General features: G+C 74.3%; 53 protein-coding genes and 2 pseudogenes (1 of these 55 cut by a window edge). 29 read left to right on the forward strand and 26 right to left on the reverse strand.

The genetic code is table 11. The annotated features are described in order from the left end of the window. From ACFY7C_RS01720 to ACFY7C_RS01735, 4 genes are all read left to right on the forward strand, one after another. Positions 1-186, forward strand: partial view of a nucleosidase gene (locus ACFY7C_RS01720; protein WP_389642136.1) — the final stretch only. It extends 399 nt beyond the left edge of the window; 186 of the gene's 585 nt are visible here — the last part of the coding sequence; the start codon falls outside the window, past its left edge; it ends in the stop codon at positions 184-186. A gap of 313 nt (positions 187-499) precedes the next feature. After that, a complete protein-coding gene (locus tag ACFY7C_RS01725) occupies positions 500-625 on the forward strand; it encodes a hypothetical protein (RefSeq protein ID WP_389642139.1) in 126 nt (41 codons plus the stop codon). Between the two features lie 203 nt (positions 626-828). Beyond that, positions 829-2,001: an LLM class flavin-dependent oxidoreductase gene (locus tag ACFY7C_RS01730; RefSeq protein WP_389642141.1), complete on the forward strand. Its 1,173-nt coding sequence runs from the start codon at positions 829-831 to the stop codon at positions 1,999-2,001. Next, complete coding sequence (locus ACFY7C_RS01735) at positions 1,998-3,362, forward strand: NtaA/DmoA family FMN-dependent monooxygenase (protein ID WP_389642144.1); 1,365 nt, start codon at positions 1,998-2,000, stop codon at positions 3,360-3,362. The genes ACFY7C_RS01730 and ACFY7C_RS01735 overlap by 4 nt, the downstream gene beginning before the upstream one ends. A 90-nt stretch (positions 3,363-3,452) precedes the next feature. On the opposite strand, the gene ACFY7C_RS01740 is transcribed toward ACFY7C_RS01735, so the two are convergent. The 4 genes from ACFY7C_RS01740 to ACFY7C_RS01755 all read right to left on the reverse strand — a co-directional run bounded on the left by ACFY7C_RS01740 (position 3,453) and on the right by ACFY7C_RS01755 (position 9,007). Further along, positions 3,453-5,348 (reverse strand): CocE/NonD family hydrolase, encoded by a 1,896-nt coding sequence (locus ACFY7C_RS01740; RefSeq protein ID WP_389642147.1) that lies wholly within the window; start codon positions 5,346-5,348, stop codon positions 3,453-3,455. 213 nt (positions 5,349-5,561) lie between these two features. Beyond that, the gene (locus ACFY7C_RS01745; protein WP_389642150.1) at positions 5,562-6,707 is read right to left on the reverse strand and encodes a PP2C family protein-serine/threonine phosphatase; all 1,146 of its coding nucleotides are present in this window, start codon (positions 6,705-6,707) and stop codon (positions 5,562-5,564) included. Between the two features lie 39 nt (positions 6,708-6,746). After that, on the reverse strand, positions 6,747-8,327 hold the full coding sequence (locus ACFY7C_RS01750) for an MFS transporter (RefSeq protein ID WP_389642153.1): 1,581 nt from the start codon (positions 8,325-8,327) through the stop codon (positions 6,747-6,749). Then, positions 8,324-9,007 (reverse strand): TetR/AcrR family transcriptional regulator, encoded by a 684-nt coding sequence (locus tag ACFY7C_RS01755; RefSeq protein WP_389642155.1) that lies wholly within the window; start codon positions 9,005-9,007, stop codon positions 8,324-8,326. The genes ACFY7C_RS01750 and ACFY7C_RS01755 overlap by 4 nt, the downstream gene beginning before the upstream one ends. A 339-nt stretch (positions 9,008-9,346) precedes the next feature. Between ACFY7C_RS01755 and ACFY7C_RS01760 the strand changes: the two genes are divergently transcribed. The 7 genes from ACFY7C_RS01760 (at position 9,347) to ACFY7C_RS01790 (ending at position 16,434) form a co-directional block, all read left to right on the forward strand. Continuing rightward, positions 9,347-9,931 carry a TMEM165/GDT1 family protein gene (locus ACFY7C_RS01760; protein WP_389642157.1) on the forward strand — a complete coding sequence of 195 codons (585 nt, stop codon included), beginning with the start codon at positions 9,347-9,349 and terminating at the stop codon, positions 9,929-9,931. 95 nt (positions 9,932-10,026) lie between these two features. Next, the gene (locus ACFY7C_RS01765) at positions 10,027-10,644 is read left to right on the forward strand and encodes a TetR/AcrR family transcriptional regulator (protein WP_389642158.1); all 618 of its coding nucleotides are present in this window, start codon (positions 10,027-10,029) and stop codon (positions 10,642-10,644) included. Then, a complete protein-coding gene (locus ACFY7C_RS01770) occupies positions 10,628-12,280 on the forward strand; it encodes an acyl-CoA dehydrogenase family protein (RefSeq protein ID WP_389642162.1) in 1,653 nt (550 codons plus the stop codon). Before ACFY7C_RS01765 ends, ACFY7C_RS01770 begins: the two co-directional genes overlap by 17 nt. Before the next feature lie 162 nt (positions 12,281-12,442). After that, positions 12,443-13,765, forward strand: coding sequence for an amidohydrolase (locus tag ACFY7C_RS01775; RefSeq protein ID WP_389642165.1), 1,323 nt, complete (start codon positions 12,443-12,445; stop codon positions 13,763-13,765). Positions 13,766-13,846: 81 nt separating this feature from the next. After that, complete coding sequence (locus ACFY7C_RS01780; protein WP_389642167.1) at positions 13,847-14,146, forward strand: polyprenyl synthetase; 300 nt, start codon at positions 13,847-13,849, stop codon at positions 14,144-14,146. Beyond that, a complete protein-coding gene (locus ACFY7C_RS01785; protein ID WP_389642169.1) occupies positions 14,136-15,230 on the forward strand; it encodes a polyprenyl synthetase family protein in 1,095 nt (364 codons plus the stop codon). Before ACFY7C_RS01780 ends, ACFY7C_RS01785 begins: the two co-directional genes overlap by 11 nt. A 37-nt stretch (positions 15,231-15,267) precedes the next feature. Further along, entirely contained in the window at positions 15,268-16,434 is a 1,167-nt protein-coding gene (locus tag ACFY7C_RS01790; protein WP_389642172.1) for an oxygenase MpaB family protein, read from the forward strand. Positions 16,435-16,814: 380 nt separating this feature from the next. Here the strand turns inward: ACFY7C_RS01790 and ACFY7C_RS01795 are convergent, their stop codons facing one another. Next, complete coding sequence (locus ACFY7C_RS01795; RefSeq protein WP_389642175.1) at positions 16,815-17,699, reverse strand: DMT family transporter; 885 nt, start codon at positions 17,697-17,699, stop codon at positions 16,815-16,817. A 142-nt stretch (positions 17,700-17,841) separates the two neighbouring features. On the opposite strand from ACFY7C_RS01795, the gene ACFY7C_RS01800 reads away from it, so the two are divergent. Together ACFY7C_RS01800 and ACFY7C_RS01805 are read left to right on the forward strand one after the other, a co-directional pair. Continuing rightward, positions 17,842-18,174 carry a cupin gene (locus tag ACFY7C_RS01800; protein WP_389642178.1) on the forward strand — a complete coding sequence of 111 codons (333 nt, stop codon included), beginning with the start codon at positions 17,842-17,844 and terminating at the stop codon, positions 18,172-18,174. A gap of 253 nt (positions 18,175-18,427) precedes the next feature. Then, positions 18,428-20,083: a poly(3-hydroxybutyrate) depolymerase gene (locus ACFY7C_RS01805; protein WP_389642181.1), complete on the forward strand. Its 1,656-nt coding sequence runs from the start codon at positions 18,428-18,430 to the stop codon at positions 20,081-20,083. A gap of 28 nt (positions 20,084-20,111) precedes the next feature. Here the strand turns inward: ACFY7C_RS01805 and ACFY7C_RS01810 are convergent, their stop codons facing one another. After that, entirely contained in the window at positions 20,112-21,077 is a 966-nt protein-coding gene (locus tag ACFY7C_RS01810) for a hypothetical protein (RefSeq protein ID WP_389642184.1), read from the reverse strand. After that, positions 21,031-21,870 (reverse strand): FadR/GntR family transcriptional regulator, encoded by an 840-nt coding sequence (locus ACFY7C_RS01815; RefSeq protein WP_389642187.1) that lies wholly within the window; start codon positions 21,868-21,870, stop codon positions 21,031-21,033. Before ACFY7C_RS01815 ends, ACFY7C_RS01810 begins: the two co-directional genes overlap by 47 nt. Positions 21,871-21,992: 122 nt before the next feature. Here ACFY7C_RS01815 and ACFY7C_RS01820 point away from each other — a divergent pair, with 122 nt between their 5' ends. The 4 genes from ACFY7C_RS01820 to ACFY7C_RS01835 all read left to right on the forward strand — a co-directional run bounded on the left by ACFY7C_RS01820 (position 21,993) and on the right by ACFY7C_RS01835 (position 26,211). Continuing rightward, entirely contained in the window at positions 21,993-23,030 is a 1,038-nt protein-coding gene (locus ACFY7C_RS01820; RefSeq protein WP_389642190.1) for an ABC transporter ATP-binding protein, read from the forward strand. Between the two features lie 127 nt (positions 23,031-23,157). Further along, positions 23,158-24,357 carry an ABC transporter substrate-binding protein gene (locus ACFY7C_RS01825; RefSeq protein ID WP_389642193.1) on the forward strand — a complete coding sequence of 400 codons (1,200 nt, stop codon included), beginning with the start codon at positions 23,158-23,160 and terminating at the stop codon, positions 24,355-24,357. Between the two features lie 8 nt (positions 24,358-24,365). Further along, positions 24,366-25,295 carry an ABC transporter permease gene (locus tag ACFY7C_RS01830; RefSeq protein ID WP_389642196.1) on the forward strand — a complete coding sequence of 310 codons (930 nt, stop codon included), beginning with the start codon at positions 24,366-24,368 and terminating at the stop codon, positions 25,293-25,295. A 100-nt stretch (positions 25,296-25,395) separates the two neighbouring features. Then, positions 25,396-26,211 carry an ABC transporter permease gene (locus tag ACFY7C_RS01835; protein WP_389642200.1) on the forward strand — a complete coding sequence of 272 codons (816 nt, stop codon included), beginning with the start codon at positions 25,396-25,398 and terminating at the stop codon, positions 26,209-26,211. 70 nt (positions 26,212-26,281) lie between these two features. On the opposite strand, the gene ACFY7C_RS01840 is transcribed toward ACFY7C_RS01835, so the two are convergent. From ACFY7C_RS01840 to ACFY7C_RS01850, 3 genes are all read right to left on the reverse strand, one after another. Beyond that, entirely contained in the window at positions 26,282-27,643 is a 1,362-nt protein-coding gene (locus tag ACFY7C_RS01840; RefSeq protein WP_389645870.1) for an Ig-like domain-containing protein, read from the reverse strand. 274 nt (positions 27,644-27,917) lie between these two features. Then, complete coding sequence (locus ACFY7C_RS01845; RefSeq protein ID WP_389642203.1) at positions 27,918-28,466, reverse strand: SRPBCC family protein; 549 nt, start codon at positions 28,464-28,466, stop codon at positions 27,918-27,920. Between the two features lie 67 nt (positions 28,467-28,533). Further along, positions 28,534-29,091 (reverse strand): TetR/AcrR family transcriptional regulator, encoded by a 558-nt coding sequence (locus ACFY7C_RS01850; RefSeq protein WP_389645873.1) that lies wholly within the window; start codon positions 29,089-29,091, stop codon positions 28,534-28,536. A 167-nt stretch (positions 29,092-29,258) separates the two neighbouring features. Here ACFY7C_RS01850 and ACFY7C_RS01855 point away from each other — a divergent pair, with 167 nt between their 5' ends. The 3 genes from ACFY7C_RS01855 to ACFY7C_RS01865 all read left to right on the forward strand — a co-directional run bounded on the left by ACFY7C_RS01855 (position 29,259) and on the right by ACFY7C_RS01865 (position 31,688). Beyond that, positions 29,259-30,476 carry an FAD-dependent monooxygenase gene (locus ACFY7C_RS01855; RefSeq protein ID WP_389642206.1) on the forward strand — a complete coding sequence of 406 codons (1,218 nt, stop codon included), beginning with the start codon at positions 29,259-29,261 and terminating at the stop codon, positions 30,474-30,476. Positions 30,477-30,516: 40 nt separating this feature from the next. Further along, positions 30,517-31,158, forward strand: coding sequence for a PadR family transcriptional regulator (locus ACFY7C_RS01860; RefSeq protein WP_389642209.1), 642 nt, complete (start codon positions 30,517-30,519; stop codon positions 31,156-31,158). Between the two features lie 71 nt (positions 31,159-31,229). After that, positions 31,230-31,688 (forward strand): peroxiredoxin, encoded by a 459-nt coding sequence (locus ACFY7C_RS01865; protein WP_389642212.1) that lies wholly within the window; start codon positions 31,230-31,232, stop codon positions 31,686-31,688. 52 nt (positions 31,689-31,740) lie between these two features. Here the strand turns inward: ACFY7C_RS01865 and ACFY7C_RS01870 are convergent, their stop codons facing one another. Beyond that, the gene (locus ACFY7C_RS01870; protein ID WP_389642215.1) at positions 31,741-32,124 is read right to left on the reverse strand and encodes an SHOCT domain-containing protein; all 384 of its coding nucleotides are present in this window, start codon (positions 32,122-32,124) and stop codon (positions 31,741-31,743) included. 4 nt (positions 32,125-32,128) lie between these two features. Next, positions 32,129-32,569, reverse strand: a complete 441-nt coding sequence (locus tag ACFY7C_RS01875; protein WP_389642217.1) for a DUF6325 family protein — start codon at positions 32,567-32,569, stop codon at positions 32,129-32,131. A gap of 193 nt (positions 32,570-32,762) precedes the next feature. On the opposite strand from ACFY7C_RS01875, the gene ACFY7C_RS01880 reads away from it, so the two are divergent. The 3 genes from ACFY7C_RS01880 (at position 32,763) to ACFY7C_RS01890 (ending at position 34,943) form a co-directional block, all read left to right on the forward strand. Beyond that, a complete protein-coding gene (locus ACFY7C_RS01880) occupies positions 32,763-32,984 on the forward strand; it encodes a hypothetical protein (protein WP_389642220.1) in 222 nt (73 codons plus the stop codon). 14 nt (positions 32,985-32,998) lie between these two features. After that, complete coding sequence (locus ACFY7C_RS01885) at positions 32,999-33,919, forward strand: hypothetical protein (protein ID WP_389642223.1); 921 nt, start codon at positions 32,999-33,001, stop codon at positions 33,917-33,919. 244 nt (positions 33,920-34,163) lie between these two features. After that, a complete protein-coding gene (locus ACFY7C_RS01890) occupies positions 34,164-34,943 on the forward strand; it encodes a rod shape-determining protein MreC (RefSeq protein ID WP_389642226.1) in 780 nt (259 codons plus the stop codon). Positions 34,944-35,014: 71 nt separating this feature from the next. On the opposite strand, the pseudogene ACFY7C_RS01895 reads toward ACFY7C_RS01890, so the two are convergent. The 4 genes and pseudogenes from ACFY7C_RS01895 to ACFY7C_RS01910 all read right to left on the reverse strand — a co-directional run. Next, positions 35,015-35,284, reverse strand: a pseudogene (locus ACFY7C_RS01895) (class I SAM-dependent methyltransferase); the annotation flags it as partial. Between the two features lie 72 nt (positions 35,285-35,356). Beyond that, positions 35,357-35,728 (reverse strand): peptidase inhibitor family I36 protein, encoded by a 372-nt coding sequence (locus ACFY7C_RS01900; protein WP_389642228.1) that lies wholly within the window; start codon positions 35,726-35,728, stop codon positions 35,357-35,359. Then, complete coding sequence (locus ACFY7C_RS01905) at positions 35,725-36,504, reverse strand: hypothetical protein (RefSeq protein ID WP_389642231.1); 780 nt, start codon at positions 36,502-36,504, stop codon at positions 35,725-35,727. The genes ACFY7C_RS01900 and ACFY7C_RS01905 overlap by 4 nt, the downstream gene beginning before the upstream one ends. A gap of 421 nt (positions 36,505-36,925) precedes the next feature. Further along, positions 36,926-37,303: a hypothetical protein gene (locus tag ACFY7C_RS01910; protein ID WP_389642233.1), complete on the reverse strand. Its 378-nt coding sequence runs from the start codon at positions 37,301-37,303 to the stop codon at positions 36,926-36,928. A 155-nt stretch (positions 37,304-37,458) separates the two neighbouring features. Between ACFY7C_RS01910 and ACFY7C_RS01915 the strand changes: the two genes are divergently transcribed. Then, a complete protein-coding gene (locus ACFY7C_RS01915) occupies positions 37,459-37,938 on the forward strand; it encodes a DUF6328 family protein (RefSeq protein WP_389645875.1) in 480 nt (159 codons plus the stop codon). A gap of 90 nt (positions 37,939-38,028) precedes the next feature. Here ACFY7C_RS01915 and ACFY7C_RS01920 read toward each other — a convergent pair whose 3' ends face one another. The 8 genes and pseudogenes from ACFY7C_RS01920 to ACFY7C_RS01955 form a co-directional block, all read right to left on the reverse strand. Beyond that, on the reverse strand, positions 38,029-39,576 hold the full coding sequence (locus ACFY7C_RS01920; protein ID WP_389642236.1) for an ATP-dependent DNA ligase: 1,548 nt from the start codon (positions 39,574-39,576) through the stop codon (positions 38,029-38,031). A 124-nt stretch (positions 39,577-39,700) separates the two neighbouring features. Next, a complete protein-coding gene (locus tag ACFY7C_RS01925) occupies positions 39,701-40,867 on the reverse strand; it encodes a DUF6397 family protein (protein WP_389642239.1) in 1,167 nt (388 codons plus the stop codon). Between the two features lie 131 nt (positions 40,868-40,998). Continuing rightward, positions 40,999-41,412, reverse strand: coding sequence for a roadblock/LC7 domain-containing protein (locus tag ACFY7C_RS01930; RefSeq protein ID WP_389642242.1), 414 nt, complete (start codon positions 41,410-41,412; stop codon positions 40,999-41,001). A 171-nt stretch (positions 41,413-41,583) separates the two neighbouring features. Then, complete coding sequence (locus tag ACFY7C_RS01935) at positions 41,584-42,198, reverse strand: ATP/GTP-binding protein (RefSeq protein ID WP_389642244.1); 615 nt, start codon at positions 42,196-42,198, stop codon at positions 41,584-41,586. Further along, a complete protein-coding gene (locus tag ACFY7C_RS01940; RefSeq protein ID WP_389642247.1) occupies positions 42,179-42,595 on the reverse strand; it encodes a DUF742 domain-containing protein in 417 nt (138 codons plus the stop codon). The genes ACFY7C_RS01935 and ACFY7C_RS01940 overlap by 20 nt, the downstream gene beginning before the upstream one ends. Before the next feature lie 13 nt (positions 42,596-42,608). Next, positions 42,609-43,043 (reverse strand): roadblock/LC7 domain-containing protein, encoded by a 435-nt coding sequence (locus tag ACFY7C_RS01945; protein WP_389642250.1) that lies wholly within the window; start codon positions 43,041-43,043, stop codon positions 42,609-42,611. Beyond that, positions 43,040-46,057 (reverse strand): nitrate- and nitrite sensing domain-containing protein, encoded by a 3,018-nt coding sequence (locus tag ACFY7C_RS01950; RefSeq protein WP_389642253.1) that lies wholly within the window; start codon positions 46,055-46,057, stop codon positions 43,040-43,042. Before ACFY7C_RS01950 ends, ACFY7C_RS01945 begins: the two co-directional genes overlap by 4 nt. A 397-nt stretch (positions 46,058-46,454) precedes the next feature. Continuing rightward, a pseudogene (locus ACFY7C_RS01955) lies at positions 46,455-47,261 on the reverse strand (MHYT domain-containing protein); the annotation flags it as partial. A gap of 193 nt (positions 47,262-47,454) precedes the next feature. Here ACFY7C_RS01955 and ACFY7C_RS01960 point away from each other — a divergent pair. From ACFY7C_RS01960 to ACFY7C_RS01980, 5 genes are all read left to right on the forward strand, one after another. Then, the gene (locus ACFY7C_RS01960; RefSeq protein WP_389642255.1) at positions 47,455-48,057 is read left to right on the forward strand and encodes a class I SAM-dependent methyltransferase; all 603 of its coding nucleotides are present in this window, start codon (positions 47,455-47,457) and stop codon (positions 48,055-48,057) included. Between the two features lie 546 nt (positions 48,058-48,603). After that, positions 48,604-50,355: a reprolysin-like metallopeptidase gene (locus ACFY7C_RS01965; protein WP_389642257.1), complete on the forward strand. Its 1,752-nt coding sequence runs from the start codon at positions 48,604-48,606 to the stop codon at positions 50,353-50,355. Further along, on the forward strand, positions 50,282-50,662 hold the full coding sequence (locus ACFY7C_RS01970) for a hypothetical protein (protein WP_389642260.1): 381 nt from the start codon (positions 50,282-50,284) through the stop codon (positions 50,660-50,662). Before ACFY7C_RS01965 ends, ACFY7C_RS01970 begins: the two co-directional genes overlap by 74 nt. Positions 50,663-50,764: 102 nt before the next feature. Then, entirely contained in the window at positions 50,765-51,682 is a 918-nt protein-coding gene (locus tag ACFY7C_RS01975) for a hypothetical protein (protein ID WP_389642263.1), read from the forward strand. Positions 51,683-51,853: 171 nt separating this feature from the next. Continuing rightward, positions 51,854-53,278, forward strand: a complete 1,425-nt coding sequence (locus tag ACFY7C_RS01980) for a tannase/feruloyl esterase family alpha/beta hydrolase (RefSeq protein ID WP_389642265.1) — start codon at positions 51,854-51,856, stop codon at positions 53,276-53,278. A 29-nt stretch (positions 53,279-53,307) separates the two neighbouring features. Here the strand turns inward: ACFY7C_RS01980 and ACFY7C_RS01985 are convergent, their stop codons facing one another. Both ACFY7C_RS01985 and ACFY7C_RS01990 read right to left on the reverse strand, forming a co-directional pair. Then, positions 53,308-53,919, reverse strand: coding sequence for an MOSC domain-containing protein (locus ACFY7C_RS01985; protein WP_389642268.1), 612 nt, complete (start codon positions 53,917-53,919; stop codon positions 53,308-53,310). Between the two features lie 51 nt (positions 53,920-53,970). Next, positions 53,971-55,119, reverse strand: coding sequence for an acyl-CoA desaturase (locus ACFY7C_RS01990; RefSeq protein ID WP_389642271.1), 1,149 nt, complete (start codon positions 55,117-55,119; stop codon positions 53,971-53,973). Positions 55,120-55,340 lie beyond the last annotated feature (221 nt).

Below are 55,340 nucleotides of genomic sequence, written 5' to 3' on the forward strand. Positions count from 1 at the left end.
CTCGTGGACATGGAGGGGTACGCGCTCGCGACAGCCGCCGGGCTCGCCGGGGTGCCGCTGCGGATGGTGAAGCACGTGAGCGACGAGGCCGGTGAGGGCGCGGCCCGCAGCTGGCGCGAGTCGGTCGCCGAGTGCGCGCGGGCCCTGGCCGACTGGGCCGAGGCGAACACGCCCTACCGGGTCTGAACCTGCCCCCTTCGCGGTCCGCGGCTGAACCGGCCCGTCACGGCCGCTGCTGAACCGGCCCCGTCACGGCCGCGGCTGAACCGGCCCCCGGTCCCGGCCCGCGCCCATGGGCTCCCCGTTCCTGCCCCCGCGGCCCGCGCCCATGGGCCCGCCGGGCGCCGGGGGGCGGGGGCCGCACGGGCGGCGGCTCCCTCCAACGTGCCGTCGTCCAGGGCCCGTTCGTCGGCCTCGGCGCCCCCGCCGCCCCTTGACATTCCGTGACGGCCGCTGCCTAAGCTGAGGCGTTCCGTTCCGGACCTGGTGGAGGCTCCCCATGGACGCACCGATCGCCGTGCCGCGCAGCGGCCGTCGTGACGTGCCGAGCGGAGCGCTGCTGAGCTGCCGGCGGCATGTCGACTTCTGCCGCACCGCCTCCGCCATCTGTCCTTCCGCGCGCTGATCCCCGCCTCGCCGCCGCGCCCTCGCGCCGCGGTGGCGGGTCGTCGCCCGCCCGCGCATCCGCCGATCCCGCGTCCGACCGCCCCATCGCCGTACCGCCGTGTCGCCGTGTCGCCGTGCGGCTCTGTCGGGATGCCGTCGTGTCGCCGTAGCGCGCCGGGCGAGGGCCTGCCGTGTCGCCCCAGCCCCTCTGAAGGACCTTCCATGCCTCATCCCGCCCTGCACCTGGCCGTCGAGATCGACGGCGACGGTGCGCATCCCGCCGCCTGGCGCCGGGCCGCGCACGATCCCGGAACGCTGCTGACACCGCGTCGGGCCGCCAAGGTCGCGGCCGTCGCCGAGAACGCGGGCTTCACCCTGGTCACACTGGACGACGACATCCTGCCGCCCGGCTCCGCCGCCTCGGGCGGGCCGGCGGGGCGGATCGGGGCCGTGGAACGGGCCGCGTTCATCGCCGCGTCCACGAGCGTGCTCGGGGTGGCCCCCGTCGTCGCGACCACCTACGCCGAGCCGTTCCACGTCTCCACCCGGATCGCCTCGCTCGACCACGTCTCGGCCGGCCGGGCCGGCTGGGTCGTCGGCGTGGAGGAAGGCCCCCAGGCCGCCCGCGCCTGGGGCAGGCCCCCGGTGGAGGGCACGGCGGCGCTGCGCCGCGAGGCCGTGGACGGGCTCCGGGTGGTCCGGGACCTGTGGGACTCATGGGAGGACGACGCCGTCATCCGCTCCGTCGCCACGAGCCGCTACCTGGACCGCGAGCGGCTGCATCCCGTCGACTTCGCCGGCGAGACCTACAGCGTGAAGGGTCCGGCGATCGTGCCCCGCCCGCCACAGGGCAGGCCCGTGGTCCTCGCACCCTCGGGTCTCGTCCCGCCGGACCTCGTCGACGTCGCCCTGGTCGAGGGCTCCTCCCCCGCGCTCCTCGGCGAGGCGGCCGCCGTCTCCGGCGCGCCGCTGGCCTTCGCCGAGATCGAGGTGGCCCTGGACACCCCGGGCGAGTCGGCGGACGGACGGATCGCCGACCTGGAGCGGTACGCCGGCTGGGACACGGCGCCGGGACGGCCGCCCGGCCGGCTGCGCTACACCGGTTCCGCGCACGGGCTCGCCGACCTCCTGGAGGAGCTGAGCGGCGTCGTCGACGGAGTGCGGCTGCATCCGCTGGTCCTTGACGAGGACCTGGCGGTGCTCTCCCGCCTGGTCCTGCCCGAGCTGTTCGTCCGGCGGGTGGCCGCCCGCCCGCTGCCGGGCGCCACGCTCCGTACCTCGCTCGGACTCCCCCGGCCCGACAGCCGCTTCGCCGCCGCCACGACCGGCGCGACCGGCAGGACCGCCACCACGACCGTGACCGCCACCACGACCGCCCGGGACGGGGACCGATGACCGCCACCGACCCGTACGACGTCCCCCGCCCCGACGCGCGCCTCCACTTCGGTGTCTTCTTCCAGGGCGTCAACCACTGGACCGTCTGGTCCGCTCCGGAGAGCGGCTCGCAGATCGACCCGGCCTCCTTCCGCCGGGTCGCCCAGACCGCCGAACGCGGCCTCTTCGACGCCTTCTTCCTCGGTGACGGACTCCGGCTGCGCGAGACCGGCGGGAAGATCCACGAGCTGGACGTCGCCGGGCGCCCCGACTCGCTCGTGCAGTTGTCCGCGCTGGCCGCCGTCACCCATCGGATCGGGCTGGTCTCGACGTCCAACACGACCTTCAACGAACCGGGCGACCTCGCCCGCCGGCTCGCGGGTCTCGATCTGCTGTCGGACGGCCGGGCCGGCTGGAACGTCGTGACCACCGACAACGCCTGGACCGGCGCCAACTTCCGGCGCGGCGGCTTCCTCGACCACGCGGACCGCTACCGCCGCGCCGAGGACTTCCTGACGGTGGCCCGCGCGATCTGGGACGGCTGGGCGGAGGGCGCGGTGGCCGACTCCGCCGACGCCCGCAGCTGGTCCGTGCCGGGCACGATCGGCCGGGTGCGGGCCGCGGGGCCGCACTTCGACGTGGATCTGGCGCCGACAGTGCCGCGCAGCCGGCAGGGGCACCCGGTGATCTTCCAGGCCGGTGACTCGTCGGAGGGCCGGGACTTCGCGGCGCGCCACGCGGACGTCATCTTCTCCGCGCACGGCCAGGACTTCGACGACGCCCTGGCGTTCGCCGAGGACATCCGGCGCCGGCTGCGTGCGGCAGGCCGGCCGGAGGACGCGCTGCGCATCCTGCCGGGCACCGAGATCATCATCGGGGCGACCGAGAAGGAGGCCGAGGAGAAGGCGCGCTGGGTCCGGTCCGAGCAGGTCACCCCGGCGACGGCCCTGGCCGTCGCGGGCCGGCTGTGGAACCTGGACCTGTCCGAGCGCGACGCCGACGGGCCGCTGCCCGCCGAGGACCCTGTGGTTGTGGAGAACACCGGTGCCTTCGGCTCGTCGCGGATCTCCGATCCGCGGGCCGTGGTCGCCGAGTGGCGGGCGAAGGCCGAGGCGAACGGCTGGTCGCTGCGGGAGACGGTGATCGAGCTGGGGCCGCAGCGCGGGCACGTGGGTACGGCGTCGGGGCTCGCCGACACCTTCACCCGCTTCGCGCGGCACGGCGCGATCGACGGGTTCAACATCTCGCCCTATCTGATCCCGGACGGTCTGGACGACATCGTGGACCTGCTGGTCCCGGAGCTCCAGGAGCGCGGGGCGTACCGGACGGCGTACACGGGGACGACGCTGCGCGAGCACCTGGGCCTGCGGTCGCCGGTCTGACCCGTCCCGCCCTCCGGGCGCCCACGAGCGCCCGGGGCGGCGGGGGCCGGGCGGGAACGTCCCGCCCGGCCCCCCTTGCCGGGCGGGCGCTCAGCCCAGCGGCAGTTCGAGGACCGCCGCCGCCCCCTCGGACGACGAGACGACGGTCTGCGTCCAGACCACCGACACGTCCCCGTAGAGCGGGTCCTTGCTGTCGATCACCAGCATCAGCCGGTGGCCCTCGGGGATGTCGTACGCGGCGGCCTGCAACCGCCAGGAGACCTCCCGGTCCTGGCCCGGCGTCAGTTCGTCGAGGTTGAGCGGCTCGTGGGTGATGATCCGGGCCGTGTCGTCCTCGGCGACGTCGAAGAGGTGGGCGACGAGGGTGGCCGAGCGGGCCGTGGAGCGGACGGTCAGGCTCAGCCTCGGAATGCCCCGCACCCGGCGGGCGGCGGTGCTCCCGGCCGGCCCGGTCAGGGGCGCGGTCGTCCAGACCAGGGCGTGGGTGCGGTCGAACTTCCGGGTGTCGTAGGTCTTCGGATTGCCGGACCACTCGGCCTGGCCGGTCTCCATGAGGGCGTCCATCGCGGTGGCCTCGGTGTCCACGCCCGCGATGAAGGCCCTCTCCCAGCTCGGTTCCGCCCCACCGCCGTCCACCCTGCCCGCGTCGGCTCCGGCGGCATCGGCTCCGACGGCGTCCACCGGGACGAGGGCCCCGTCGGCCCCGCCCGCGCCGCCGGCCGTCAGGGCGAGCAGTTCGATGCCGGTGGTGACGTCGCTCCAGCGGGCGTGGGACTCGCGCCGCGCGGGTTCGACGATCCAGTGCTCGCCGACCGGCCGCCCGGACTCGGGGTCGCGGACCGGGACCGTCCGGTACGTGAACATGATCTGGTTGCTGACCTCGGGCCAGTCCTCGACCCCGTTCCGCTCGCCCTTGAGGTGGTGGTCCAGCCAGGCGTACGCCTCCTGCAGGGGGATGTTGACGTCGCCGGGCCTGGCGGGCGGCGCGACGAGGCCGCTGCCCTCGGGGACGGCGTGGTCGCCGATCCACATGTTGAGCCGCTTCGGCACGCGGAGCCCTTCGAAGGTGTCCACGACCTGGTTGGCCGCGAACAGGCCCTCGTGCCAGGTGTGGGAGAAGAAGGTGGGCGTCCCGTTCTCGTTGGTCAGGTCGAGGTAGGACTGCGGCGAGCGCAGAATCCCCCAGTCCGCCACGGCCGGCATGTTCGTGCCCGCCTGGAAGTCGGCGAGGATCGCGCGGTTCCTCCCGTCGAACTTCTCCTCGGCCGGGCCGCCGGTCAGCCGGAGCAGCGCGGCCACCGCGGCGATGTGCCGCACGTCGTTGCCGTAGAGGCAGTCGGCGAGGTTGCCCCAGGTACTGAGGGCCACGACGGCCTGGACCCGATCGTCGTGGGCGGCCACCAGCTGGCTGATGCCGGAGCCGTACGACTCGCCCATGAACCCGATGGTGCTGGGCGCGAAGTGCTCGACGGCGTGGTCGATGACGGCCGAGCCGTCGGCCCAGTCGTGGGGTCCCGCGACGTCGATGAAACCGGGGGAGGTCGAGGGCAGACCCTTGATGCCGAGGCCGCGGGGCGTGTACGCGATGACGTGGTAGCCCTTGGCGGCCAGGGTCAGGTACGCGTACATGAAGAGCGACCAGCCGAGCGGCGTCCAGCCGGCCGGCATCACGACGAGCGGGTGCGGGCCGGGGGCGAGCTGCCGGAGGGTGAAGGCGGAGAGGCGGATGCCGTCGGTGGTCTCGACGCGGGGGAAGGCGGGGACGGCGATCGCTCTCACCCGGGTGACGAGCTCGGCGAGTTCGTCGGTCAGCAGGTCCGATCGGGTCTCGTCCGCCAGGGCGGCGGCCAGGGTCCGGCCGAGCCGGGCGGCGTCCGGGTCGAGCGTCCCGTCGGGCCCCCAGATGCCGTGGTCGGCCACGCGGGCGACGTCGGCGTCGGTGAGGGGCCCGCTGATGAACGAGCTGAAGGCGTGGTCGTCGGGCACGTGCACCCGTTCCTCTCGTCTGGTCCGGCGCTTCTTCGTACGGCGGCCTGCCGGGAGCGCGTCCGCATTGCGGACGGCCGGCGCACGGTCAGCAAGCGTGGCCCATGGAGGACAGAGCCACCAGAGAGCGCGTGAAGGGCGCGTGAGACACCCGACCGGGGCAGGGGCGACACCGGTTGCCCGGTTTCCCGCGTTTGAAGTGGGTCGGGGCCGTTACCTCCGGGGCGCCGGAGCGGCCGGCTCGGACGCGGCGGCCGGTTCCGGCGGTCGTACGACGAGCAGGGCGGCGACGTCGTCGTCGAGGCCGTTCACTCCGTAGGAGGCGAGGTCGCGGTGGAGCAGCGGCAGGACGCGGTCGCCGGGCTCGGCGGTCCAGTCGAGCATCCGCTCCTCCAGGGGGTAGAACACTCCGGCGCGGTCGCGGGTCTCGCTGACCCCGTCGGTGAAGAGCAGCAGCCGGTCCCCGGCCAGGAAGGGAACCTCCTCGACACGGTGCCGGGAGGCGCACAGTCCGGCGAGGTTGAGCGGAAGGGAGGGATCGGTGAGCGGGACAGGGCGCACCCGGCCGCCGTGCTGGAGCAGCGGTGCGGGATGGCCACAGCTGAGGAGTCGTACGACGTCCCGGTCGTCGGGGATTTCCAGGAGCAGGACGGTGGCGAAGCGTTCGGCGGCGTCGGAGTCGGGGTCCCACGCCCCGTACCGCTCCAGGCCCTCTTCGAGGCGGTCGGCCAGCGCGGCGAGGTCGGGCGCCTCGGTGACGGCGGCGCGATAGGCGCCGAGCAGCACCGAGGCGGTCTCGACCGCGCCGAGGCCCTTGCCCTGGACGTCGCCGAGCATCACGCGGACGGCGCCCGGGACCTGGACGGCCTCGTAGAAGTCGCCCCCGATCCGGGCCTTGGCGGCGGCGGAGACGTACAGCAGGTGGAGGTCGACTCCGCCGATCCGGGGGGCGAGCGGGCGCAGCAGCACCCGCTGGACCACCTCGGCGACGGCGGTGACCTCGCGCAGGTCGCGGTCGTAGCGGGTGCGGACCTGGCTGACCCAGACGGCGGCGGCGATGACGGCGGCGAGCACCAGCTCGGCGGCGACGGTGTCCTGGGCCGGGTCGCCCTGCGCCACGGCCAGCACGAGCCGCAGCCCCATCGCGAGGACTCCGATGGCGAGGGTGCCGCGGACGCTCCAGGTGATGGCGGCGAGGGCGGGACCGATGACGAGGAGCCGGTCGAAGTGCTGCCCCTCCGAGGTGATGAGGTCGGCCACCACGACGAGGGAGAGGGCCAGGAAGGGCAGCGCGAGGCCGAGGTTGAACTGGGCGCGCGTCCCCGGCGCGGCGGGGAGACGGGAACCACCGGTGGGCATTTCGTGATCGTACGTACGAGGTGGGGGCGGACGCGGACGTTACGGCCCCGCTGGCGTGTCCGCGCCCCGCGGCGGCCCCGGCAGGGCGAGGGCGACGGGTACGGCGAGCGCGGCGACGGCGGCGAGGACCGGCAGGGCGGTGCCGGACGGGAGGAGCAGGGTCGCCAGGGCCACGCCGAGGACGGGGCCGGTGTTCATGGCGGTCTGCTGGAGCCCCCCGGCCACCCCCGCGTGCTCCTCGGCCGCCCGGTGCACCACGACGGAGGTGGCCGTCACCATGACGGCCCCGAACCCGGCGCCGATGAGGGCGGCGCAGGCGCCCGTGGCGAGGGCGGAGGCGGTCACCTCGGGCCTGGCGAGCAGCAGCACCCCGACGGCGAGCAGGACGGCTCCGCCGGTGGCGGTGCGACGCGCCCCGAGGCGCTTCTTGAGCACGGCGCTGACCGGCGCCCCGACCACCATGAGCAGGGCGAGCGGCACCATGCGCCGGGCGGTGGCCAACGGGTCGAGCCCGAGGGTGTCCTGGAACAGGTAGGTGGCGGTGAAGAGGGTGCCGGACAGGGCGGCCGAGGCGGCGAGCAGCGCCCCGAGTCCGGCGGCGACCGGCCCGGGCCGCAGCATGTCCGGGGGCAGCAACGGCGACGGGGCCCGCCGCTCGTGCCGCAGGAACGCGGCCCCCGCGAGCACGGCCGCCACGAACGCGGGCACCGCCCCGGCGACGGCTCCGTGCACCAGCCCCTGCACGAGGCAGGCGAGCGCGAGGCCGAGCAGACAGGCCCCGGGCAGATCGAGCGCCCGGACTCCCCCGGGTCGGGCGGGGGTGACAGGGAGTGCGGAGGGAGGCTCGGTCACGGGGCCGGTGAGCGTGCCGGCGGTCGCCGCCGCAGGCCCGCCGCAAGGCTCGGTCACGGACCCGGTGCCCGTGGCTCCGGCCGCCGCCACGGGCACGGGCACGAGCCCGGCTGCGCGGCCCGGCTCTGCCGGAGAGCCGCTCCGTGGCGCCCTCCCGGCGGCGGGCGGGGGCACGGGTTCGGTCGCCGGAGTCGGCGCGGAGCGGCGGGTGCCCGGCAGGGCGAGGCAGAGGAGGGCGACGGCCAGGGTGGGGGCGACGCCGAGGAGGAACACCGCGCGCCAGCCGTACGCGTCGACGAGGACGCCGCCGATCAGCGGCCCGGCCGCCGCGGCGAGGCCGATGGCGCTGGTGCGCAGGGCGACGGGCATCCCGAGGCGCTCGGGCGGATAGGCGCCGCGCAGCATGCCGAGGGTGGCGGGCTGGAGCAGTGCGCCAGCCACGCCCTGTGCCACGCGCAGGGCGATGACCCAGCCGATCCCGGGCGCGGCCGCGATCCCGGCGGAGGTGGCGGCGAAGCCGAGGCAGCCGACGGCGAACAGCCTGCGGTGCCCGTAGCGGTCGCCGAGCCGGCCCGCGAAGACGAGCAGGCTCGCCACGGCGACGAGGTAGCCGGTGCTGGTCCACTGCACCTGGCCGGTGTCCGCGCCGAGGTCGCGTTGGAGCGCGGGCTGGGCGATGGTCAGCACGGTGCCGTCGAGGGCGACCACGGCGGCGCCGACGACGCTGCAGGTGAGGGCGAAGGGGCGGTGGAGGGCGGTGCCCTTCATCGGCGCTCCCCCCGGTGGGCCTCCGCCGCAGGCCCGAGGTGGGCGTCGAGGGCGGCGGCGAGCAGCGGTGCCACGTCGTCCGCGCCGGTCGCGAGGCGCAGGCTGCCCCAGCGCCAGAGCTGGGCGATGCCGTGCAGGTTGGCCCACAGGGCACCGGCGGCCGTGACGGGATCGGCGGTGTCCGGGCGGGCCCGGGAGACGAGCTCGGCGAGCCGGGTGAAGAGCGGCAGGCTGGTGTCCCGCAGTCCGAGCCGGCCGCTCTCCAGGAGGTCGTGGCGGAACATCAGCTCGTACATGCCGGGGCGGGCGCGGGCGAAGTCGAGATAGCCGCGGGCCAGGGCCTCGACACGGGCGCGGGCCTCCGCCTCGCCCCGGTCCACCGCCGCCGTGCGCTCGGCGAGCTCGCGGAAACCCTCGCGTGCGATGGCCGAGAGCAGGTCGAGGTGGGTCGGGAAGTGGCGGCGGGGCGCTCCGTGGGAGACGCCGGCGCGGCGGGCGATCTCGCGGAGGGAGAGGGCCTGGGCGCCTTCGGTGTCGACGAGTTCGACACCGGCCCGGACCAGCCGTTCACGGAGCCCGGCCTCGGCGGGCACGGGCCGGGGATCGGCGGGCCCGGGATCGGGTCCGGGCGGTCCGGGTTCGGCCGCTACGGGGTCGCCGGGCAAAGGGTCCCTGGACATGAGGTCGGTCCGTTCGTTCAGGTGTAGACACTGTCTACACACTTCTACCAGCAGCTGTAGACACTGTCTACGAAGATCGTCGATCGCCGTCCGTTACACTGGTCCGCAGCGAAGGGGAGTAGCCCTGCGAACCGGTCGTCGACACACTGGAGCCCCCGGGTTCCCGGTGACCGGGTCCGCCGCCGTACCGGCCGCGGACGGGCGAGACCTTCGGCCAGGCAGCACCGCCACGTCCGCATTCCTGTGGGCGTGGTCCGTCATGCCGGGCCGAGTGGTCCTCCCGTCGCCCACCGAGGCGCCGTGTCGGTCCCGGCCCGGTCCGAGCAGAGAGCCCCCGGTATGCATCTCGACCCCTTGGCGATCGTCACCGCCTTCGGGCTGATCTTCCTCGCCGAACTACCCGACAAGACGATGTTCGCGTCCCTCGCGATGGGCACGCGCATGCGTCCGCTGTACGTCTGGTTCGGCACGTCCACCGCCTTCGTCGTCCATGTGGCCATCGCCGTCGGCGCGGGCAGCCTGCTCGGCCTCCTCCCCGACTGGATCGTCAAGCTCGTCTCGGCCCTGCTGTTCGCCTTCGGCGCGTTCATGCTGCTGCGCGGCGGGGGCGACGAGGACGAGGAGGACGCGGGCGGCGGCACGGTGACCGGCTTCTGGCCCGTCTTCTCCACCGCCTTCATGGCCGTGTTCATCAGCGAATGGGGCGACCTGACCCAGATCACCACGGCCAACCTCGCCGCCACCAACGGCACGTGGCCGACCGCGATCGGCTCGGCCGCCGCCCTGATGTCCGTGTCGGCGCTCGCGCTCGTCGCCGGCCGGTTCATCGCGAAGCGGGTCCCGTTGAAGACGGTGCAGCGCATCGGCGGTCTGTGCATGGCCGCGCTCGCGATCTGGTCGGTCACGGAGATCTTCACCGGCTGACGCTCCCGACGACGTGGGCCGCCCCCGACCGGGCGCGGCCCGCGCCGCGCCCGGTCGCTCTTGCTGAAGGTGTGAATCACTGCTTCACTCCTTCCATGCCCTACCGACGCACGCCCGCCGTCCAGGCCCGGCTCGACGCACAGCGCACCGCCGTCGTCGAGGCGGGCCTCGGGCTGCTCGCCGAGCACGGCTACGCCGGCTGCACCATGGCCGCCGTCGCCACGCGGGCGGGCATCGCCACCGGCAGCGTGTACCGCCACTTCCCGAGCAAGGCCGAGCTCTCGGTCGAGCTGTTCCGGACCGTCGTCCGACGTGAGGTCGCCGCCGTCTCCGAGGCCGCCGCGCTCTCCTCGCACCGCACGGCCGCCGACCGGGTGGTCGCGGTCATCGAGACCTTCGCGAGCCGCGCCCTGAAGGCACCGCGGCTGGCCTACTCGCTGCTCGCGGAGCCGGTCGATCCGGCCGTCGACGCCGAGCGGCTCGTCTTCCGGCGGGCATTCCGCGACGTCTTCGCCGAACGGATCGAGGCCGGCGTACGCGCCGGCGAACTGCCTCCCCAGGACGCCGTGCTGACCGCCTCCGCGCTCGTCGGCGCGGGCGCGGAGGCGCTCGTCGGGCCCCTCGCCGAGGGGTCCGTCGGGCCCGGCACCGTCCCCGCCCTGGTCACCTTCACCCTGCGAGCCCTGGGAGTACCCGATGCCGACCACGCATGAGGTCACCAACCAAGTCCCTCCGCTCACCGGTCACGACGTCTCGGCCGACCCCGCGCTCCTGGAGGCGCTGCGCCGCGAGGGCGCGAGCTGGGCGGAGGACGACGTCCGGGAGCTCGGAGTGCTGGCGGGCGGCCACCAGGCGCAGGAATGGGGCCGGCTCGCGGAGCGCCACTCCCCCGTCCTGCACACCCACGACCGGTACGGGCACCGCGTCGACGAGGTCGAGTTCCACCCGTACTGGCACGAGCTGATGGGCGTGGCCGTGCGGCACGGTCTGCACGGCGCGCCCTGGACCGACGGGCGGCCCGGCGCGCATGTCGCGCGCGCCGCGAAGGTGTTCGTGTGGGGACAGGCCGATCCGGGGCACCTGTGCCCGATCTCGATGACGTACGCGGCCGTGCCCGCCCTGCGCGCCGAGCCGGAGCTGGCCGCCATCTACGAGCCGCTGCTGACCTCCCCGTACTACGACTTCGGGCTGCGGGTGCCCACGGCCAAGCGCGGGATCATCGCCGGCATGTCGATGACCGAGAAGCAGGGCGGCTCGGACGTCCGCGCCAACACCACCCGCGCCGTTCCGACGGGCGAGGCGGGTGAGTACGCGCTGACCGGGCACAAGTGGTTCACCTCGGCACCCATGTCGGACGTCTTCCTGACCCTCGCGCAGGCTCCCGGGGGCCTCTCCTGCTTCCTCGTGCCGCGCGTGCTGCCGGACGGCTCGCGCAACGCGGTCCGTTTCCAGCGGCTGAAGGACAAGCTGGGCAACCGTTCCAACGCCTCCGGCGAGATCGAGTACGAGGGGGCGCTCGGCCGGCTCGTGGGCGAGGAGGGCCGGGGCGTCGCCACCATCATCCGCATGGTGAACATGACGCGGCTCGACTGCGCCGTCAGCTCGGCGTCCGGAATGCGCCAGGGTCTCGTACAGGCCGTGCACCACGCCCGTCACCGCAGCGCCTTCGGCGCCCGCCTCGTCGACCAGCCGCTGATGACCAACGTTCTCGCGGACCTGGCGGTGGAGGCGGAGGCGGCGACGGTCGCGGCGCTGCGGCTCGCGGGCGCCGTGGACCGAGCGGCGGCCGGCGACGCGGAGGAGGAGCAGCTGCGCCGGCTGGGCCTCGCGGTCACCAAGTACTGGGTGTGCAAGCGGGCGCCCGCGCACGCGGCCGAGGCGCTGGAGTGCCTGGGCGGCAACGGCTACGTCGAGGACTCGGGCCTGCCCCGGCTCTACCGCGAGTCCCCGCTCCCCTCCATCTGGGAGGGCTCGGGGAACGTGGCGGCCCTCGACGTGCTGCGGGCGATGGCCCGTCAGCCCGAGGCGGTCGAGGCCTTCTTCGCCGAGGTCGACCGCGCGGCCGGCGCCGACCGCCGCCTGGACGCGGCCGTCGCCCGCCTCCGCAAGGACCTCGCCGATCTCGCCGACCCGGCCGCCCTCCAGTACCGCGCCCGTCGCCTGGTCGAGCGGCTCGCGCTGGTCCTCCAGGGCTCCCTGCTGGTCCGTCACGGCCATCCGGCGGTCGCCGACGCCTTCTGTGCCTCGCGTCTCGACGCGGACTGGGGCATCGCCTTCGGCACCCTCCCGCCGGGCCTGGACACGACGGCGATCATCGAGCGCGCGACGCCGGTGTTCCCGGGGGCGTGACGCCGAAGCGCCCGTGCGGCCCACGCGGGGGGGCGATTCCCCGTGCGGCCCACGCGGGGACGCTCGTCCGGCGGGCCCGTTGCTCCGCGCACGGGCGGGCCCGCCGTGCCAGTCTGGGGGGCGCACGTCCTTCCCCCGAGTCGAGACGGAGGCCCGTCCGTGGTGAGCACCGAACCGGTTCACGAGGAGGCCCGTGACGAGGGCCACGAGGGGGTCCGCGCGGAGCTGGACCGGAGCGCGGAGCGGACGGCCGGGCGGGTGATCGGCTGGCGGCGGCATCTGCACCGGCATCCCGAGCTGTCCAACCGGGAGGAGCGGACGGCCGCGTGGGTGGCCGGGCATCTGCGCTCCCTGGGTCTGGACGAGGTACGCACCGGCATCGCCGGTCACGGGGTGGTCGGGGTCCTCAGGGGCGGGCTGCCGGGGGCGCGGACGGCCGCGTTGCGCGCGGACCTCGACGCCCTGCCGGTGCCGGACCTGTGCGGCGTCGACTTCGCCTCCGAGACGGTCGACGCGGACTACCCCGGCGGCCCGTTCCCGGTGTCGCACGCGTGCGGGCACGACTGTCACACCGCGATGCTGATGGGTGCGGCGAGCGTGCTCGCCGGGGCGCGCGAACGGCTCCCCGGCACCGTCCTGTTCGTCTTCCAGCCCGCCGAGGAGGGACCGCCGGTCACGGAGGAGGGCGGGGCACGGGCCATGGTGGAGGCGGGCGCGTTCGCCGGGCCCGTGCCGACGATGGTGTTCGGGATGCATGTGACGCCGTATCCGAAGGGGTACGTGGGCTACCGCGTCGGCAACCAGTACGCCGCCTCCACCCTCGTCAGGATCGTCATCACCGGCAAGCAGGTGCACGGCTCCACCCCGTGGCAGGGCGTCGACCCGATGCCGGCGGCCGGGGCGATCCTCACCGGGATCGGCCAGATCTACCGCCAGGTCTCCGCCTTCGATCCGGTCACCGTCACCATCGGGCACGTCGAGGACGTCGGCCGCTTCAACATCATCGGCCAGACCGTCACCCTGTGGGGCACCGTCCGCTGTGCGGTCGAGTCGGACATGGCGGAGGTCCGACGGCGCCTCACGACGCTCGCCGAGCACACGGCCGCCGCGTACGGCGCCACGGCCGCGGTGGACTACCTCCAGCCGGTGCCGCCGGTGCACAACACGGCCGCGTGGGTGGCGGCGGGCCTGCCGACGCTGCGCAGGGTCGTCGGCGCGGAGCGGGTCGTGGAGACCGGAGCGACGCTCGGCTACGACGACGTGTCCGAGTTCGTGAACCGCTTCGGCGGCCTGTACGTGATGCTGGGCGTCCAGGACGCGACCCTGGACGAGGCCGGGCGTCCGGTCCCCGTCGAGGGCGGGCGCGGCCTGGTCACCAACCACAACCCGCACTTCTACGCGGATGACGACACCCTGGTCACCGGGGTCCGGCTGCACGCGCACGTGGCGTACGACCATCTGACGGGCGCGCTGACGGCGGGGTAGCCGGGGCCGGGCCGGAGGTGCGCTTCACCCGTTCGTGAGTTTCCGGGGCGCGGCGGGCCGCGCATGGCCACGCTGTCTGCCATGACGTCGGGGAACGAAGAGCGTGGCGGCGGGGACCGGGGTGCCGAGGAGCGGGCGGTGTTGCTGGTCGCCGGCCTCGCGGATCTCGCGGTGAGCACGCTGGGTTCGGCACTGGGGACGGTACGGGGGCTGTTACGGCGCTCGGACACCGCGCAGCTGGTCGAGGAGGCCGAGCGGGACCTGATCGCGCGCGGGCGCCTGGCCCTGGACCGCCGGACGGGTCCGCCGCCGGCCCACCTGGAGGTGCTGGCCCGGCATGTGCTGGCCCGGCAGGCCGGGCAGGCTCGCGATGACGTCTGAGGCGTGGGATCCGGTCGCGTTCAAGGCGCGGGTCGACGAGGTGCTGCACCGTTTCGTCGCCGTGGAGGCGGACGCGCTGACCGCCGTCGACGCGTCCCTGGCGCCGGTGGCCGGGCAGCTGGAGTCGGCGGTGGCGAGCGGCAAGCGGCTGCGGGCCGCGTTCTGCTACTGGGGCTGGCGCGGCGGGGGTCAGCCGGACAGCGACGCGCTGGTGCGGGCGGCGGCCTCCATGGAGCTGGTGCACGCGGCGGCGGTCGTGCACGACGACCTGATCGACGACAGTCCTCTGCGGCACGGGCGGCCCACCGCGCACCGGGCGCTGCGCGCCGCCGTACCGCACCATCCACGGGCCGCCGGCGCGGCCAGGTCCCTGGCGATGCTGGTCGGTGACCTCCTGATGTCCCTGGCCGGGCAGTTGTTCGTCACCAGCGGTCTTCCCGCGGCCTACCTCGGCCGGGCGCGCCCGCTGTGGGCGGCGCTGGCCCGGGAGCTGATCGCGGGCGAGTGCCTGGAGATCCTGCACACCGGCACGGCTCCGGACACGGCGGCCTCGCTCAAGGTGATCCGCTACAAGACCGCCAAGTACACCGTGGAGCAGCCGCTGCTGATCGGCGGCGCGCTGGCGGGGGCGTCGCCGCGCCTGGGCGAGGGCTACTCGGCCTACGGGCTGCCGCTCGGCGAGGCCTTCCAGTTGAGGGACGACCTGCTGGGCCTGTTCGGGGACCCGGAGCGCACGGGCAAGGCCACCGGCGACGATCTGCGCGGGCACCGGCCCACGGCGCTGCTCGCGGAGACCTGGCGGGTCGCGGACGTCGACCAGCGCGCGCGGCTGAGCGTCCTGCTGCGCGCGGGCGGTTCCGACGCGGGCGGTTCCGGCGGGGCCCGGGGGACCGACGGGGCCGGCGACGGCGCGGAGGAGGTCCGTGCGCTGATGCGGGGCCTGAAGGCGCCCGAGCGGGTGGAGCGCATGATCACCGCCCGGGTCGAGGAGGCGCTGCGCGCGCTGGACGAGCTCGACCTACCACCCGCCGCCGTCACCGCGCTCGGCTCGCTCGCGCACTCCGCCTCGACCCGGTCGTCCTGATCACCGCTCCCGTACCGCAGCACCGAAGGAACCTCGCATGATCCCCACCGAGGCGTCGATGGACGCCCTGCGCCAAGTCGGCGACGAACTCGCCGACGCCACCGTCGCCACCCTGTTCGCACGCGGGCAGGTCGGCACCTTCAACACGCTGATGCGCTTCGTCTCCACGGCCGGCGCGCCCCTCCCGGACGGGCTGCCGGAGGTCGCCCGCGAGTATCTGGAGGTCACCGCCGCGCCGCCGAGCTGGGTGGACTGGGGCGAGATGGAGAAGGCGCGGCTCTTCTTCACCGACAACGACGTGCACATCACCACCGCGCTGTCCTTCGCCGCCATGCCCGCCTGCTATCTCGTCCCGCACGTGGCGAAGCTCCTCTCGGCGACGCACGGGCTGCGCTACCCGGCCAAGCGGATGGCGGAGACCGGGCAGTTCACGGTGTATCTGATGCGGCCGGACGCCTTCGAGGCGGGCGGGCGGTTCGTCCCGGCCGCGCAGAAGGTCAGGCTGCTGCACGCCTCGATCCGTCACCACCTGCGGCGGGAGGACCGCTGGGACGTCGAGCGGCTGGGGGTGCCGATCTGTCAGGAGGACATGATCGGCGGGCAGATGTTCTTCTCGATGCTCGTCCTCGACAGTCTGCACCGGCTCGGCATCCACATGTCCACGGAAGGCGCGGAGGCCTACTTCTACGCGTGGCGGGTGGTCGGCGCGATGCTCGGCGTCGACCAGGACGCCGTGCCGAAGGACCTGGCCGAGGCCCGCCGTTTCCTCGACCGGTACATGATCCGGCACATGGGGCCGTCGGAGGAGGGGGCGCTGCTGACCAGGCAGCTGATCGAGCTCTACGAGGAGGTGGTGCCGGGCACGCTGTTCGACCCGATCGTCTCCGCGCTCGTCCGGCATCTGGTGGGCGACACGTGCGCCGACTGGCTGGAGGTCCCCCGCACCTCGTGGGACACCGTCGTCAAGGCGGTGCCGCGTCTGCTGGGCGTCCTGGAGACCGTCGAGGACCGCTCACCGCTCGCTGCCTGGCTCCTCGACCGGCTCGGTCACCTGACGACCGTGTTCGAGCTGTCCTCCCTCACCCGGGGCCGGGTCATGCACTACGCCATCCCCGAGCACCTCAGGAAGGACTACGGCCTGTCCTCGGCGGTCTCCCCCAAGCGCAGGTGGAGCCCCCCGCCGCCCGCTCTGGACGGGCCGTAGTGCCGCCTGTCCCCTACCGCGCGCTGCCGTCGCCGAGTCCGGCGATGACTCTGACGTCGGCTTCGGACATGCCCAGAACCCCGGCGACTCCAGCCGCCCGGCAGCGGTCACGGCGGGACCGAGGACCACGTCGCCGATCTTGGCTTGGAATCTCCACCAGGGAAGTGCACGCAGCACCTCGTCGAAGAAGGGGGGCAGGACGGTGAGGTCCACCGGGTCCGGAGGGTTCTTGTGGCCTCCCCAGATGACGCCGGGTCAGTACGTCAGGGCCGCGATCACGTCCACCGTCAGCGTGCGGTCGGCAATCTCCATGGCCCCACCCTCCCACCGGTCGACAGGGCGATCTCCCGCTTCCCGGGCACACGTTGTCCGACACGGCACTAGCGCGGCGCTGGGGACCGTCTCCGGAGGGCGCCCACGTAGACCCCGGCGAGGATCAGGGGCGTGCCGAGGAGCAGGGCCGCGGTGAGGGGTTCGTCGTCGAGCCAGGCCGAGAGCACGATGGTGACGACGGGGACGACGACGAAGACGTACGCGGCACGGGACGCGTCCCAGCGGTGGACCACGTAGAGGTAGAGCACGAAGGTGAGGACGGAGCCGGCGACGACCAGATAGGCGAGCGCCCACCAGGTGGCGGGCCGGTCCGGGAGTCGCCAGGTGTCGCCGGCGGCGGCGGAGCCCGCGAAGAGGAGCACGGAGGCGATGGTCATGCCGACGGCGTTCATGGTGACGGGATGGACCTTGGGCAGTCGCCGGACCAGCACGGTCGCCTGCGCGAAGCAGAGCATGCTGCCGAGGATCGCGAGGAAGGACAGCAGGGGCACGTCGCCGCTGAGCGGGGTACGGGAGATGAGGGCCACTCCGGCGGTGGCGAGGACGGTGCCGACGGCGGCGGCCGCGCGGAAGCGTTCGAGGCCCTGGGCGACGGCGAGGAGGAGCGTGGCGAGCGGGGTGAGGGAGAGGATCGTCTGTCCGAACCCGGCGTGGATGCGGACGAGGGCGTAGTAGGCGAGGGCGAAGGTCACGCCGAAGTTGAGGACGCCGAAGACGGCGGCGCCGGCGAGCGCCCTGCCGCGCGGGAAAGGCATCCGCCGTACGGCCATGAGGGCGAGGAGCACCAGGGAGGCCGCGCCGAAGCGGAGGGCGGCGCCCCACAGGGGGTCGAGCTCACGGTTGCTGAAGCGGACGCCGACCGCGTTGCCGCCGGCGAAGAGCGCGGCGGCGGCGAACGCGGCGAGCGTCAGCCGGTCGTCGGCGCGCTGCACCGCCTCACCGTAGCCCCGGGGTCGCCGCCGCCCGGGCGGGACACGCGCCGCCGGGGACGGTCGTGGGGGCCGGTCCCGAGTTGCGTGACGCCCGCCACGCGTGAGGCTGGGGGTACCGGTCCGCCACCCGCAGGGAGAGACGATGCAGCAGCCCGAACCCTTCGAGCTCGATGCCCTGGCCGACGAGCACCTGGCGAACGCGCGCTCCGACGCGCACGGCCGCAGCGCCCATCTGGTGGTGCACGACGGGGTGCTCCGGCAGAGCGTGATCGCGCTGATCGCCGGCATGGCGCTGGACGAGCACAACGCTCCGCCGGCCGCGAGTCTCCAGGTGCTGCGGGGCCGGGTGGAGCTGACGGCGTCGGGGCGGACCCAGGAACTGGAGGCGGGGCAGCTCCAGATGCTGCCGAAGGAACGCCATGGACTGACCGCCCTGGAGGACGCGGTCGTGCTGCTGACCGCCGTCAACGACTGACGGCCGTCAACGACCGACCGCCGTCGCCCGCTGACCGCCGTCGCCTGGCGGAGCTGCCACGCGGCATGGCCGCCGTCGGCGACCTGGCCCGGGTCGCCCGGTCGGCCCAGTCGGACCCGTCCGGGCCGCTGCCAGGTCGTGGCGCGCCATACTCCGACCGGTCGTTTGTGGCTTCCCGGCCCATAGGGGTGTGGTTCGCGCCACCCCTACTCTCCGGCGCATCCCCACCCGTTCGAGCCGCACGGGAGTCCTGATGCGTCCTTCACGAACACCCCGCACCGCCCCACCCGCCCCACGGCACACCTCACCACCACCCACCACACGACCGCGGCGCCTCGCCGCGCTGCTGCTGTCCGCCGTCACCGCCCTGTTCCTCGCCGCCCCCGCGTCCCCCGCCGCGGCGGCGGCTCCGGCGCCCGTGCCCGGCAGCCTCACCCCGTACGACGTGAGTTCCGTGTACACCGCCGGGATCTCGTCGGGCGGATACATGGCGACTCAGCTCCACGTGGCGTATTCGGGCACCTTCTCCGGATCGGCGGCCTTCGCCTCGGGCCCGTACCACTGTGCACAGAACTCCCTGGCCACCGCGCTCAACGCGTGCATGGACACCGTCCAGGACCTCCAGCTGAGCAGGCTGGAGCAGACGACCCGGGACCGGTCGGCACAAGGGATGGTGGACCCGATATCCAATCTGTCCGGGGATCCCGTGTACGTCTTCAGCGGGACGAACGACACGACCGTGAAGCAGCCGGTCGCGACCGCGCTCGCCGACTACTACGGTCGCTTCGGGGCCCGGGTCCGCTACGAGCGCACGACGGCCGCCGGCCACGCCTGGATCAGCCCTCTCGGTCCCAACTCCTGCGGGGTGACGCAGACGCCGTTCGTCAACGACTGCGGCGTCGACGCCGAGCGCGAGCTGCTCGGCCATCTCCTCGGCTCGGTCGCGGCGCCCGCCGCGACCCCTTCCGGCACCCTGATCCGCTTCGACCAGAACGCCTACGCTCCGGGCGGTTCGGCGGCGGCCCTGTCGATGGGCGGCGAGGGCTTCGCGTACGTGCCCAGGTCCTGCGCGGACGGCGCCGTCTGCACGCTCATGGTGGCGCTGCACGGCTGCAAGCAGGGCTCCTCCTATCAGGGGTTCGGGACGCGGTTCGTCGAGAACGCCTATCTGAACGAGTACGCGGACACCAACGCGATGATCGTGCTGTATCCGCAGGCGGCGGCGACCGGCACCCTGGAGAACCCCAACGGCTGCTGGAACTGGTGGGGTTATCTGGGTGACGCGGCCTACGACCGGCACGGCGGGAAGCAGATCGAGGCCGTGATGGGCATGGTCCGGGCGCTGCGCGGCACCACTCCGCCGCCCACCGGAGGCAGCTCGGTGACGCTGCCGAGCGTGGACGCGCGGGACGGGTACGTGAAGGCGGCGGCCGACGGTTCGGGCGCGGCGGTCGGGACCCTCGAGGACTCGTACGGCTTCGCGGTCGGCCGGGGTTCGGACGGCAAGGTGAACCGGACGCTGCTCTCCTTCGACACGTCGAGGATCCCGGCCGGCAAGGAGATCACCCGGGCATATCTGTCGGTGACCCGGTCGAGCGGCTCGGGCGACCCCTGGGCCTCGCCGGCCGGCAACCGGCTGCTCGTGGACGTCCGTACGGGCTGCTTCGGCGGCTGCGCGGTCGAGGCCGGGGACTGGTCGGCGCCGGCGACGGCGGCCGGTGCGGCGCAGATCGGCGCCTTCTCGTCGGGCGGCGCGGTGTCCACCGATCTGTCACCGGCCGGCCTCGCGGCCCTGGACCGCAGCGGGACCACCCAGATGCGCCTCGGCTTCGCGTCGCCCCCGACGGGGACGGCGTATCTCTTCGTCAACCAGGCCGCTCCGGTGACGTTGACGGTCGAGTACCGCTAGGGAGTCGGGCGCGGGTACGGAGGGCCGTTCACCGCCGCGGTGTCACGAGCACCAGAGGGGCGCCCCCGCAGGGTGTCAGGTGCAGGGTGCCGTGGCGGTGGACGGCCGGCGGGACGGGGGCGGAGGCCGCGAGGACCGCGGCGAAGTCGGGGCCCTTGACGAGGGAGCCGGCGAGATGGGCCGGGTCGGTGGAGGCGGCGACCCGGCCGCGGGCGTTCACCAGCCGGGCGGGGACGGGGAGTTCCTGGAGCACGGGCAGCACGGCCGCCTCGAAGTGGCGCAGATAGACGTCGGCGGCGGCGACGCCGACGAACGCGCCGTCGACGTGCACCGGCGCGGAGAGCGTCAGGCCGTACTCGTCCGAGCAGAGGTAGTCGACGTAGGGCCCCGCGACGGCCCGTCGGCCGGTCTCGCGGGGCAGCGCGTACCAGTCCCAGTGGGTGTAGTCGGAGTAGGCCGAGTGCTCCGGGTCGAGGTCGAGGAGCAGCGGGCGCACGGCGCCGTCGGGGCCGCGCTGCCACCATTCCAGCCAGGACGGTACGTCGGCGAGGAGCCCGGGCGCGGCGACGAAGCCGACTCCCGAGACGAGGCCGGGGAGTTCCGCCCCCGCAGGGCCGGCTGACCTGTCGGCGTCCGCGAGGCGGCCGTGGAGTCCGGGCCGGAGCGCCGCGAGGTCGGCGGAGACCGGGCGCCGGCCGCCGTAGCCCGCCGCGGCGAGCAGGGCCGCGGTGTCGGCGGCCGTGGCGGCGACGGCGGCGAAGACCCCTTCGAGGGTGTCGCCCACGCGCCGGGAGACCGCGTCGGCGACCGCGGCGGAGAGGCCCGGGACGGAGGGCGCCGCCGGGGAGCCGTCCGCGCCAGGGGTGGACGCCTCAGGCGTGGATGCGTCGTGGGCGGACGGGTCGTGGGTGGACGCGTCTGGGGCGGACGCATCGTGGGCGGACGTGTCAGGGGCGGCCCCCGTGGGGCGGGCGAGCCCGGTGGTCCTGGCCATCGGTGTCCTCCTCGGGACGCGGCTCGGGTGCGCGGGTGGGGGGAGCGAGCCGCAGGGCGATCAGCCGGCCCACGGACTCGCGTACGCACTGCTCGGCCAGCATTCTTGCCCGCTCGTCGGCCTCATCCTGCACGGCGGAGATCACGGAGCGGTGACGATCCGCCACGCCCGCGAGATACGCGGTGTCGTCGAGGACCAGGACGAGCAGGGCGCCCAACTCGGCCTGGAGGGCGATCTCCTCGCGGGTGAGCCGGGCGGACTGGGCGGCGGCGGCGAGTTCGACGTGGAAGCGGCCGTAGAGCCGGCTGCGGGCGGCGGCGTCCTCGGCACGGGCGAGTTCGTCGACGGTACGGGTGAGGGGGCGCAGGTCGCCGGGCTGGGTGCGCTGCGCGGCCAGCAGGGCGGCGGCCCCGGAGACGGCGGCCCAGTGGTCTCCGAGGTCCCGCAGCTCCTCGGTGGACCAGTCGGCGAGCCGTGCACGCAGCCGCTCCTGGGGCGGCCCTTCGGGGACGGTGACGAAGCTGCCGCCGCCCCGGCCGCGGCGGGTGGTGACCAGGCCCTGCTGCCGCAGGGCCATGAGGGCCTCGCGCAGGGTGACGGTGGAGACCCCCAGCTGTCCGGCCAGCTCGGTCTCGCCGGGCAACTGCTCACCGTCGGACAGGAGCCCGAGCTCGATGGCGTCGCCGAGCCGGCGCACCACGGTGTCGACCCGGGCACGGGTGTCGACGGGGGTGAACACGGCCCTGCGGGCGCTCCCCGGCGCGCCCCCGCCCTGTGTGCCGTCTGGTCTCACGGTGTACCACCTCGGTCGTTGACTCAGGCTTTACCTTAAAGGGGTCTTGAGATTTGAACTATGACTTCATATGTTTGCGCCCATCGTGAGAACGCGCCCCCGCACCGGAAAGGTTCCCGCCCATGGAGCGAACGGCGATCCGGCTGTCAGGACTACGCAAGAGCTACGGCCGGACCGAGGCGGTGGCCGGGGTGGACCTGGAGATGATCGACGGCGAGTTCTTCTCGATGCTCGGCCCCTCCGGCTCTGGGAAGACCACCGTGCTGCGGATGATCGCCGGCTTCGAGACGCCGAGCGCGGGAACGGTGGAACTGGCCGGCCGGGACGTCACCCGCCTCGCCCCCTTCGAGCGTGACGTCCACACCGTCTTCCAGGACTACGCCCTCTTCCCGCACATGACGGTCGAACAGAACGTCGCCTACGGCCTGAAGGTGCGCGGCGTCCCGAAGGCCGAACGTCTGGTCCGGGCCCGCGCCGCGCTCGCCCAGGTACGGCTCGAAGGGCTCGGCCGGCGCCGGCCCGGCGAGCTCTCCGGCGGCCAGCGCCAGCGCGTCGCCCTCGCCCGCGCCCTCGTCGGCCGTCCCCGGGTGCTGCTCCTGGACGAACCGCTCGGCGCCCTCGACCTCAAGCTGCGCGAGCAGATGCAGGTCGAGCTCAAGGCGATCCAGCGGCAGGTCGGGATCACCTTCGTGTTCGTCACCCACGACCAGGAGGAGGCCCTGACGATGAGCGACCGGATCGCCGTCTTCCACCAGGGCCGGATCGAACAGGTCGGCACCCCCGGCGAGATCTACGAACGCCCCGCCACGCCCTTCGTCGCCGGGTTCGTCGGCACGTCCAACCTCCTCGTCGGGGGCACCGCGCGGGCCGTGGTCGGCGCCTCCGGCACGTACAGCATCCGGCCGGAGAAGATCCGCGTGGTCAAGGACCCGGCCGCGCCCGTCGAGGCGGGGCACGCGAGCGCCGTGGGGACCGTGGCCGAGGTGGTCTACCTGGGCGACGCCACCCGCTTCCTCGTCGACCTCGACACGGGCGGCCGGCTCACCGCCGTCCAGCAGAACCTGGAGACCTCCTCCACCGACCTCGCCGCCTTCCGTGGCGCCCGGGTGGGCCTCCGCTGGCATCCGCGGCACGCGGTGCCCGTCCCCGACGCCCCCTGACCGCCTGACCGCCTGACCGCCCGACCGCCCGACCGGCTGACCCGCTGACCGGCCGACCGGCACCGAACTCCCGTATCCGGCCCCTCCACCCGCCAGGTCCCGCACCCTCACCGCAAGGGAGAACCACGTGCGTCCGCACCGCTCGCTCCTGATCGCCGCCGCCGTCTCCGGCCTGCTGCTCGTCACCGCCTGCGGATCCGCCGATCCGGCCGGCTCCGGGAAGTCCGGCGGTCTCAACCCGCCCGCGCTCAAGGCGCCCACGGCGCTCGGCGCACCCGAGGGCGAGGTCAATCTGATCGCCTGGGCCGGTTATGTCGAGGACGGTTCCAACGACCCGAAGGTCGACTGGGTGAGCGCCTTCGAGAAGCGGACCGGCTGCCAGGTCAACGCCAAGACGGCCGCCACCTCCGACGAGATGGTCGCGCTGATGAAGACCGGCCGGTACGACGCCGTCTCCGCCTCGGGCGACGCCTCCCTGCGCCTCATCGCCTCCGGCGACGCGGCCCCCGTCAACACCGCGCTCGTCCCGAACTACGCCGACGTCTTCGCGGGTCTGAAGAACAAGGAGTGGAACTCCGTCAAGGGAGTCTCCTACGGCATCCCGCACGGCCGCGGCGCCAACCTCCTCATGTACGACACGGCGAAGGTCACCCCGGCGCCCGATTCCTGGTCGGCCGTCTTCGACGGGGCCTCCGCCCACAGCGGCAAGGTCACCGCCTACGACTCCCCCATCTACATCGCCGACGCCGCCCTCTACCTGAAGGCGACGAGGCCCGAGCTCGGCATCACGAACCCCTATGCGCTCGACCAGAAGCAGTTCGACGCCGCCGTCGCGCTCCTCAGGGCGCAGAACGAGCACGTCGGCGAGTACTGGAGCGACTATCTGAAGGAGATCTCCGCCTTCAAGAGCGGCGACTCGGTCGTCGGCACCAGCTGGCAGGTCATCGCCAACCTGGCCAAGGCAGAGGGTGCCGAGGTCGAGGTCGTGCTGCCGAAGGAGGGTGCCACCGGCTGGTCCGACACGTGGATGGTGTCCGCCAAGGCCAAGCACCCCAACTGCGCCTACAAGTGGCTCGACTGGATCGTCTCGCCGAAGACCAACGCCCAGGTCGCCGAGTACTTCGGCGAGGCGCCCGCCAACGCCCGGTCCTGCGCCGAGACCGCCGACAAGGCGCACTGCGCCACCTTCCACGCCACCGACGAGGCCTACTGGAAGAACGTGCACTTCTGGACCACGCCCATCGAGCAGTGCCTCGACGGCCGCACGGACGCCCGCTGCGTGCCGTACGCCAAGTGGGTCCAGGCGTGGAACGAGATCAAGGGCTGACCTCGTCCATGACCGCGCTCTCCCCCTCGCCACGGACCGGCAAAGGCGACCGGACCTCCACCGGCCGGTCCGTCGCCGGTCCGGTCCGGTGGCTCGCCGGGGCCCTGCACCGGCGGCCCCGGATCCGGCTCGCCGCGCTGCTCACCGCGCCGCTGCTGTGGCTGGTGCTCGCCTACCTGGGCTCGCTGGCCGCCCTGTTCCTGTCCGCCTTCTGGACCACCGACTCCTTCACCTCGCAGGTGGTCAGGGTCTGGTCGGCGCAGAACTTCCAGGAGCTGGTGGCCTCCCCCGTGTATCGGACGGTCGCCCTGCGCACGGTCGGCGTCGCCCTCGCCGTGACCGTCCTGTGCGCCCTGATCGCCTTCCCGCTGGCCTTCTACACCGCCCGGGTGGCGAGCCCCCGCCGCCGGCCGCTGCTGGTGGTCGCGATCCTCACCCCGCTGTGGGCCGGCTACCTCGTCAAGGTGTACGCGTGGCGGCTGATCCTCTCCGAGGGCGGGCCGCTCGACTGGGCGCTGCGGCCCCTGGGCCTCACGGGCCCGGGATACGGACTGACCGCCACCGTCCTGGTGCTGACCTACCTCTGGCTGCCGTACATGATCCTCCCGGTGCACACGGCGCTCGAGCAGCTCCCGGACAGCCTGTTGCACGCCTCGGCCGACCTCGGCGCACGGGCCGGACGGACCTTCGTCTCGGTGGTGCTGCCGCTGGTGCGGCCGGCGGTGGCGGCCGGATCGGTGTTCACCTTCTCGCTCAGCCTCGGCGACTACATCACCGTGCAGGTCGTCGGCGGCAAGACCCAGCTCATCGGCAACCTCGTCCACTCCAACGTCACCCTCAACCTGCCGCTCGCCGCCGCGCTCGGCACCGTGCCGGTGGCCGTCATCGTGCTCTACCTGCTCGCGGTGCGGCGCACGGGGGCGCTGCGCAGCCTGTGACCGGCCCCTGGTGCTGCCCGCGACCGGTGCCTCGTGTACCGGCTGCGACCGGTGCCCTCGTGCGCCGGCGGAACCGACACCCGTGGAAGGACCGCTCCCGATGAACCTCTCCCGTCCCGCGCGGATCGCGCTGCGCACCGCGGCCGGGCTCGGCTTCGCCGTGATCTACCTGCCCCTGCTGCTCGTGCTCGTCGGTTCGCTCAACCCGGACCGTTCGGCGAGCTGGCCGCCGCCCGGGGTCACCCTGAGGTGGTGGTCGGCCGCCTGGGCCAACGAGGGGGCCCGCGAGGCCCTGTGGACCTCGGTGCGGACGGGGCTCGCGGCGACGGCCGTCGCGCTCGTGCTCGGCACGCTCATCGCGTTCGCCGTCCACCGGCACACCTTCTTCGGGCGCGAGGCGGTGTCGTTCGCGGTGGTGCTGCCGATCGCACTGCCGGGCATCGTCACGGGCATCGCGCTCAACTCGGCCTTCGGCACGGTCCTCGAACCGCTCGGCGTGGGCCTCGGACTGTTCACGGTCGTCGTCGGGCACGCCACCTTCTGCATCGTGGTCGTGTTCAACAACGTGGTGGCGCGGCTGCGACGGATGCCCGGCTCCTACGAGGAGGCGGCGATGGACCTGGGCGCGCACACCTTCCGCACCTTCTGGGACATCACCTTCCCGCAGCTGCGTTCGGCGCTGCTCGCCGGCGCGCTCCTCGCCTTCGCCCTCTCCTTCGACGAGGTCGTGGTCACCACGTTCACGGCCGGGCCTGGGGTGCAGACCCTGCCCTTGTGGATCTTCGACAACATGACACGGCCCCAGCAGGCCCCGGTGGTGAGCGTGGTGGCCGCGCTGCTCGTCCTGCTCTCCGTGATCCCGATCTACGCGGCGCAGCGGCTCTCCTCGGACACGGCGGGCGGCGGACGGGTCTGACGGCTGACGGACCTGAAGGCGCTCATTGCAGGACGTTGCCGGGGGCTCGCCAGTGTCCGCCGGGCGTACGTCACAGGGCGGGCCGGAGGGCGCCGGCGCCGTCCTCGGTGTCCGGGGCGGCGGCGGGACCGTGGGCGCTGCCGCGGAGCCACTCGGTCCAGCTGAGGTTCCAGTCGCCGTAGCCGTTGCCGAACGGCGTCATCCGCTCGCCGTACCCGTTGATCACGCGGACCACGTCGCCCCGGCGGACCGTGCGGAAGAGCCAGGCCGCGTTCTCGGTGCTCATGCCGGTGCAGCCGTGGCTGACGTTCGCACTGCCCTGGGCGTCGAGGGACCAGGGGGCGGCGTGCAGGTACTCGCCGCTCCAGGTGACCCGGGTGGCCCAGCGGACCTTGAGGTCGTAGAAGTCTCGGCTGCCGCGCGCGATGCCGATGGAGTCGCCGCGCATCCGGACGGTGGCCTCCTTGCCCAGGACCACCTTGACGCCGCCGCGGGTGCGGTAGCCGGCCTTGCCGGTGGTGACCGGGATGGTGCGGACGGCCTGCCCGTCGCGGTACACGGTCATGGTGTGCGCGGCGACGTCGGTGACCGCCTCGATCCGGTCGCCGATGGTGAGGGTGAGCGGCGCGGAGGGGCCGCCGTGGAGCCGGCCGGTGACGCGGACCCCGTCGAGGGCGCTGCGGACGCGGACGGTGGCGCGGGCGGGCCAGTAGTCGCGCGGCCGGTAGTGGAGGGTCGTGGGTCCGACCCAGTGCCAGGAGCCCTCGACGCGGGGTTCGGAGCTGACGTGCAGGGCGCGTTCGACCGTGCGGCGGGCCTCGGTGTCGGTGGCGGGCACGGGGTGGCTCAGCTCGGCGGTGAGGGGCTGGCCCACTCCGTACGTGCCGCCGCCGGGGCCGAGTTCGGCGGTGAGCCGTTCCCCCGCGGGCACGGCCGGGGTGCGCAGCCGGAGCCGGGCGAGGTGGCGCCGGTGGCGACCGCCCTCGGAGCGCTCGACGAGCAGTCGGGCGGTGTAGCGGCCGTCGGCCGCGAGCGGGGCGGCGCTGGTCCAGCGGGCGCCGTCGGCGCTCACGGTGCCGGCGATCCCGCGGCCCTCGTGGTCGGTGACGGTCACGTCGGTGAGGCGTCCGGCGGTGCGCAGGACGACGTCGAGGGGGCCGGTGGCCGCGTCGTCGAGGGTGAGGGTCCGTCCGTCGAGGACCACGTTGCGGCGGGGCGCGGTGCAGATGCGGCCGGAGGCCGGGCAGGCACCCACCGAGGCGGCGACGGCCCCCGCGGGGACGGCGGCGGCGGGGGCGGCGACGGTCTGGTCGACGGCAGGCGGCTGGGCCGGGTGAAGGACGAGCACCGCGCCGGCGGCGAGGGACACGCCCCATCCCGCGACCTTCTGGCCCACGGCCTTCCCGCCGACGGCCTTCCGGCCCACGGCCATCCCCACGACGGCCATCCCCCCGACGGCCTTCCCGCCTCGCGCCTCGCCGCTTGCGGTGTTCTCGCCTTCGGTCTTCCTGTGCGACGGCACCCCGGGAGCCCCTTCCGTCCGGATCCGACCGGTGCATCACATCGCATCGCGGGGCGAAAAGATGATCACCTGACCTGGCGTGGCGCGTGAGGAGCGAGTGAGACGACTCGAAAGCAGCAACGCGAGCGCTCGGGGCGGCGAGGTCGGCGCGGTGTCGCGGCCCGAGGACGAGGGTGGTGGGTGATCAGCGGGGGACCTCCGGGAGTTCCTCTCCCGTCTCCAGGAGCGACTTCAGGCTGGAGATCAGCGCCGGCCAGCCCTCGGCCACGAGGGCGCGGATGGTGCCGCCGGGGTCGAGGTCGTCGTGGACGACGGTCAGTTTCACCATGTCCCCGGCCGGTTCGATCCGGTAGGTGACCTTGGAGCGGCCCTCCTCCACGAGCCGGGCGTAGATGTCCTCGCCGATGCCGACGGCCAGGGCCCACTCGGGGGTGAAGGTGTGCCAGGTGTACGAGAGGAGGCGTCCCGGCTCGGCGGCGAGGACGACCTGGGCGGGGTCGGACGTGGTCCTGCCGCCCTCCTCCCAGACCATGGTCGAGCCGGTGGTCCAGTCGCTCTCGAAGGCCACGCCCCAGTAGCGGCGGGTGAAGACCGGATCGGTGAGCGCCTTCCACAGCTCGTCGGGGGTGGTGCGGATGTAGGTGGTGTAGACGAAGGCCCGGCCGTCGTCGCCCGCCGTGCCGGCGTTGCCGGCCATGCTGGCGGTACCGGCCCTGCTGCCGTTGCTGTCCATCGGAGCCTGCTCCCTTGCTGACGTCCACGCGTCCGCCTTGCTGACGTCCACGGGTCCGCCCGTGCGCTCACGGGCGGAGGGCCGCCGCCACGAGCCCCTCGATCGCCTCGGTCGCCTCGGTCCCCCGGCTCGGCGCCTCCTCTCCGGCGACCACCCGGTCCAGGACCAGTCCGTCCACGCAGGCGAGCAGCGTCAGCGTGCGGGCTTCGGGATCCGTGACGCCCCGGGCGGCGAGGAAGGACCGGACCGCCTCGCGCCCCGGGTTCTCCCTCGGCACCAGGATGTCTCTCAGTTCGGGGTCTCGCACGCTCTCCAGGACGCAGGCGTAGCGGGCGAGGGACCGGCGTCGCCCTTCTCCCCGGGTCCGTGCGGCGACCAGGGCGGCGAGGCCCTGGACGAGGTCGTCGGCCGTACGGAGCGTCGCGGTGCGCTCGGCCGCCGCGGTCAGCTCCGCCTGGTCGAGCTCGACCAGGCGGCGGACCAGCCCGGTGAGCAGGGCGGAACGGGTCCGGAAGTACGCGGAGGTCGTGCCCGCCGGCAGCCCCGCGGCGGCGTCGACGGCCCGGTGGGTCAGGCCGCGCATCCCTGCGTCGGCGAGGACGCCGAGCGCGGCATCGGCCAACAGGGTGCGGCGGGTGGGAGCGAGGGGCGCGCGGCGGGTGGGGGCGAGAGGCGCGCGGCGGGTCGGCGGCTGGTGGGAGGAGGAAGTCACCCCCTCTTTCTACACCTGTAGAGACGAGCGCTACGCTTCTACAGCTGTAGAAGACCGTCGAGAAGGATGAGGTACGGACCATGGGCCACACCGCCGTCGTCGTCGGCGCGGGGATCGGCGGGCTCGCCGCCGCCGTCGGACTCCAGCGCATCGGCTGGGAGGTGACCGTCGTCGACCGCTCCCCGGTCCTCGCCGACGCGGGCGCCGGCATCTCGCTCGCCGCCAACGGCATCCGCGCACTCGACGCGCTCGGGCTCGGCGCCGCCGTGCGGGCGGCCGGACGGGGCCAGTACACCGGTGGCACCCGCACGCCGAACGGCTCGTGGCTCGCCCGGATGGACGGCGCCGCGCTCGAGCGCGCACTCGGCTCCCCGATCGTCGGCATCCCGCGCGCCGAACTGCACCGGCTGCTGCGGGCCGCGCCGAAGCCGGGCACCCTGCGTACGGGCCTGACCGCCGGGGCCGCCACGACGCTCCCGGGCGGAGGCGCCCGCGTGGAGTTCGGGCCGGGGAGCGAGCCGCTGGAGGCGGATCTGGTCGTCGCCGCCGACGGGATCGGCAGCCGACTCCGTACCGCCCTGTTCCCCGGCCACCCGGGACCGGTGCACAGCGGCTCGACCGTGCTGCGGGCGATCACGCACCGGCCGGTGGATGTCCGTACCGACTTCGAGCTCACCTGGGGACGCGGGGCGGAGTTCGGGCACATCGCGTTCGCCGACGGGCGGGCCGAGTGGCACGCGGTCCTCAACGCGCCGGCCGGAGTGCGCCACGCCGACCCGCTCGCGGTGCTGCGTCGGCGCTTCGCCGACTGGCACGCCCCCATCCCCGAGCTCCTGGCCGCGACCCGCGCCGAGGACGTCCTGCACCACGACGTCGGCGAACTGGCGACCCCTCTTCCGTCGTTCGTCTCCGGCCGTGTGGTGCTGCTCGGTGACGCCGCCCACGCGATGACCCCCAACCTCGGCCAGGGCGCGTGCCAGGCCCTGGAGGACGCCGTGGTCCTCGCCGCGGAGCTCGACCGTACGGACGGCGGCGTCGGCCGGGACGGCGGCATCGACGTGGACGGCGGCATCGACGCCGCCCTCGCGCGGTACGACGCCGCACGGCGCCCGCGCACCACGGCCGTCGCAGCGGCGGCCCGGCGGGTGGGCCGGATGGGGCAGCAGCTCAGCCATCCGCTCGCCGTGCCCCTGCGCAACACCCTGCTGCGGCTGGCACCCTCGGGCGCGGCGGTGCGGGCGATCCTGCGTCATGCCGCCTGGACCCCGCCCCTCACCAGGTCTTTCGCGGGTGAATAGGTGTGGAGGAAACTATTCAACGGACTGCTAGTTTGTCCGGATGTCTCTGAAGCACGCTGTTCTGGCGGCTCTCCTGGAGGGAGAGGCGTCGGGGTACGACCTGGCCAAGCTCTTCGACGTGTCGGTGGCCGACTTCTGGGCGGCGACGCCGCAGCAGCTCTACCGGGAGCTGGAGCGGCTCTCCGAGGCCGGCCTCATCGCGGCCCGGGTGGTGCAGCAGGAACGCCGCCCCAACAAGCGCATGTTCACCCTCACCGAGGCGGGCCGCCAGGACCTCGTGGCGTACACCGCGCACCCCCCGAAGCCGACGGCGGTGCGTGACGAACTGATGGTGCAGGTGCAGGCCTGCGACCGGGGCGACACGGCGGCGGTGCGCACGCATGTGCGCGAACGGATGGAGCAGGCGCGCGCCAAGCTCGCGCGGTACGCCCGCATGCGGGAGCGGATGCTCGACGGGCGGGACGAGGCCGTCTATCTGCGCGAGGTCGAGCGGGTCGGCCCGTATCTGACCCTGCTGCGCGGCATGGCCTTCGAGGAGGAGAACGTGCGCTGGGGCGAACGGGCCCTGGCGATCCTCGCCGACCGCGCGACCGACCGCGAGGCCGGAGCGGGGACCGGGGGCGGGGCGTCCGCGGCCCGTCCCGCAGCCGAGGAGATCGGGCGGTCGGCCGGACAGGGTTAGGCGCGTGGTCGTACGGGCGGCCGCGCAGGGCTGGTGACGCCCGCGGCTACCGTGGGGTAACGTCCGTGCGCATGAACGTCGGTGACATCGTCGAGGACTTCACGCTCCCGGACGAGACGGGGCGGACCCGCTCGCTCTCCGGACTGCTGACCGAGGGTCCTGTCGTCCTCTTCTTCTATCCGGCGGCACTCACGCCCGGCTGCACCGCGGAAGCCTGCCACTTCCGTGATCTCGCGGGCGAGTTCCACGCGGTCGGGGCCCGGCCCGTCGGCATCAGCACGGACGAGGTGGCGCGGCAGCAGGAGTTCGCCGACCGCCACTCGCTCGGCTATCCCCTGCTCTCCGACCCGTCGGGCGCGATACGCGACCGGTTCGGGGTCAGGCGTGGATTCTCGCTCGCGCCGACGAAGCGGGTCACCTTCGTCATCGACGAGGACCGCAGGATCCTGGAGGTCGTCCGCAGCGAACTGCGGATGAGCGCCCACGCCGACCGGGCGCTGGCGGCGCTCCGGGCGCGCGCCAAGGGCTGAGGCGCCCCGCGTACGAGCGGCGGACACGGTGCAGTGCCGGCGGGACCGGCCGTCAGGTGCCCAGCAGCTTCGCCTTGGCCGCCGCGAACTCCTCCGGCGTGAGCAGACCCTGCTGCGCGAGGTCGCCGAGCCGGGCCAGCTGGTCCGGGATCGACGGCCCTCCCGCGGCCCAGGACGCGGTCGGCGCCCCGGCCGGTGACCGACCGGGTTGCGGCTGCGGCTGCGGCTGCGAGGGCTGTGTGGCAGTCTCCGGCGGCGGGGCCTGCCGGGCCTGGAGGTCGGCGATGGCCTCCTCCTGGTCCTGTTCCCGCCGGGCGGCGCGGGCGGCGCTGCGGCCCGCCGCGTAGGCGGCCCCGCCGACCAGGGCGCCCCGCAGCAGCGGCGCTCCGACGGGTCGTACGACCGGGCGGGCGAGGGGACGGCGACGCAGGAACATTCCGTCAGCTCCTTCCGGACGCGGCCTCGGCGACGGCCTCGCGATAGGCGGCCCGCGCCTGCTCCACGAACGCGTGCGGGATGGGCACCCGTCCGGCGACGTACCCGTCCGCCTCCCGGATCACCTCCGCGGCCCGTGCCGCCCAGACGTGTTCCACGAGCAGCATCAGCGCGCAGGAGTCGGGCTCCAGGGTCGCGCCCACCTCGGCGGCGTCCTCGGGCCCGAGGAGGTTGGCCTCGGGGCCGATCTCGGCGACCGCCTCCTCGTACTCCTCGTACTCGACCAGCTCGGAGCTCCACACCTCTCCGGCGGCCGTCTTGGTGACGACCAGCGAGTCGATCAGGCGTACCTGACCGGCCCGCCGCAGGTCGGCGATGGCGGTCACCGCGGCGACCTTGAGCCGTTCGCCGGGAAAGGCGAGCACCAGACATTCCACCGGTCCCATGTGACTCCCTCTCGGACGGGCGCGGTGCGCTCCGCGTACGCGGGACGCCCCGCCCATCCGACCACGGCCGACGCCGGACCGCAGCCGGAGCGGACCCGAGGTGCGGGGCGGCGGGCGCTGGGCAACACTCGCTGGTACGCGAGGCCCCTCAGGCGCGCGGAAGCGCGAACGGGAACGGGAACGGAGTGCAGGCGTGCCGGTCGATGTCATCGCCCGCGGCGCGGGCGTGAGCGCCCGTGAGGTGAAACAGGGCGGGGAGAGCACGGCGGCCGGCACGGCGACTCCGGTCGACGGCAGCGGCAGCGGCAGCGGCGGCGGCAGCGCGCACGAGGCCGTGCGGCGGGCCGGTTTCCGCGGCGGGGACGCCCCCGCGGGCGGGGAGCCCGAGCGGGCGAAGGCATGGGGCCTGCCCTGAGCAGTTCACACGGCGTGGAGGAGACGCCGGCCCGGCTCGCCAGGTCGCTGCTGCGCGAGGCGACGGCCGAGCCCGGCCGGTTGCCCGAGCTGATCGCCTCGGCCGCACCGCGCCGGCTCGGCCCGCGGGCCGAGCGGTCGGTACGGCGGTTGCGGCGCGACCTGCCGGATGCGAGTCCGGTGGAGCTGCGGGCCCGCGTGGTGGCGCGCGGCGGGCGGGCGGTGGCGGCCGAGGGCGCGTTCGTGGGCGGGCCGTTCCTCGTGCTCGTACCGTTCGCGTTCTGCGCGGCCCTGCTGTCGCAGGCGCGGACGGTCCTGGAACTGGCGGCCCTGGAGGGCCGGGACCCGGCGGACCCCGCTCGCGGTGCCGAACTCCTCGTCCTCCAAGGGGTGTACGGGAGCACCGAGGCCGCCCGTGCCGCGCTCGCCCCTTCGGGAGCCGGCGCAGGGTCCGGGGCCCGAGGGCGGCGGCCGGGTCGGTTCGCCGCCCTGTGGGATCTCAGCGTGCGGATGGCCCGGCTGCTCGGCGTGGTGACGCCCGCGGGGGACAGTGGCGGACTGCTCGTGCGGCTCGGCGGGTGGGTGCTCTCCGGAGCCGTGTTCCTGGTCGGTCTCGTGGCGCCGCTGGTGTGGCTGCCGTACCTCGCCTTCACGTATCACCGCAGCACGGCCCGGCTCATGGACCGGGCGACGGTCTTCTACGCGGGGGCGCCCGCTCCGCGCCGCACCGGCCGTTTCGCTCCGGCGATGCTCCTCGCCCTGGCGCGGGCGTTGCTGTCGCTGCTGGTACCGGCCGCGGCGGTGGCCGTCGTCGTCATCACGGACGCGCGGATCGCCGGCGGCCGGTGGCCGGTCCTCGGGATCGTCCTGTCCACGACCTCGGTGGCGGTCGGCGGCTGGTGGCTGGGGCGCCGCTGGCACCGCCGCCGCGGGTGATCCGCCCCCCTCGGTCGGCCGGCCCGGACGCGGGAGGGTGACCATGGGGCCGTGGCCGGCGAGGATGATCCACCCGTGCCCGCTGCGGACGGCCTGCCGGCCGCGCGGTGCGGTGCGCGAGCCACGGGAGGTCGACCCGACCCTCACCCGTCTCCTGCGATCCAGAGAGCCATGGCGCAATCCACTCGAATATTGCATAGTGATGCGGCGAATCCACCTCAGGATCAGTGGCAGGAGTGGGCGGATGGGTACGGCGCACGGAGCGGTGCGCGGGTCGGCGGGCGCGGTCCGCGGGCTCGCCCTCGACATCGGCAGCTCCCGTACGCGGGTGTGGGCGCCGGGCCTGGGTGTGCTCGCGGACGTCCCGAGCGGCCCGGTCCGGCGCGGCCGGGTCACCGACGCCGCGCCGCACCGGCTACTGCTGCGGAAGGTGGCCGATCGGGCGTTCGGCGGCGCCGTGCCCGCCGAGGGCCTCGGGGACACCGTCGTCATGCTCTGCCACCCCGTCCTCGCGGGGCAGGAGCAGCGGGAAGCGGCCCGCGGGGTGGTGGCCGCGCTCGGGCCCGCCCGGGTCGTCTCGGTGGACAGCGCGCGAGCCGCCGCGGCCTACGCGGGTCCGGCGGACGGCGGGCCGCTGCTCGTGGTGGACCTGGGCGCGGAGCTCACCGAGGTGACCCTGCTCGTCGACGGCCTCGTCCAGGACGCCCGGCTGGCCGAGGTCGGTCTCGACGACCTTCCGGAGCCGGCCGGTTCGCCGGCCGCGGTCGTGGACACCGCCGCGGACATGGTGAGGGATCTGTGGCGGCGCGACCGCACCGGCGCCGTCCGGGGAGCGCTGCGCCGCGGCGTCCTCGTCACCGGCGGCGGCGCCTTGCGCCTCGACCTGACGAGCCGGCTCGCCCTCCGGCTCGGCGTCCGCCTGCGCCTCGCCAACGACCCCGCCACCAGCGCCGTCCGCGGCGCGGGCCTGCTGCTGTCGTCGGCCCTCCGCGCCCAGGGCACGGACGGCGGCTGGTCGGCCTAGCCGGTGACCGAGGGCGGCACCTCGACGGCGAGGAACAGGAAGCAGGGTGCGGCCGCGAGGTTCCGGAAGCCGCCCCAGTCCTCCAGGTGGTGCGGAACGAGCGACGCGACCACGGCGTCGAATGCTCCGTCGGCGAACGGCAGTGGGTCGCGGAGGTCGACCCGGTGCGGGTCCGCGGCGGCCCCGAGCCGCCGCCTCCCCGACGCCGGCATCCCGGCGCCGGCGTCGATCCCGGTGACGACCGCGCCGCGGTCGCGCGGTGCGGCGGACAGCGGGCCCGAGCCGCGACCGGCGTCCAGGATCCGCCGGCCGTCCACGTCTCCGGCGAGGGCGCTCCGCGCCGCGCACGAGCACCCGCCCGTCCGCCGCGCGGTCGCGGGACGGACGGGAGGGTGGCCGGAGGGCGACCGGGATCAGCAGCCGGTGGCCCAGATGTGGGAGTCGCCGCGGTCGTTGGCGGCGCCGTTGTAGCCGACCTCCTGGCCGGGGGCGAGGCAGATCGTCATGGAGCCGCCCTGCCAGGCGGACTCGTAGACCCGGACGTGGTCCTTGATGCCGGCACCCGAGATGCCGTGGTTGGCCCAGGACGAGTCGGTGTCGGAGATCCAGCTCTCCCACCAGCCGTCGTCACCGCTCCAGTTGGCCCGCTGTCCGCCGAAGTTGGCGTCCTGCCACACGCAGAAGTGCCCGGACGGGCACTCGGCGGCCGTGGCCGGTGCGGTCAGGGCGAGGCCGCCGGCGAGGGCGAGGACTGCCGCCGCTGCGGGGCCGAGGAGTCGCTTCATGAAGCGTCGTTGCCTTTCGTGTCGGTGGAGTGCGCGGACAGCTGCGCTGCCCGCAGCAGTGCGCGGGAGCGCAGCTGCTCGTAGGTGGCGACCTGGTCGCGGTGCAGGGTGCGTACGGTGGCCAGCTCGGCGGGTTCGAGCCGGGCCCGTACGTCGGCGAGCCCGCTCTCGCGGGTGCAGCGGTCGGCGACGACCGGGTCGGGGCGGCCGGTGCGCGGGCCGCCCGAGGGGGCGGCGCAGCGGGTCCAGCGGTCGAGGGCGGCCCGGTGCGCGGGGTCGTCCTTCATCCGGGCGTGGGCCTCGGCGCGCAGGTTGTCGACGGTGACCTGGGCGCGGAACCAGCGGTTCTGGTCGCCGTAGAGGTTCGCGCGCGCGGTGGCGACGCAGCCGTCGCTGTTGGCGGTCACGGTGAGGCCGGTGGCGAGGGTGAGCGAGAGCTCCCGGGGGTCCTTGCCGAACAGGGCGGTCTGCAGACGGGGATCCTCGGCGGGCGCTCTGGCCTGGGAGGACGGCCTCAGGGTGAGGCCCTGCGCGCCGAGGCACTCGACGACGAGCCGGTGTTCGGCGGCCTTCAGGATCCGGTCCTGCTCCTGCCGGGACGGCGGCGCGGCGGCGGGGGCGGCGGGTTCGGGGCGTACGGTGGCGCACCCGGCGAGGACGAGGGCGGCACTGGCGGCGGTGATCGCGCGGCGGGTGCGTGGCGCATGGTTCCCCCTGGTGGCGGGCCTGGCGGCGGTGGCCGGCGGTGTGATCGCGGCCGGTTTCGTGGCGATCAATGCCCGGTGCCGGACGGGCCATGCGAGGGGACACGGCGACTCACCCGAAGGGGTCGAATGCGCCGGAGCGCGCGCCGCCAACAGGGTGTTCGAGGGTCTCGCGAGGAGCCGGGGGGCCGCGGGCGGTGTGCCGGGAGACGACAAAGCCCCGGTTGGACGGGGGATTCCAACCGGGGCCGATTGCCGTGACGCAGGAAGGGCGGTCGCCTCTGGGGGGGACCTTGGGGACCGGGCCCCTTCGCCGTCACATACAGATGAACGATAAACCATTCCTCATTGTTCCGGGGTGTCCCCTGTGTCGGATGTGAGTCACCTCACCCTGTTTGACCTCATCGGCTCCCTGGCCGAAGCCGGGTCCTTCGGGCACGACGGCCCCGGGCGGCGCCCGTCCGCTCCGCCCGGGGGGTCTCGGCCGTCCTGGTCAGCGGGATGCGAGGAGGAGCCGCGCCTCGGTCTCCTGATCACCGGAGACGGATTGCAGGGACTGGATCTCGAACGTCCGGGCCAGGACCTTCTCCACCTCGTCGACGGCGTGGTAGCCGCCGGTGAGCAGCGCGCCGACCATTCCGGTGAGCCGGACGGGTGGGGTCTCCTCGTGGCGGCCGCCGGCCGTGTCGAACGTGGCCATCCAGACGGTGGGGGCGGGCCCGGTGACCGCCTCCGGGCCCGGTGCCGTCACGTCCTCGAGCTGGTAGGTGCGGTCGAGGACGTCGAAGACGGCCTGGGCGTCCTCCCGGCAGCAGTCGCTCAGCTGCACGGTGACATCGGTGTCGATGTGCAAGTCGTACACGTCGCTCATCTCCTCGTGTGCCGCTTCCAGCATCCCTCGCGGCGGCGCGTCCCGCGAGGTTCGTGTCACCGTGGAGGGAGGGGACGGAGCGCGACCCGGGAGGCGGCGTGGCCGGAGGCGGAGAGGGATCCACGAAGCGCGACGACGGATGGGACGCCGACGGCCTGTACCGGGGCCGGCACGAGACGCCCGAGGAGAACGCGGACCGGCGCTGGACCGAGCTGATGCAGGAGATCCGGGTCGCCCAGACGGGCGTACAGATCCTCTTCGGTTTCCTCCTGACGGTCGTCTTCGCCCCGCGCTTCCCCGAGCTTCCGCAGAGCGACAAGGTGATCTACATCGTCACCGTCTCGCTGGGCGCCGCGGCGACCGGGGCGCTGATCGGCCCCGTTTCCTTCCACAGAATCGTCACCGGGCGCCGGATCAAACCCCGCGCGGTGGTGTGGGCGTCGCGGCTCACCTTCGTGGGCCTCGTGCTGCTGCTGGCCACCCTGGGTACCGCGCTGCTGCTCGTGCTGCGCGTGGCCACCGGCGCGAGCTACGTCCCCTGGCTGGTGGCCGGGCTGCTGGTCTGGTACCTCCTGTGCTGGTTCGTGCTGCCCCTGTGGGTGCGGCACCGTCACACGAGCCGCCCGCACGACTGACGGCACGGCCACGCCTGCCGGCGGACGGCAGGGTGGCAGGGCGGCAGGGCGGCGGCTGAGGACAGGGCGCGGCTGGCGGCAGGCGGTGGCTCACCCTCCGGCGAGGACCCGCTCGACGGTGTCCGCCTCGGCGGCGGGCTTGTCGGGGCGGTGGCGTACGACACGGGCGAACCGCAGCGTCACTCCGGCCGGGTAGCGGGTGGAACGCTGGAGCCCGTCGTAGGCGATCTCGACGACCAGCTCCGGTCGCACCCGGACGGTGAAACCGTCGTCCGACACCGCGAGTTCGCCCAGCCGCTCGGTCTGCCAGCGCAGCATCTCGTCGGTGAGCCCCTTGAACGTCTTGCCCAGCATGACGAACGTGCCGTCGGCGGCGCGGGCCCCCAGGTGGAGGTTGGACAGCAGTCCGGTGCGCCGCCCGTGGCCCCGTTCCGCGGCGAGGATCACGAGGTCGAGGGTGTGGACGGGCTTCACCTTGAGCCAGGTGCGCCCCCTGCGCCCGGCGACGTAGGGCGCGTCGAGCGCCTTGACGAGGACGCCCTCGTGACCGCGGGCCAGGGTGTCCCGGAAGAACCGCTCGCCCGCGTCCACCGCGGCCGGGTCGCCGGGGTCGTCGACCACCGTGCGCCGCACGCGCAGCGGCTCGGGCAGCAGCCGGGCCAGGACGGCGTGCCGCTCGGTCCCCGGCCGGTCCACGAGGACCTCGCCGTCCGCCGCGAGGACGTCGAAGAAGACCGGTGAGAGCGGCAGGGCCGCCCGCGCGGTGGCCACGTCGAGGCGGGAGCCGACGCGGGAGGCGATGTCCTGGAAGGCCAGGGGGCGGCCCGTGGCCGGGTCCAGCGCGATCACCTCCCCGTCCAGGACGAACGCGTCGCCCTCCGTCTCCCGGGCGGTGGCGACGACCTCGGGGAGCCGGTCGGTGATGTCGTCGAGGGAGCGGGTGTAGACACGGACCTCGTCGCCGCGCCGGTGGACCTGGACGCGGATCCCGTCGAGCTTCTCCTCGACCACACAGGGCCCGAGAGCCGCGACGGCCTCGGTGACGCTGCTCGCGGTGTGGGCGAGCATCGGCTGCACGGGGCTGCCGACCCGGAGGGTGAAGCGCTCCAGGGCGGCCGGCCCCTCGGCGAGGACGGCCCGGGCCACCCGCGGCAGCGACCCTTCGAGCATGACGGCCCGCCGCAGCTCCTCGGGCGGGACCGCGGCCGCCTTCGCGACGCCTTCGAGGGCGACGGCGTCGAGGGCGCCCTGACGGACGTCCCCGGAGAGCAGCCGGAGCAGGAACTCCTGCTCCGGCAGGGTCGCGGCGGCCAGCAGGTCACGCATCAGACCGGTCCGCCGGGCCTGCGCCCCGGCCCCGGCGACGGCCGCCAGAGTGGTCATCGCGGCATCGGTGTCGGCCAGGGTGAGCGCGGGTCGCGGCGCGGGCGGCACGGCCGGCGGGAGCACGTTCTTGAGCACGCTCCAGCCCACGCCGATCCGGCCCTGCGGGAGCCGACCGGAGAGATAGGCGATGACGAGCGGACTCTCCTCGGGCTCGGCCTCCACGAACAGCTCGGCGAGCAGTCCGATCTTCCGCGACCGCGCCGAGGTGGCGGCAACCTGACCCGACACGTCGGCGACTCGGGCAAGGAGCATGCGCCCATCGTGCCCGCGCACACCACACCCCGCACCCCGACCACCACATTCCGCCCGCCCGCCGCCCGCCGCCCACCGCGACCCGGGCCCCCGCGAGATCGACGAGATCGGCAAGGCAGCCCCCCTAGCGAGGCGCGGCCTCCTTTCGCCTGCGCAGCCGATCGAGGAGGCCGCGGCGGATCCGCCGCCCGGGCGGGCGCGTGACGGCCGCCGGACGAGCGGGCCCGGCCGGTCCGGGCCACGGGGCGGCGGCGCGCCCACCGGAAGCCGGGAGCGCGGCCTCCGTCCGTACCGCAGGCGCGGCGGGCCGGGACGACACCAGAGGTGCGGCGGGCCGGGGCGGGAGGAGGGGCGTGGCGGGCATGGCACGAGGTGTCGTGATGCCGGGGCGCGGTGCCTGGCGTTCGGCGCGGGCCTCGTCCAGGGCGAGGGCGAGGCTCATCCGGTGCCAGAGGATCTCGTCCGGATCGTCCGCGAGCAGCAGACGGTCGGCGATCTCGCGCGCGGCCGGGGCGCTGGGCCGCCAGCTGGGCGGCGCCGGGCGCAGCCGGTCCAGGTAGGCGCGCTCGAAGGGGTCGTCGACGACCTCGGCCAGCTGTGCGGGGGCGAGGAGCGAGGCGATGGCGGCCGTGCGCGCCCAGGGGTCGTCGTCGGCCCGCAGCAGTATCCCGAGCCGTCGGGCCCGCCAGTTGCGGGGCCGCCAGTCCTCGCCGGCGTCGGACCGGGTGCGGATGTCCAGCGCCAGCCGGCCGCTGAGGAGCCCCGGGTGCGTCAGGGCGAACTCGCTCAGTTCGGCGGCCGGATAGAGCCAGACCACCGCCTTGTAGCGGTTGACGTAGAACCGCACGGGGCTGAAGTGGCCCGTCTTGGCCAGCCGGGCGAAGCGGTCCATGGTGACCGAGAGCAGCCGCGCGCCCTCGGTCGCACCGACGGCGCGGACCCGGTCGCGCAGCCCGTCCGGGAAGTCCGGGGCCGCTCTGAGCCGCGCGATCTCGCTCCGGGCCACGCGCCGTCGTGCCGCGTCCCCGGACAGGTCCGCGGCCCGGGCACCCGTTCCGAAGCCGCGGCCCGTACCGGCACGGCCAAGCACCAAGCCTGCGCCCTGGCCTTGGCCTCGGCCGGGGCCGGGGCCGGGCATCGTGCGGACGAGTCCGAGGTGGACCGCCAGCTGGAACTCGTCGCGCCTGAGTCCCAGTTCCTGCGCCGCCCGCCCCGGCGCCACCGTGCCCCCGTCCTCGGGCTCCGTCCCGGTCTCGGTCTCGGTCTTCTCTGTCGTCGCGTCCATGGTCATGCGGTCGGTCCTCCCCCGTGCGTCGTCCGGCGTCGTTCGACTCGATCACTTTCCGCGACGACCGTAACGCACGGTGACGACATTCCGCTCGCCCTGTGGATAACTCCCGGGACGAACGCCCCGGACAGGGTTCAGAGTTCGCTGGCCGCCCGGTGGCCGGGCTGCCGTGCCGCCACTCCGAGGTGCTCACCGACCCGGTTCACCAGCAGCGTCATCTCGTAGGCGACCTGGCCGACGTCGGCCTCGGCGGCGCTCAGCACGCACAGGCAGCTGCCCTCGCCGGCCGCCGTCACGAACAGCAGTGCCTCGTCGAACTCGACCATCGTCTGCCGCGCCCGGCCCGCCTTGAAGTGCCGCCCCGAACCACGGGCCAGACTGTGCAGGCCGGAGGAGACCGCTGCCAGGTGCTCGGCGTCCTCCCGCTCCAGGTCGCTGCTCGCCCCCGTCACCAGCCCGTCGTTCGACAGCACCAGCGCGTGCCGTATCGAGGCGACCCGTCGGGTCAGGTCGTCGAGCAGCCAGTCGAGTTCCTTGTCCAGCGCCATGCCTGTCCTCCCCCTGTCGGTGCATGCGTCGGTTCAGCCTTACGCACTGTCGTGGACAGGGCAAGGACTCGCCCCGCCGCCGTGTCCTTTCGTGTGCCCGTGCCCGTGCCCTCTGGCCATTGGCCCGATGCCCCGCTGTCCCGTTGGCCCGATGCCCCGCTGGCCCGTTCGTCAGCCCACCGAGTCCAGGAGCCGCGCGGTGTGCACCCGGCCCGCGTACTCGACGAGCCGGATGAGCACCTCCTTGCCGGAGTCGCGGTCCCGTGCGTCGCACAGCACCACCGGAGTGCCGCGATCCAGGTCCAGGGCGCGCGAGACGTCGTGCGCCCCGTAGGCGCGGGCGCCCGCGAAGCAGTTGACGGCCACGACGAACGGGATCTTGCGGTGCTCGAAGTAGTCCACCGCCGGGAAGCAGTCCTCCAGCCGCCGGGTGTCGGCGAGGACGACCGCACCGAGCGCCCCCTGGGACAGTTCGTCCCACAGGAACCAGAAGCGGTCCTGGCCCGGCGTTCCGAAGAGGTAGAGCGAGAGCCCGGACCGGATGGTGATCCGGCCGAAGTCCATGGCGACGGTCGTGGTGGTCTTCTGGTCCACGCCGCCGGTGTCGTCCACGGACTCCCCCGCGCGGCTGAGCTGTTCCTCGGTCCGCAGCGGCCGGATCTCGCTTACCGCGCCGACCAGGGTGGTCTTGCCGACCCCGAAGCCGCCGGCGACCAGGATCTTCAGTGCGAGGACCGTGCTGTCCACGCCGCTCGCGGGGGTGCTCTCAGAGCGCTCGTAGGCCATCGATGACTTCCCTCAGGATGCGTTCGTCAGGGAGCTGGGCGGGCGGGACGGGACGGCTGACCTTCACGAAGCCCGCTTCGAGGAGGTCACCGAGGAGGACCCGCACCACCCCCACGGGCAGATCGGCGTCGGCGGCCAGTTCGGCGACCGACTGCGTCTCGGCCCGGCACAGCGCGAGCAGGGCCCGGTGTTCGGGGCCGAGCAGGGACTCCTCGGCCCGGCCCGGCGGGTCGTCGTCGACGACGACGAGCGCGATGAGGTCGAACCGCACATTGCTCGGTCCGGGTCTGGTGCGGCCCCCGGTCATGGCGTACGGCCGCACGAGCGGGCCGGCCTCGGCGTCGTACCACCGACTGCCCGGAACGGCCTGGCCGTCGCCGGTGCTGTCCTCGTTCATGGCGGGTCTCCGGTCAGCCGGCGGCCGGTGGGGTCACCGTGAGCCGCGGCGGGGTGTGCAGGTGCTCGCCGACCCGTTTCACCAGGCGGGCCATCTCGTACGCGATGAGACCGATGTCGGCGTTCACGGCGCTCAGCACGGCCAGGCAGGAGCCGTCGCCGGCCGCCGCCACGAAGAGGAAGCCGTCGTCCATCTCGACCATCGTCTGGCGCACGCCGCCGGTGTGGAACTGGCGGCCGGCGCCCTTGGCGAGGCTGTGGAAACCGGAGGCGATGGCGGCCAGGTGTTCGGCGTCCTCCCGGCTCAGACCGCTGGACGCGCCGACGGCGAGCCCGTCGTTGGAGAGCACGACCGTGTGGCGGACCTCGCGGACGCGCGTGACGAGGTCGTCCAGGAGCCAGTCGAGCTCTCCGGAGCGGTGGTGGGACATCCTCGCGTGGTCGATCATTCGTCGTCTCCTTCACTGCCGGGGTCGCTGGGTGCCTGCGGGCCGTAGCCGGTGCCCAGGGGGCGTCGGGTGCCGATCGGGGTGCCGGGTGCCGGGCCGCCACCGCGCCGCCAGCCGTCGCGGTAGGCGGACATCCGGTCCCTGACCTGCTCCGGGGTCCGCTCGCCCGGGCCGTCGGCGGGCGCGTCAGCGGCGTACGGGCCGGGAGCCGGTGCCTCGCGCAGCTGCGGTACGAGGCTCGCCTGGCGTACGCGCCGGGGCAGATCGGCACCCATGTCCCCACCGTGCGCACCCATCGCCTGCGACGCCTGCGACGCCTGCGGCCTCTGGGGGTGCTCCGATGACTCCGATGGCTCCGGCGACTGCGCCTGGGACTGCGCCTGCGCCTGCGGCTGCGGCTGCGGCTGCGACTGCGACTGCGACGTTCGTGCCGGCTGGGGTATCTCCGCCCCCCGGGGGTCGGACGAGGTCGCTGATGTCGGCGGGGCCGGGGGCGAGGGGGGCGTGCGCCGGCGCAGGGCGGTGACGCCGGCCGGCGGCCGGTCCGGCTCGCGGGGCGGTGTGAGAGCCGGGACGCGGGGCGGCCGCGACGCCTGGAGCCCCGCCCCCGATCCCGCACCCACACCCACACCCGCGCCGGATCCAGGGGCAGGGGCAGGGGCGGTGGCGGCGTGGGCCGGGGGACCCGGGTCGCGGGAGGGGGCAGCCCCGGCGGCGCCGCGCCCGGGCGGAAGGGCGCTCTGCAGCAGATCGGTGGGGAGCAGGACGACGGCCGTGGTTCCTCCGTAGGGCGAGGTGCGCAGGTGGACCTTGATGTCGTGCCGCGAGGAGAGACGGCTGACGACGAACAGACCGAGCCGGTCGCTGTCGAAGAGGTCCAGGGCCTCGGACTGGGTGATACGGGCGTTCGCCTCGGCGAGGCTCTCCTTGCCCATGCCGAGCCCCCGGTCCTCGATCTCCAGGGCGTAGCCGTTGCCCACGGGTTCGCCGCTGACGCGCACCTTCGTGTGGGGCGGGGAGAACTGTGCGGCGTTCTCGATGAGCTCGGCCAGCAGATGGGTGAGGTCGGCGACGGCGCCGCCGACGACGGCGGTCTCGGGGAGCCGGCGCACCTCCACGCGCGCGTAGTCCTCGATCTCGGAGACGGCGGCGCGGACGACGTTGGTGAGGGGTACGGGCATGCGCCAGGCACGGCCGGGGGCGGCTCCCGAGAGGATGATGAGGCTCTCGGCGTGGCGCCGCATACGGGTCGTCAGGTGGTCGAGCCGGAAGAGGTCGCCGAGCTCGTTCGGGTCGTCGGCGCGCCGCTCCATGCTGTCGAGCAGGTTGAGCTGACGGTGTACCAGGACCTGGCTGCGGCGGGCGAGGTTGACGAAGACACCGGAGATGCCGCTGGCGAGCTCGGCACGCTCCACGGCGGCAGAGAGCGCGGCCCGGTGCACGGTGGTGAGCGCCTCGCCGACCTGGCCGATCTCGTCCTGTGGGGCGGGTCCGGGCGGGGCCTCGGCCAGGACGTCGATCTCCTCACCGGCGCGCAGCCGGCGCATGGCGGCGGGAAGTTTGCGGCGGGCGATCTCCAGAGCGCCGTTGCGGAGGCTGACGAGTTCGACGACGAGCCCGCGGCCGATGCGTACGGAGATGACGAGGGAGGTGGCGACGGCGGCGAGGCCGAGCAGGACCGCGGCGCCGCCGGCGCTGAACACACCGCCGCCGAGGGGTTCGTGGCGCTCCCCGGCACCGCTGCGGGCGGCGGTCTCGACGGCGGCGATGCCCTCGCGTACGGCGGAGTGGGCGGCGTCCCACTCGCCGGAGGGAACGGCCTGTGCGGCGGGCCGGCCGGGGGCGGCGGCGCGGACCCGTTCCTCGGCCGCGCTCAGCTGGCGGTAGGCGGGCTGGGCGGTGAGGTTCCGCCAGGCGGCGCGCTGCGGCGCGGGCAGGTCCGCGGTGGCGGCTTCGGTCAGCGTGTGCCGGGCCACGACGGCGCCGGCGAACTCGCGGAGCCGTTCGGCGTCGAGCTGTCCGGTGAGGTGGGCGGAGCCGAGGAGCGCGTCCTCGCGGGCGAGCATCTCCCCCGCGCGGCCGAGTTCGAGCAGGACGCGCGCCTCGGCGCCGCCTCCGGTGTCCTCGATGCCGGCGAGGGCGCCGACGACGGCGAAGCCCGCGGAGACGGTGGCGGTGTACTCCTCGTAGATCTGGTCCCCGTCGGCCCGTCCGGCGGCGGCCGCGGCACGCAGCCTGCTCAGGCCCTCGGTCCGCACGACGAAGGCCGTCACGCGCGTCGCCACGTCGGCGGGGAGGCTGCCGTTGTCGCCGACGGTGTGCCGGTCGCCCAGGCGGAGCCGGGTGATGGCGGCATCGGTGGCTCCGACACGCTCCTTCAGCTCGGCGGCGCGCCCGGTGCCGGGGGCCGCCGTCTGGCGTACGGCGGCGCTCCGTTCGTCCTGAAGGGCGGCGATCGCGGCGGTGACGGGCTGCCGGACGTCGGCGTCCACGGACCGCAGGAGCCGGAGCCGGGCGATGTCCTGGGCGGTGGTGACCGTGGCGAACCCCCACAGGGCGAGCAGGGAGACGACCGGGACCATGAGCAGCGAGACGATCTTGGCGCGTACGGTCCGCGGCCGCAGCCCGCCGCCCAGGCCCTCGCGCCCACCACCACCACCACCGCCCCGGCCACCGCCACCGTCACCGTCACCGCCCTGGGGCCGGGATCGGGGCCGATCGTCCTGTCCCGGCGGCCGGTCGCCTGCCGGCTGCCCGGCCCGCGCGGCGAGTGCGGCCGGCTCGGCGGGCGCGCCGGGCGCGTGGGGCTCTTGGGGCGTGTCGGGGGTGAAGGCGGCAGGATCGGGGGCGGCGGGATCGGAGGGGGCGAAGGCCGCGAAGGCGGTCCCCGCCGACCGCTCGCGGGACGCCGTCTCGTCGGCGGGGCGACCGGCGTGCGCGCGGCGCCCGCGGGCCGCCGTGGGCGGCTGGGCGGGGGCTCCGGCGTCGTCCGGGGTCCTGCGGGGAGTTCGCATGGCCTCCTCGTTCCTTCGTTCACGGGCCCGTGGGAGCGGCGGGATCCGTCGGTGCTGGGGGCTTACGGGCTTACGGGCTTACGGGCTTACGGGGCGGTCGCGGTCGGGAGTCGCGGAGGCCGGCTGTCCGGCAGTCATGGGGCTGAGAAGGGGCGCGGCGTTGCGGACCCGCCAGGGCCGTTCCTCAGGTCCACGCGTCGTGGGCGGCCGGGCCGTCATGGGAGGCACGGGCGGTGCGGCCGTCAGCCGCCGCTCGGACGGCTCGGGCTGCCAGCCCGCCGGCCGGGCCCGCGACCGGATCTCCGACCGGATCTCCGGTCGGACCGCCGTGCACCGGCCCTGAGGGGTGGACGTGCGCCCGGGCGGGTGCGGTGGCCGCCTCCGGCGGGGGCGGCGGGGCGGGGCGGAAGCCGGCGGGCGCGACGTCCACGGCCCGCTCGTCGGGGTCGGTCAGGCGTCCCGCGGAGGCGTAGGCGGCGCGTTCGCCCGCCGTGGGCGAGAGGGCGACGAACGCCGAGGTGATGAAGAGATAGGAGCCGAGGCCGACCGCGAGCGGGAAGATGAACTGCATGACGGTGGCGCCGGGGAGGGGGGCCGATGAGGGCGCGACCTCGACGCGTACGGCGAACATCCCCGTGTAGTGCATGCTGCTGACCGCCGCGCCCATGACGAGGGAGGCGACGGCCACGGCCGCCGGGGCGTGGATGTTGAGCGCGGCCCACAGGGCCGCCGTGGCGGCCACCACCGCGATGACGACCGACAGGGCGACGAGCAGCGGGTCGTACCGGACCTCTCCGTGCAGCCGCAACGCCGCCATGCCCATGTAGTGCATGCTCGCCACGCCGACGCCCGTCGTCAGGCCGCCGATCAGGAGCGAACGCACCCTGTCCCGGCCGTAGCCGACGGCGAAGACCCCGACGCCCACCACGGCCATGGCGATGAGCAGGCTGAGGAGGGTGAGCGGGACGTCGTAGCGGATGTCGGTGCCGGTGACCCCGAAGCCGAGCATGGCGACGAAGTGCATGGTCCAGATGCCGGTGCCGATCGCGGAGGCGGCGGTGAGCAGCCAGTTGCGCCGGGAGCGGCCGGTCGCGTCGAGGGCGCGCACGGTGCAGCGCAGCCCGAGGGCGGCGCCGATGCAGGCCATCGCGTACGACAGCGCGGGTGTCAGCCAGCCGAAGGTGGCGTGGTCCAGGTGTCCCATGACTCGGGGACGCTAGTGCGCCCCTGGGGGCGCAAAGGGGGCGCATTTCGAAAGCTGATGGAATATGACAGAGAGATGTTCCTGAACGATCGGCACGGGCTCGAACATGCGCGCAGATCGTTCACTCACAAGGGGTGGTCCGTACGGGAAACTCACACCTGTGAGTGATGCGCGCGTGAGGGATCATGGGCGCATGAGCGATGACCCCACACACGTACGGGAGTTCTTCGGCGCCCGCGCCGCCCACTGGGACTCCCGGTTCCCCGACGACGGTCCCGCCTACGCCGCCGCCGTCACCGACCTGGGCCTGCGCCCCGGGGACGCCGTGCTCGACGCGGGCTGCGGCACCGGGCGGGCACTCCCTCCGCTCCGCGCGGCGGTCGGCCCGACGGGCACGGTGATCGGGGCCGACCTCACGCCCCAGATGCTCTCCGAGGCGGCCAAGGCGGGCCGTGACCAGGCCGGGACGCTGCTCCTCGCGGACGTCGCACGGCTGCCGCTGCGTGACGGCGCGCTCGACGCCGTCTTCGGGGCCGGTCTCGTCTCGCACCTCGCCGACCCGGCCCGCGATCTGCGCGAACTGGCCCGGGTGGTGCGGCCCGGCGGACGGCTCGCACTCTTCCACCCGATCGGCCGCGCCGCCCTCGCCGCCCGCCACGGCCGGCAGATCACCGACGACGACCTCCGCGCCGAGCCCAACCTCCGCCCGATGCTGGCCGGTTCGGGGTGGAAGCTGCGCAGCTACGTGGACGAGGACCATCGCTACCTCGCGCTGGCCGTGCGCCGTACGGAGTGACTGTTCGGGTGATCCGGTGATCACCCTTATGCCTTGAGGAAGAAGCCTTCTGACGGTCCGACACGTCGACGGGACCGATCGGATCCCCGTCCGTGTCGGACGACCGGAGACGGGACGACAGGAAGGCGACAGATGGCCCGCAACAGATGGACGGGCGGAGTGGCACTCGGGGTGATGGTGCTCGGGGTCACCGCGATCACCGGTTTCACGCCTCCTCCGCACGGCGGCTGGGCAAGGGAGGTGCGGGGGCCGGGGTCGGAGTCCGGGGCAGGCGCGGGGGCGGGGGCAGGCGCGGGGGCGGGGGCGGGGGCAGGAGCCGGGGCGGGGGCAGGAGCCGGGGCGGGGGCAGGCGCGGGGGCGGGGGCAGGAGCCGGGGCGGGGGCAGGAGCCGGGACGGCCCATGAACGGGCGGTCCGGGCGGCCGTCGCCGCGGGCGTGTTCAGCCCCGAGCACAGCGAGCTCGGCGGGCACACCGAGCTCGGCGGGCACGAGGCTCCCGGGGTTCCCGAGACTCCAAGGGCTCCTGCGCCTCCTGCGGGTTCTGATGTGGGAGACGCGGCCGAGGACTTCGGCGCCGAGTACGTGCGCCACCGGGTCGCACGGGTCCTGCCGGGGGCGCTGGCCCCGATCTGTGGCGACGGCTACGGCCGGGAAGTGACGTTTCCGCTCTTCGACGACGTCACCGTGCAGGCCGTCGAGACCAAGCGGAGCACCGTCGGATCGACCCTCGTCTGGCACGGCACCGTCACCGGCACCGTCGACCAGGACGTGATCGTCGCCCTCGAGGGTGGCTGTGACCGCGCGCCCGGCAACGAGGTGCTGAGCGCCCAGTTCATGACGGGCGGCGATCTGTACGCCGTCGAGCCGCTGGGCGCGGGCCGGGTCCTGGTCACCCAGACCACCCCGCTCACCGACGAGGACGAGCCCGCCCTTGTCGTACCGCCCACGACCCGGCCTGCCCGGGCCGAGCATTTCGCGGCGCGCCCGGCCGTCACGGACCCGGCCGTCACGGACGCGGCCGTCGCGGACCCGGCCGTCACGAACCCGGCCGTCACGGACGCGGACGTCGCGGACCCGGCCGTCACGAACCCGGCCGTCACGGACGCGGCCGTCACGGATGCGGTGCTGTCATCCCCCGAGGCCGAGCGGGCCGCCGCGGCCTGCAAGGGCGGTCAGGGCCACTCCCTGGTCGACGTCCTGGTCGGCTACACCCCGGGCGCCAGGACCGAGGCCGGCGGTGACGCCCAGATCCGGACGGTCGCCGCGCGGGGGGTCGCGCTCGCCAACGAGGCTTTCGCCGAGAGCGGCGTGAAGGTACGCGTCCGCCTGGCCGGCACGGCGCTCGCGAGCGTCTCCGCCTCCCTCGACCAGGTCAACGGTTCGCTGCTCGCCGCCCTCGCCACGCCCGACGACGGCATCGCCGACAACATCCCGCAGCTGCGCGACCAGTACGGCGCCGACCTCGTCTCCGTCATCGCCGCGGGCCGCGCGGCCGGCGGCCTCGGCTACACCCCGCCCGATCCCGGCCCGTCCACGGCCGCCTGGGGCTACTCGGTCGTGGGGCAGAGCGCCATCGCCCGCTTCTCGATGGGGCACGAGATCGGCCACAACCTCAGCGCCGACCACGACCGGGTGACCCAGCCGGTCCAGAACGAGAACGGCGCCACCGGCTACTTCCCCGCCAAGGGCGACTGGTCGTCGGTGATGGCGTACGAGTCAAGCTGCCGCAAGGCCACCAAGGGCGTCTGCACCCGGATCAACCGCTTCAGCAATCCCCACCAGTCCTACCGCGGAGAGGCCCTCGGCATCCCGATCGGCAGGCCCGGTCAGGCCGACAGCACCGACGTGCTGAGCGAGACCGGGAAGGCGGTCGCCGCGTACCGGGTGGCCAAGACCTCCGACGCGCTGTGTGCCGTGACCTCCTCCGTCACGCCCAAGGGCGGCGGCACCGTCACCGCCGGCGCACCCGGCCCGTACCCGCAGGGCACCACCTCGGTCCACAACGCGGCGGCCGCCAAGGGGTACGTGTTCTCCGGCTGGAAGCTGGACGGCAAGGCGGTCAAGGGCGGGGCCACCGGCTTCCGCGTGCCGGCCGGCGACCACACCCTCGTCGCCGAGTTCAGGAAGGGCACGACCCCGACCTCCACGGTCACCACCAGGACCTCCGGCAGCGGGACGGGTCAGGAAGGCCCCCACCGGGCGGGCCGAGCCGGAAGGCGCCGACGTGTTCTACGAGGCGGTCCCGGCGCCCGGCTGGGACTTCGCCGGCTGGGTGCTCGACGGCTCGCACGCGGGTGACGACGACTCCCTCGCGATCGACGTCGGCGCCGACGACATGCACCTCACCGCCCTCTTCGAGCACCGGCGCCACCGGCTGACCGTGGTCGAGCGGGGCCGCGGCGCGGTCCGGCTCTCGCAGGACGGGCCCTACTCCGACGGCGACACCGTCACCGCGACGGCGGTTCCGGCCCCCGGCTTCGTCTTCGAGGACTGGCTGCTCGACGGCGAGCCGTACGGCGGTGACGAGGAGCGGAGCCAGGGCGAGACGTCCGTCCACTTCGACGAGGAGGGTCACACCCTGACGGCGGTCTTCGAGCGCGGCTGACCGCTCGGCCTCCCCGCCCGGCGGGACGTTCCCCCCGGCAGCTCTCGACGGGCGGGTTACTCACTGGTTAGGGTGCGCCGACGACCAGATGGGGAGGCTCACGTGGGTGCACCGGAATCCGCCGCGACCGGCGTGGAGGGCGACGACGACGCGCTGTTCGTGCTGACGGCGGCGCTGCTCACGCCCGCGCAGTTCCCCAGCGTGCTCGGCGACGACTATCCGGCGGCCTGCGCGGCGCTCCGGCTGGAACCGTACGCGGAGGGGTACGGGCTCGTGCTCGGGCAGGACGGCACGGGTGCTCGCTGGACGGTGGTCGTCGACGATGTGTCGCTGGTCGCGGTCGCCATCGCGTCCTGGGACTGCGGCATGGAGTACGACCTCTCCCCCGACGAGCGGTCCGTGGTGTCCGCGCTGCCCGGCTGGCCGCTGGCCGTCGCCACCGCCGCCCCCGGCCTTCCGGCGCCCCACGACCCCGCGCCGGAGGAGGGTGACCCCGCACCGCTGTCCCCGCCGGACGGCGCGGCGTGGGGACCCGCGCAGCGGCGCCTGGGCGCCGACCTGGTGGCCCTGCAGTGGAGCGAGTGGCGGGCCAGGATGGGCGACGACACGCCCGGGGCCGGCAGCCCGGCCGATGCCGGAAACGCCCCCGTGACGGAAGGCGCGCCCCAGGCCGAAGGCCCGGACCGGACCGAAGGCACGCCCCAGGCCGAAGGCCCGGACCAGACGGAAGGCCCGCGCGGCGGCCCCGACCCGTACGACGGAGTCCGGAGGGCTCTGCGAGAGCTCGGGGAGTACGTGACGCAGGCGCCGCCCGTCGGGCGGATCCGGTCGAGCTTCGCCGGGGGCGAGGCCCGGATGCTGCGGGCCGACGGTCCGGGCTGGTCGCTGGTGGCGCGGACCGACGACATGGCGTTCGTCCTCCTCGACGACGAGCCGCACGAGGTGCTCCCGGTGACGCGCGGTCCGAGGCTGCCCGCGCTCCTCGAAGCACTGGACGCCATGGCGGTACGGCCGAGCTGAGCGCGCCCCACACGGTGAGGACCCCCGAGGTGTGGTGCGGGCCCATGGTCCGGTGATCGTGTCGCCCGCAGGATGTGGCGGCGCGCCGAGGTGTCCGCCGACGCATCGCGGTGCGCGCCCCGGCGCGCTCGCGCCGGGGCGACCCGTACCGCGTCCCACCGGAGGCTCCTCATGCACCCGTTCCGAGGCGTTCCCCTGCGCGTCCGAGGCGTTGCCCTCCGAGGCGTCGCCCTGCGCGTCCGAGGTGTTCCCCTGCTCGCAGCCCTCCTGACGGGTCTCACCGTCCTCGGTCCGGCCGCTCCCGCCGGGGCGCGGGACTCCGGTCACTGCGCGCGGCAGCACCGCCTCGACGTGCCGGGGGCCGCACACCAGGAGACCGCGTGCCTGCCGGATCTGACGACGGCGGGGCTCGCCGGCACGCCGTACACGGACATGGCCGACCAGGCCGGTCTTTCGGCGAAGGGCACCGCGAACCCGTCGGGGGTTCCGGGGATCCAGATCGACGGCTACTTCCCCGACGGCTCCCGGCTCAACGCCACGCACGGCTGGGCCCACGACGCGCAGTTCGTGATCCGGCTGCCCGACCGCTGGAACGGCGGCCTCGTCGTCACCGGAGCCCCGGGCACCCGCCGTCAGTACTCCACGGACACGCTCATCTCCGACCAGGTCCTGGCGCAGGGCTTCGCGTACGCCGCCACCGACAAGGGCAACACGGGACCGGACTTCTTCACGGACGGGCGGGAGCCCGGTGACGCGGTCGCCGAGTGGAACCGCCGGGTCACCGAGCTGACCGTGGCCGCGAAGAAGGCCGTGCGGCAGCGCTACGGGACGGCACCCCGGCGGACGTACATGACGGGCATCTCCAACGCCGGCTATCTGACCCGCTGGCAGCTGGAGAACCGGCCGGAGCTGTACGACGGCGGGGTCGACTGGGAGGGGGTGCTGTGGACCACCCGCGGCCCCAATCTCCTGACCAGCCTGCCGGTCACCGTCGCCCGCCACTTCGGCGCGGCCTCCGACGAGGACCTGGTCGACGCCGGATTCGCGCCCGGCTCGCGCTTCCTGTGGCCGTATCACGACCGGGCCTACTGGGGGCTGACGCAGAAGATCTTCCGAGCCGAGTTCGATCCCTCCTACGACCCGGGCTGCCCCGGCGCGACGGCCGGTTCGACGGTGGAGCGGATCCTCGCGCCGTGCGCCTCGGACGCCTCGTACGACTACGCCGCCCGGCCGGCGTCGGTGCGGCGGGCGGTCGCGAAGGTCGCGCTGACCGGGCGGATCGGGAAGCCGCTGATCACGCTCCACGGCGATCTCGACGCGCTGCTGCCCATCGCGACCGACTCGGACGTGTACGCGCGGATGGTCGACGACCGGGGGCGGGGCGCCCTGCACCGCTACTACACGGTGGCGGGCGGCACCCACACCGACGGCCTGTACGACACCTACCCGGACCGGCTGCGGCCGATCCTGCCCTGCTACCGCTCTGCGTTCACGGCGCTGACGCGGTGGGTGGAGGCGGGGGTCGCGCCGCCCGCCGACCGCACGCTCGCACGGCCGGCGGGCGGTGACGTGGTCAACTCCTGCGCGCTGCGCTGAGCCGAGGACGGCCGGCCCTCCGGCGTCGGTCAGACCATCTCCAGGGGGTGGTGCGGTTCGGCCGGGAGCTCGACGCGGATCGTGTCGCCGGGCCGCACCTCCCCGCCGGTCAGGACAACGGACATGATGCCCGCCTTGCGGACGATCCGCCCGCTCTCGTCGCGGCCCAGGACCTGCTTGAGCAGCCCGTGCCGGAAGTTGTCGATCTGGGCGCACGGATTGCGCAGGCCGGTGACCTCCACGACGGCCTCGGCGCCGAGGTGGAGCCGGGTGCCGGTCGGCAGGGCGAGCAGGTCGATGCCGCGGGTGGTGATGTTCTCGCCGAGGTCGCCGGGGGCGACCTCGAAGCCGGCGCCCGCCACGTCGTCGAAGAGCTCGGAGTGGATCAGGTGGACCTGGCGCAGATTGGGTACGGTCGGGTCCTTGGCGACACGGGAACGGTGCTTGACGGTCACTCCGGCGTGCACGTCGCCCTCGACGCCGAGGCCGGCGAGGAGCGTGATGCTCTCCCGGTTGGGCTTGGTGAACGAGTAGACGCCGTTGCTGCTGACCGTGGTGACCGTACCGGTGCCGGTGCCGGTGCCGTTGCCCGCGCCGGTGCCGGTGTCTCTGCTCGTGACCGCGGTGGATTCCGCACTCATGACGTGGAGTTCCCCTTCTCCCAGGTGCCCGAGGTGTCGCGCCCCTCGACCCTACGCGACGCCCTCGGCGCGCAGCGGGGCCCCCACCTCGTGGAGGTGGCCGAGCGCCTGCCGGTAGGAGTCGACGAAGCCGGTCTCCGTGTACGGGATGCCGAGCGCCCGGCAGTGGGCGCGCACCGCCGGCTGGGCGAGGCGCAGATGGGGTCGCGGCATGCTGGGGAACAGGTGGTGCTCGATCTGGTAGTTGAGCCCGCCGAGGAACCAGTCGGTGAAGGCGCCGCCGCGGATGTTGCGGGAGGTCAGCACCTGGCGGCGAAGATGGCCCCAGGAGTCGCCGTCGGGGTGTGCGTCCGGCGTCTCCATGCCCTTGTGGTTGGGGGCGAAGGCCATGCCGAGGTGGACGCCGAGCAGCATCTGGTGGAGGAGGGCGAAGGCCAGCGCCTGAAGCGGCGTCAGCAGGGTGAGGAGCAAGGCCGCGTAGCCCGCGATGTGGGCGAGGAGCAGGGCGCCCTCGACGAGGCGTTCGCGGCGGGTGCGGTAGGGGCCGCTCGTGGAGAGCAGGGCCTGGACGCCGTACACCTTGAGGGCGATGCCCTCCAGCGTGGTCAGCGGGAAGAAGAGCCAGGCCTGGTGGCGGGTGAGCCAGCGGCGCAGTCCGGTGCGTTCGGTGGTCTGGTGCGCGGCGAAGACGAGGACGTCGGCGGCCACGTCCGGGTCCTTGTCGAGGTGGTTGGGGTTGGCGTGGTGGCGGTTGTGTTTGTCGTTCCACCACTCGCGGCTCATGCCGAGGAGCAGGTTGGCGTGGACGAGCTGGATGATCCGGCCGAGTCGGCGGCTGCCGGTGATCTGCGCGTGGCCGGCGTCGTGCCCGACGAAGGCGACGCGGGCGGAGAACAGGGCGAGCGGCAGGGCGAGCGGCAGCGCCCACCAGGACGGGCCGATGAGCGCGAGGCCGGTGACGACGGCGGCGATGCCGAGGAGGTTGGCCGCGATGCCGCGGGCGTACCAGCCACGGCGGCGTTCGAGGAGTCCCTGTTCCTTGATGGTGCGCAGGAGCGGGGCGAACTCGCTGCTGCCGCCGCCCTTTCCGTGGCCGCGGGCGGGACGGGCGGAACGGGCGGGGTGTCCGGGGCGGGCCGGTTCGGGTGTCGTGGGATGCGCGGCGGAGGGCGCGGTGAGCGTCGCGGTGGCCTGGGACATGGCGGTCTCCGGTGTCCGTGGAAGTCCGTGGAAGCGGCCGTCGCGCGGACCGCGTCGGCTACCGGAAACGTACGGATCGGTGATCGCCCGAGGCCATGGCGTCACCACCCGGGCCCGGTCGGGGGGCGGCCCGGGGGCCGGGGTGGGGCCTTCCCCACCCCACCCCGGGGGCGTGACGTGGATCACGGCGTCGACATGCGCATGGGGGCGGGGAGTTGGGG

The organism is Streptomyces sp. NPDC012769, assembly GCF_042901205.1.
In the GTDB taxonomy this organism is placed as follows: Bacteria; Actinomycetota; Actinomycetes; order Streptomycetales; family Streptomycetaceae; genus Streptomyces.

Bases quoted from the DNA above. Each gene is read 5' to 3' on its own strand.
- ACFY7C_RS01725 (WP_389642139.1), top strand. From the start codon at position 500: ATGGACGCACCGATCGCCGTGCCGCGCAGCGGCCGTCGTGACGTGCCG.
- ACFY7C_RS01730 (WP_389642141.1), top strand. From the start codon at position 829: ATGCCTCATCCCGCCCTGCACCTGGCCGTCGAGATCGACGGCGACGGT.
- ACFY7C_RS01735 (WP_389642144.1), top strand. From the start codon at position 1,998: ATGACCGCCACCGACCCGTACGACGTCCCCCGCCCCGACGCGCGCCTC.
- ACFY7C_RS01745 (WP_389642150.1), bottom strand. From the start codon at position 6,707: ATGCCCACCGGTGGTTCCCGTCTCCCCGCCGCGCCGGGGACGCGCGCC.
- ACFY7C_RS01750 (WP_389642153.1), bottom strand. From the start codon at position 8,327: ATGAAGGGCACCGCCCTCCACCGCCCCTTCGCCCTCACCTGCAGCGTC.
- ACFY7C_RS01755 (WP_389642155.1), bottom strand. From the start codon at position 9,007: ATGTCCAGGGACCCTTTGCCCGGCGACCCCGTAGCGGCCGAACCCGGA.
- ACFY7C_RS01760 (WP_389642157.1), top strand. From the start codon at position 9,347: ATGCATCTCGACCCCTTGGCGATCGTCACCGCCTTCGGGCTGATCTTC.
- ACFY7C_RS01765 (WP_389642158.1), top strand. From the start codon at position 10,027: ATGCCCTACCGACGCACGCCCGCCGTCCAGGCCCGGCTCGACGCACAG.
- ACFY7C_RS01770 (WP_389642162.1), top strand. From the start codon at position 10,628: ATGCCGACCACGCATGAGGTCACCAACCAAGTCCCTCCGCTCACCGGT.
- ACFY7C_RS01780 (WP_389642167.1), top strand. From the start codon at position 13,847: ATGACGTCGGGGAACGAAGAGCGTGGCGGCGGGGACCGGGGTGCCGAG.
- ACFY7C_RS01785 (WP_389642169.1), top strand. From the start codon at position 14,136: ATGACGTCTGAGGCGTGGGATCCGGTCGCGTTCAAGGCGCGGGTCGAC.
- ACFY7C_RS01790 (WP_389642172.1), top strand. From the start codon at position 15,268: ATGATCCCCACCGAGGCGTCGATGGACGCCCTGCGCCAAGTCGGCGAC.
- ACFY7C_RS01800 (WP_389642178.1), top strand. From the start codon at position 17,842: ATGCAGCAGCCCGAACCCTTCGAGCTCGATGCCCTGGCCGACGAGCAC.
- ACFY7C_RS01805 (WP_389642181.1), top strand. From the start codon at position 18,428: ATGCGTCCTTCACGAACACCCCGCACCGCCCCACCCGCCCCACGGCAC.
- ACFY7C_RS01810 (WP_389642184.1), bottom strand. From the start codon at position 21,077: ATGGCCAGGACCACCGGGCTCGCCCGCCCCACGGGGGCCGCCCCTGAC.
- ACFY7C_RS01820 (WP_389642190.1), top strand. From the start codon at position 21,993: ATGGAGCGAACGGCGATCCGGCTGTCAGGACTACGCAAGAGCTACGGC.
- ACFY7C_RS01830 (WP_389642196.1), top strand. From the start codon at position 24,366: ATGACCGCGCTCTCCCCCTCGCCACGGACCGGCAAAGGCGACCGGACC.
- ACFY7C_RS01835 (WP_389642200.1), top strand. From the start codon at position 25,396: ATGAACCTCTCCCGTCCCGCGCGGATCGCGCTGCGCACCGCGGCCGGG.
- ACFY7C_RS01840 (WP_389645870.1), bottom strand. From the start codon at position 27,643: ATGGCCGTGGGCCGGAAGGCCGTCGGCGGGAAGGCCGTGGGCCAGAAG.
- ACFY7C_RS01845 (WP_389642203.1), bottom strand. From the start codon at position 28,466: ATGGACAGCAACGGCAGCAGGGCCGGTACCGCCAGCATGGCCGGCAAC.
- ACFY7C_RS01855 (WP_389642206.1), top strand. From the start codon at position 29,259: ATGGGCCACACCGCCGTCGTCGTCGGCGCGGGGATCGGCGGGCTCGCC.
- ACFY7C_RS01860 (WP_389642209.1), top strand. From the start codon at position 30,517: ATGTCTCTGAAGCACGCTGTTCTGGCGGCTCTCCTGGAGGGAGAGGCG.
- ACFY7C_RS01865 (WP_389642212.1), top strand. From the start codon at position 31,230: ATGAACGTCGGTGACATCGTCGAGGACTTCACGCTCCCGGACGAGACG.
- ACFY7C_RS01870 (WP_389642215.1), bottom strand. From the start codon at position 32,124: ATGTTCCTGCGTCGCCGTCCCCTCGCCCGCCCGGTCGTACGACCCGTC.
- ACFY7C_RS01875 (WP_389642217.1), bottom strand. From the start codon at position 32,569: ATGGGACCGGTGGAATGTCTGGTGCTCGCCTTTCCCGGCGAACGGCTC.
- ACFY7C_RS01890 (WP_389642226.1), top strand. From the start codon at position 34,164: ATGGGTACGGCGCACGGAGCGGTGCGCGGGTCGGCGGGCGCGGTCCGC.
- ACFY7C_RS01900 (WP_389642228.1), bottom strand. From the start codon at position 35,728: ATGAAGCGACTCCTCGGCCCCGCAGCGGCGGCAGTCCTCGCCCTCGCC.
- ACFY7C_RS01910 (WP_389642233.1), bottom strand. From the start codon at position 37,303: ATGAGCGACGTGTACGACTTGCACATCGACACCGATGTCACCGTGCAG.
- ACFY7C_RS01920 (WP_389642236.1), bottom strand. From the start codon at position 39,576: ATGCTCCTTGCCCGAGTCGCCGACGTGTCGGGTCAGGTTGCCGCCACC.
- ACFY7C_RS01925 (WP_389642239.1), bottom strand. From the start codon at position 40,867: ATGACCATGGACGCGACGACAGAGAAGACCGAGACCGAGACCGGGACG.
- ACFY7C_RS01930 (WP_389642242.1), bottom strand. From the start codon at position 41,412: ATGGCGCTGGACAAGGAACTCGACTGGCTGCTCGACGACCTGACCCGA.
- ACFY7C_RS01935 (WP_389642244.1), bottom strand. From the start codon at position 42,198: ATGGCCTACGAGCGCTCTGAGAGCACCCCCGCGAGCGGCGTGGACAGC.
- ACFY7C_RS01940 (WP_389642247.1), bottom strand. From the start codon at position 42,595: ATGAACGAGGACAGCACCGGCGACGGCCAGGCCGTTCCGGGCAGTCGG.
- ACFY7C_RS01945 (WP_389642250.1), bottom strand. From the start codon at position 43,043: ATGATCGACCACGCGAGGATGTCCCACCACCGCTCCGGAGAGCTCGAC.
- ACFY7C_RS01950 (WP_389642253.1), bottom strand. From the start codon at position 46,057: ATGCGAACTCCCCGCAGGACCCCGGACGACGCCGGAGCCCCCGCCCAG.
- ACFY7C_RS01960 (WP_389642255.1), top strand. From the start codon at position 47,455: ATGAGCGATGACCCCACACACGTACGGGAGTTCTTCGGCGCCCGCGCC.
- ACFY7C_RS01980 (WP_389642265.1), top strand. From the start codon at position 51,854: ATGCACCCGTTCCGAGGCGTTCCCCTGCGCGTCCGAGGCGTTGCCCTC.
- ACFY7C_RS01985 (WP_389642268.1), bottom strand. From the start codon at position 53,919: ATGAGTGCGGAATCCACCGCGGTCACGAGCAGAGACACCGGCACCGGC.
- ACFY7C_RS01990 (WP_389642271.1), bottom strand. From the start codon at position 55,119: ATGTCCCAGGCCACCGCGACGCTCACCGCGCCCTCCGCCGCGCATCCC.